51 protein-coding genes and 2 riboswitches (1 of these 53 running past the window's edge) are annotated in these 56,867 nt (G+C 61.5%); of the genes, 26 read left to right on the top strand and 25 right to left on the bottom strand.

What is annotated here, in order from left to right; all coding sequences use genetic code 11:
- The 3 genes from J1G35_RS22660 to J1G35_RS22650 form a co-directional block, all read left to right on the top strand.
- Positions 1-1,635, top strand: partial view of a TonB-dependent siderophore receptor gene (locus J1G35_RS22660; protein ID WP_223016059.1) — the 3' portion only. It extends 867 nt beyond the left edge of the window; 1,635 of the gene's 2,502 nt are visible here — the last part of the coding sequence; the start codon falls outside the window, past its left edge; the stop codon is at positions 1,633-1,635.
- Between the two features lie 91 nt (positions 1,636-1,726).
- Positions 1,727-2,056, top strand: coding sequence for a hypothetical protein (locus J1G35_RS22655; protein ID WP_026136677.1), 330 nt, complete (start codon positions 1,727-1,729; stop codon positions 2,054-2,056).
- A 236-nt stretch (positions 2,057-2,292) separates the two neighbouring features.
- Entirely contained in the window at positions 2,293-2,553 is a 261-nt protein-coding gene (locus J1G35_RS22650; protein ID WP_223016058.1) for a hypothetical protein, read from the top strand.
- 266 nt (positions 2,554-2,819) lie between these two features.
- On the opposite strand, the gene J1G35_RS22645 is transcribed toward J1G35_RS22650, so the two are convergent.
- On the bottom strand, positions 2,820-3,764 hold the full coding sequence (locus J1G35_RS22645) for a diguanylate cyclase (protein ID WP_223016057.1): 945 nt from the start codon (positions 3,762-3,764) through the stop codon (positions 2,820-2,822).
- Between the two features lie 96 nt (positions 3,765-3,860).
- Positions 3,861-4,001, bottom strand: coding sequence for a hypothetical protein (locus tag J1G35_RS22640; protein ID WP_172681491.1), 141 nt, complete (start codon positions 3,999-4,001; stop codon positions 3,861-3,863).
- Between the two features lie 223 nt (positions 4,002-4,224).
- Here J1G35_RS22640 and J1G35_RS22635 point away from each other — a divergent pair, with 223 nt between their 5' ends.
- The 4 genes from J1G35_RS22635 to J1G35_RS22620 are packed head-to-tail and all read left to right on the top strand — an operon-like array spanning position 4,225 to position 6,053.
- Positions 4,225-4,536, top strand: a complete 312-nt coding sequence (locus tag J1G35_RS22635) for a YXWGXW repeat-containing protein (protein WP_053134879.1) — start codon at positions 4,225-4,227, stop codon at positions 4,534-4,536.
- Positions 4,537-4,567: 31 nt separating this feature from the next.
- Positions 4,568-5,146, top strand: a complete 579-nt coding sequence (locus tag J1G35_RS22630) for an RNA polymerase sigma factor (RefSeq protein WP_223016056.1) — start codon at positions 4,568-4,570, stop codon at positions 5,144-5,146.
- Complete coding sequence (locus tag J1G35_RS22625) at positions 5,143-5,568, top strand: hypothetical protein (protein WP_053134886.1); 426 nt, start codon at positions 5,143-5,145, stop codon at positions 5,566-5,568. Before J1G35_RS22630 ends, J1G35_RS22625 begins: the two co-directional genes overlap by 4 nt.
- Complete coding sequence (locus J1G35_RS22620) at positions 5,565-6,053, top strand: periplasmic heavy metal sensor (RefSeq protein ID WP_223016055.1); 489 nt, start codon at positions 5,565-5,567, stop codon at positions 6,051-6,053. Before J1G35_RS22625 ends, J1G35_RS22620 begins: the two co-directional genes overlap by 4 nt.
- Here the strand turns inward: J1G35_RS22620 and J1G35_RS22615 are convergent.
- Positions 6,039-6,401 carry an NUDIX domain-containing protein gene (locus J1G35_RS22615; protein ID WP_053134891.1) on the bottom strand — a complete coding sequence of 121 codons (363 nt, stop codon included), beginning with the start codon at positions 6,399-6,401 and terminating at the stop codon, positions 6,039-6,041. The two genes, J1G35_RS22620 and J1G35_RS22615, sit on opposite strands and share 15 nt — an antisense overlap.
- A 127-nt stretch (positions 6,402-6,528) precedes the next feature.
- On the opposite strand from J1G35_RS22615, the gene J1G35_RS22610 reads away from it, so the two are divergent.
- Both J1G35_RS22610 and J1G35_RS22605 read left to right on the top strand, forming a co-directional pair.
- Entirely contained in the window at positions 6,529-7,509 is a 981-nt protein-coding gene (locus J1G35_RS22610) for a Gfo/Idh/MocA family oxidoreductase (RefSeq protein ID WP_223016054.1), read from the top strand.
- Between the two features lie 36 nt (positions 7,510-7,545).
- Entirely contained in the window at positions 7,546-8,175 is a 630-nt protein-coding gene (locus J1G35_RS22605) for a ribonuclease T2 (protein ID WP_223016053.1), read from the top strand.
- Here the strand turns inward: J1G35_RS22605 and J1G35_RS22600 are convergent.
- Positions 8,172-8,609 carry an Rrf2 family transcriptional regulator gene (locus tag J1G35_RS22600; RefSeq protein ID WP_223016052.1) on the bottom strand — a complete coding sequence of 146 codons (438 nt, stop codon included), beginning with the start codon at positions 8,607-8,609 and terminating at the stop codon, positions 8,172-8,174. The two genes, J1G35_RS22605 and J1G35_RS22600, sit on opposite strands and share 4 nt — an antisense overlap.
- 144 nt (positions 8,610-8,753) lie before the next feature.
- Here J1G35_RS22600 and J1G35_RS22595 point away from each other — a divergent pair, with 144 nt between their 5' ends.
- Positions 8,754-9,638 (top strand): NAD(P)/FAD-dependent oxidoreductase, encoded by an 885-nt coding sequence (locus J1G35_RS22595; protein WP_053134903.1) that lies wholly within the window; start codon positions 8,754-8,756, stop codon positions 9,636-9,638.
- 98 nt (positions 9,639-9,736) lie between these two features.
- Positions 9,737-10,324, top strand: coding sequence for a LysE family translocator (locus J1G35_RS22590; protein ID WP_223016051.1), 588 nt, complete (start codon positions 9,737-9,739; stop codon positions 10,322-10,324).
- Here J1G35_RS22590 and J1G35_RS22585 read toward each other — a convergent pair.
- The 9 genes from J1G35_RS22585 to gloB all read right to left on the bottom strand — a co-directional run bounded on the left by J1G35_RS22585 (position 10,266) and on the right by gloB (position 24,727).
- Positions 10,266-11,153: an AraC family transcriptional regulator gene (locus tag J1G35_RS22585; RefSeq protein WP_053134910.1), complete on the bottom strand. Its 888-nt coding sequence runs from the start codon at positions 11,151-11,153 to the stop codon at positions 10,266-10,268. The two genes, J1G35_RS22590 and J1G35_RS22585, sit on opposite strands and share 59 nt — an antisense overlap.
- A gap of 73 nt (positions 11,154-11,226) precedes the next feature.
- Positions 11,227-14,673: a hypothetical protein gene (locus J1G35_RS22580; RefSeq protein ID WP_223016050.1), complete on the bottom strand. Its 3,447-nt coding sequence runs from the start codon at positions 14,671-14,673 to the stop codon at positions 11,227-11,229.
- A gap of 177 nt (positions 14,674-14,850) precedes the next feature.
- A complete protein-coding gene (locus J1G35_RS22575) occupies positions 14,851-16,464 on the bottom strand; it encodes an ABC transporter ATP-binding protein (protein WP_053134918.1) in 1,614 nt (537 codons plus the stop codon).
- A gap of 1 nt (position 16,465) precedes the next feature.
- Entirely contained in the window at positions 16,466-17,485 is a 1,020-nt protein-coding gene (locus tag J1G35_RS22570; protein WP_053134921.1) for an ABC transporter permease, read from the bottom strand.
- A 1-nt stretch (position 17,486) separates the two neighbouring features.
- A complete protein-coding gene (locus J1G35_RS22565; protein ID WP_027606500.1) occupies positions 17,487-18,563 on the bottom strand; it encodes a microcin C ABC transporter permease YejB in 1,077 nt (358 codons plus the stop codon).
- A complete protein-coding gene (locus J1G35_RS22560; RefSeq protein ID WP_053134924.1) occupies positions 18,564-20,408 on the bottom strand; it encodes an extracellular solute-binding protein in 1,845 nt (614 codons plus the stop codon).
- Positions 20,405-22,234 carry an extracellular solute-binding protein gene (locus J1G35_RS22555; RefSeq protein ID WP_223016049.1) on the bottom strand — a complete coding sequence of 610 codons (1,830 nt, stop codon included), beginning with the start codon at positions 22,232-22,234 and terminating at the stop codon, positions 20,405-20,407. The genes J1G35_RS22560 and J1G35_RS22555 overlap by 4 nt, the downstream gene beginning before the upstream one ends.
- Before the next feature lie 211 nt (positions 22,235-22,445).
- Complete coding sequence (locus tag J1G35_RS22550) at positions 22,446-23,861, bottom strand: lytic transglycosylase domain-containing protein (RefSeq protein WP_223016048.1); 1,416 nt, start codon at positions 23,859-23,861, stop codon at positions 22,446-22,448.
- Between the two features lie 98 nt (positions 23,862-23,959).
- Positions 23,960-24,727, bottom strand: coding sequence for a hydroxyacylglutathione hydrolase (gene gloB, locus J1G35_RS22545; RefSeq protein ID WP_223016047.1), 768 nt, complete (start codon positions 24,725-24,727; stop codon positions 23,960-23,962).
- Positions 24,728-24,792: 65 nt separating this feature from the next.
- Between gloB and J1G35_RS22540 the strand changes: the two genes are divergently transcribed.
- The 5 genes from J1G35_RS22540 (at position 24,793) to J1G35_RS22520 (ending at position 29,905) form a co-directional block, all read left to right on the top strand.
- On the top strand, positions 24,793-25,551 hold the full coding sequence (locus tag J1G35_RS22540; protein WP_053134936.1) for a methyltransferase domain-containing protein: 759 nt from the start codon (positions 24,793-24,795) through the stop codon (positions 25,549-25,551).
- 30 nt (positions 25,552-25,581) lie between these two features.
- On the top strand, positions 25,582-26,034 hold the full coding sequence (gene rnhA / locus J1G35_RS22535) for a ribonuclease HI (RefSeq protein ID WP_003173571.1): 453 nt from the start codon (positions 25,582-25,584) through the stop codon (positions 26,032-26,034).
- Between the two features lie 82 nt (positions 26,035-26,116).
- Positions 26,117-26,857: a DNA polymerase III subunit epsilon gene (gene dnaQ, locus J1G35_RS22530; RefSeq protein ID WP_172681497.1), complete on the top strand. Its 741-nt coding sequence runs from the start codon at positions 26,117-26,119 to the stop codon at positions 26,855-26,857.
- A gap of 202 nt (positions 26,858-27,059) precedes the next feature.
- Positions 27,060-29,315: an Orn/Lys/Arg decarboxylase N-terminal domain-containing protein gene (locus tag J1G35_RS22525; RefSeq protein ID WP_053134942.1), complete on the top strand. Its 2,256-nt coding sequence runs from the start codon at positions 27,060-27,062 to the stop codon at positions 29,313-29,315.
- Positions 29,316-29,323: 8 nt separating this feature from the next.
- Complete coding sequence (locus J1G35_RS22520) at positions 29,324-29,905, top strand: GNAT family N-acetyltransferase (RefSeq protein WP_082340991.1); 582 nt, start codon at positions 29,324-29,326, stop codon at positions 29,903-29,905.
- Here J1G35_RS22520 and J1G35_RS22515 read toward each other — a convergent pair.
- Positions 29,902-30,795: a LysR substrate-binding domain-containing protein gene (locus J1G35_RS22515; protein ID WP_223016046.1), complete on the bottom strand. Its 894-nt coding sequence runs from the start codon at positions 30,793-30,795 to the stop codon at positions 29,902-29,904. The two genes, J1G35_RS22520 and J1G35_RS22515, sit on opposite strands and share 4 nt — an antisense overlap.
- 181 nt (positions 30,796-30,976) lie before the next feature.
- Here J1G35_RS22515 and J1G35_RS22510 point away from each other — a divergent pair, with 181 nt between their 5' ends.
- Positions 30,977-31,321, top strand: a complete 345-nt coding sequence (locus J1G35_RS22510) for a hypothetical protein (RefSeq protein WP_053134951.1) — start codon at positions 30,977-30,979, stop codon at positions 31,319-31,321.
- A 63-nt stretch (positions 31,322-31,384) separates the two neighbouring features.
- On the opposite strand, the gene J1G35_RS22505 is transcribed toward J1G35_RS22510, so the two are convergent.
- Positions 31,385-31,621: a hypothetical protein gene (locus J1G35_RS22505; protein WP_053134954.1), complete on the bottom strand. Its 237-nt coding sequence runs from the start codon at positions 31,619-31,621 to the stop codon at positions 31,385-31,387.
- A 226-nt stretch (positions 31,622-31,847) separates the two neighbouring features.
- Between J1G35_RS22505 and J1G35_RS22500 the strand changes: the two genes are divergently transcribed.
- Positions 31,848-32,405, top strand: a complete 558-nt coding sequence (locus J1G35_RS22500) for an NAD(P)H-dependent oxidoreductase (protein ID WP_053134958.1) — start codon at positions 31,848-31,850, stop codon at positions 32,403-32,405.
- Between the two features lie 187 nt (positions 32,406-32,592).
- On the opposite strand, the gene poxB is transcribed toward J1G35_RS22500, so the two are convergent.
- The gene (gene poxB, locus J1G35_RS22495) at positions 32,593-34,317 is read right to left on the bottom strand and encodes a ubiquinone-dependent pyruvate dehydrogenase (RefSeq protein ID WP_223016045.1); all 1,725 of its coding nucleotides are present in this window, start codon (positions 34,315-34,317) and stop codon (positions 32,593-32,595) included.
- 77 nt (positions 34,318-34,394) lie between these two features.
- Positions 34,395-35,627 carry an NADH:flavin oxidoreductase/NADH oxidase family protein gene (locus tag J1G35_RS22490; protein ID WP_223016044.1) on the bottom strand — a complete coding sequence of 411 codons (1,233 nt, stop codon included), beginning with the start codon at positions 35,625-35,627 and terminating at the stop codon, positions 34,395-34,397.
- A gap of 70 nt (positions 35,628-35,697) precedes the next feature.
- On the opposite strand from J1G35_RS22490, the gene J1G35_RS22485 reads away from it, so the two are divergent.
- Positions 35,698-36,102, top strand: coding sequence for a MerR family transcriptional regulator (locus J1G35_RS22485; RefSeq protein WP_053134968.1), 405 nt, complete (start codon positions 35,698-35,700; stop codon positions 36,100-36,102).
- A 71-nt stretch (positions 36,103-36,173) separates the two neighbouring features.
- On the opposite strand, the gene J1G35_RS22480 is transcribed toward J1G35_RS22485, so the two are convergent.
- Entirely contained in the window at positions 36,174-36,668 is a 495-nt protein-coding gene (locus J1G35_RS22480) for a DUF934 domain-containing protein (protein WP_003235539.1), read from the bottom strand.
- Positions 36,652-38,310: a nitrite/sulfite reductase gene (locus tag J1G35_RS22475; protein WP_003190712.1), complete on the bottom strand. Its 1,659-nt coding sequence runs from the start codon at positions 38,308-38,310 to the stop codon at positions 36,652-36,654. The genes J1G35_RS22480 and J1G35_RS22475 overlap by 17 nt, the downstream gene beginning before the upstream one ends.
- 422 nt (positions 38,311-38,732) lie before the next feature.
- On the opposite strand from J1G35_RS22475, the gene J1G35_RS22470 reads away from it, so the two are divergent.
- The gene (locus tag J1G35_RS22470; protein ID WP_223016043.1) at positions 38,733-39,800 is read left to right on the top strand and encodes an ABC transporter substrate-binding protein; all 1,068 of its coding nucleotides are present in this window, start codon (positions 38,733-38,735) and stop codon (positions 39,798-39,800) included.
- Here J1G35_RS22470 and J1G35_RS22465 read toward each other — a convergent pair.
- Entirely contained in the window at positions 39,797-40,015 is a 219-nt protein-coding gene (locus J1G35_RS22465) for a DUF2970 domain-containing protein (RefSeq protein WP_053134974.1), read from the bottom strand. The two genes, J1G35_RS22470 and J1G35_RS22465, sit on opposite strands and share 4 nt — an antisense overlap.
- Before the next feature lie 52 nt (positions 40,016-40,067).
- Complete coding sequence (metH, locus tag J1G35_RS22460) at positions 40,068-43,778, bottom strand: methionine synthase (protein ID WP_053134978.1); 3,711 nt, start codon at positions 43,776-43,778, stop codon at positions 40,068-40,070.
- A 165-nt stretch (positions 43,779-43,943) separates the two neighbouring features.
- Between metH and J1G35_RS22455 the strand changes: the two genes are divergently transcribed.
- Positions 43,944-46,235, top strand: coding sequence for a fatty acid cis/trans isomerase (locus J1G35_RS22455; protein ID WP_223016042.1), 2,292 nt, complete (start codon positions 43,944-43,946; stop codon positions 46,233-46,235).
- A 93-nt stretch (positions 46,236-46,328) separates the two neighbouring features.
- Positions 46,329-46,913, top strand: coding sequence for a Fe-S biogenesis protein NfuA (gene nfuA / locus J1G35_RS22450; RefSeq protein ID WP_017136914.1), 585 nt, complete (start codon positions 46,329-46,331; stop codon positions 46,911-46,913).
- 444 nt (positions 46,914-47,357) lie between these two features.
- Here nfuA and cobM read toward each other — a convergent pair whose 3' ends face one another.
- The 4 genes from cobM to J1G35_RS22430 all read right to left on the bottom strand — a co-directional run bounded on the left by cobM (position 47,358) and on the right by J1G35_RS22430 (position 49,468).
- Positions 47,358-48,104, bottom strand: coding sequence for a precorrin-4 C(11)-methyltransferase (cobM, locus tag J1G35_RS22445; RefSeq protein ID WP_223016041.1), 747 nt, complete (start codon positions 48,102-48,104; stop codon positions 47,358-47,360).
- A 70-nt stretch (positions 48,105-48,174) separates the two neighbouring features.
- On the bottom strand, positions 48,175-48,567 hold the full coding sequence (locus tag J1G35_RS22440; RefSeq protein WP_223016040.1) for a cobalamin biosynthesis protein: 393 nt from the start codon (positions 48,565-48,567) through the stop codon (positions 48,175-48,177).
- Positions 48,564-49,268, bottom strand: coding sequence for a CbtA family protein (locus tag J1G35_RS22435; protein ID WP_053134990.1), 705 nt, complete (start codon positions 49,266-49,268; stop codon positions 48,564-48,566). Before J1G35_RS22435 ends, J1G35_RS22440 begins: the two co-directional genes overlap by 4 nt.
- 11 nt (positions 49,269-49,279) lie before the next feature.
- On the bottom strand, positions 49,280-49,468 hold the full coding sequence (locus tag J1G35_RS22430) for a CbtB-domain containing protein (protein WP_027606475.1): 189 nt from the start codon (positions 49,466-49,468) through the stop codon (positions 49,280-49,282).
- A 96-nt stretch (positions 49,469-49,564) separates the two neighbouring features.
- A riboswitch (cobalamin riboswitch) is annotated at positions 49,565-49,770 on the bottom strand.
- Positions 49,771-49,812: 42 nt separating this feature from the next.
- A riboswitch (cobalamin riboswitch) is annotated at positions 49,813-50,013 on the top strand.
- Between the two features lie 92 nt (positions 50,014-50,105).
- Between J1G35_RS22430 and cobW the strand changes: the two genes are divergently transcribed.
- The 4 genes from cobW to J1G35_RS22410 are packed head-to-tail and all read left to right on the top strand — an operon-like array spanning position 50,106 to position 56,622.
- Entirely contained in the window at positions 50,106-51,167 is a 1,062-nt protein-coding gene (gene cobW, locus J1G35_RS22425) for a cobalamin biosynthesis protein CobW (protein ID WP_223016039.1), read from the top strand.
- A 3-nt stretch (positions 51,168-51,170) separates the two neighbouring features.
- Complete coding sequence (gene cobN, locus J1G35_RS22420) at positions 51,171-54,932, top strand: cobaltochelatase subunit CobN (RefSeq protein WP_223016038.1); 3,762 nt, start codon at positions 51,171-51,173, stop codon at positions 54,930-54,932.
- Positions 54,932-55,930, top strand: a complete 999-nt coding sequence (locus tag J1G35_RS22415; RefSeq protein ID WP_223016037.1) for an AAA family ATPase — start codon at positions 54,932-54,934, stop codon at positions 55,928-55,930. Before cobN ends, J1G35_RS22415 begins: the two co-directional genes overlap by 1 nt.
- 53 nt (positions 55,931-55,983) lie before the next feature.
- Positions 55,984-56,622: a VWA domain-containing protein gene (locus tag J1G35_RS22410; RefSeq protein WP_262417376.1), complete on the top strand. Its 639-nt coding sequence runs from the start codon at positions 55,984-55,986 to the stop codon at positions 56,620-56,622.
- Positions 56,623-56,867 lie beyond the last annotated feature (245 nt).

Below are 56,867 nucleotides of genomic sequence, written 5' to 3'. Positions count from 1 at the left end.
GATTTGAGCGGGCCGATTGATGATCAGGGTGTGTATTCCTACCGGGTGGCCGGGCTTTTCGACGATGCCGATGGCCAGGTCGAACACACCGAAACCCGTCGCCAGTCGTTGTCCAGCGCGTTCACCTGGCGGCCGGACGAAGACACCTCGCTGACCTTGCTCGGGCATTTCCAGAAGGATCCCAAGGGTGCGTCCTACGGCTCGATGCCCGCCTGGGGCTCGGTGTTACACAGCCCGACCGGGCGCAGCATCGATGTGGACTTCTACGACGGCGAAAAGAACTTCGAGAAAAGTGATCGCGAGTACTACTCCATCGGCTGGGCCTTCGAGCATCACTTCAACGATGTGTGGACGGTGCGCCAGAACGCGCGTTACCTGCGCAGTGAGGGCCGGTACCGCAGCCTCTACAGCAACTACCTGATGGCGGATTACCGCACCATCCGCCGTTCCACCATCGCCAGTGACGTCGACATGGACGCCTACACCCTCGACAACCAGGTGCAGGCCAAATTCGACACTGGCCCACTGCAACATACCCTGTTGATGGGGCTCGACTACCAGAACACCAGTACCGATACCTTGTCCGGCTCAGGGACGTATACCGCCGGGCCGACCCTGGATATTTTCAACCCGGTGTATGGCGCGGCCGTGCCGGTACCGGCGTACACCACCGACGGCACGTCGCGCAGCGAACAGACCGGGGTCTACCTGCAAGAGCAGATGAAGTGGGACAAATGGGTGCTGTTGCTGGGCGGTCGTTATGACTGGGCCAGCACCGACAGCACGACCAAGACCCTGCGCACCGGGGCCAAGAGCCAATCCTCCCTGGACAGCAAGGCCTTTACCGGGCGTATTGGCCTGGTCTATCTCTTCGATAATGGCCTGGCGCCGTATGCCAGCTATGCGGAGTCGTTCAACCCGCAGTCGGGCACCGGTTACGGCGGATCGGTATTCAAACCGACCGAAGGCAAGCAGTATGAAATCGGCATCAAGTACCAGCCGCCGGGCAGCAACAGCTTTATCACGGCGGCGATCTTCGACCTGCGCCAGACCAACGTCCTCACCACCGACCCGGACCCCACCCACCTGTGCGGCAGCGGTCGTTGCCAGAGCCAGGACGGCGAAGTGCAATCCCGTGGTTTTGAGCTCGAAGGCAAGGCCAGTCTCAACGACAACCTGGACATCACGGCGGCCTATGCCTACCTGGATAACCGCATCAGCAAGTCGAATAACACCGTGCGTTATGCGCCTATCAGCGATATCGGCGTAGGCCCGGCCATCAACGCCGAAGGGACCACCACCTACGCGGTACCGCGCCACACGGCTTCGGTGTGGGCCGATTACACCTTCCATGATGGCAACCTCAAGGGCTTCGGTGCCGGCGCGGGTGCGCGTTATGTCGGCTCGTCCTGGGGCGATACCGCCAACACCCTCAAGGTACCGGGCTATACCCTGTTCGATGCGGCGGTGCACTACGACATCCCGAACATCGCCAACCTCAAGGACAACCTGCGCCTGGCCCTGAACGCCACCAACCTGGCGAATAAAGAGTACGTCGCGTCGTGCTATTCCTACTCGTGGTGCTGGTATGGCTCACAGCGCACGGTGCAGGCGAGCGCGACCTACCAATGGTGATGGCACACCGATAAGGCAATTTAATGGCCCATTTGTAACAAAATCCTCGCCAGAATCGCTTTTATTTTCAGGTGGTTAGGTGAGGAAGCAAATGCGCACTGTTGGAATCATGCTGATTGCCTGCTCCCTGGCCGGCGGCGCAGCTGCCGTGCAGGCACGGGAGCTGCGCGAGGGTGACAAGTACATGTGCAGTTGGGGCGCCGGCACGGCCGCCAGGGCCCAGGAGCTGAAGCTGTCGGGGGTGTCGCTGTACGCCGCGCGGCAGAAGATCCAGACCATCAAGTTCAATAAATCCTGGATGCGCATGATGGCCATGGGCATCACTGAGCAGACGTATGACAGTCGTTCTCGGCTCAAACCCGAAGCGATTCGCCAGAGTTTCTATCAGGATTGCGTGCGCTACAAAGTGGCACGTAAATGATCGACCTGCTTGCTTAGCGCGTCAGCGGCATGCTGGATCGGCCCCCACAGGGGCTTACGCCAGCAAGTGCAGGCTCAGGGTTCTGGTAGGCCGTCGCTTTACAAATCCATGACATCTACTGTGTTTCTATTTGCATACAATTGCGTCCTTCACTAAGGAGGCCGGTATGCAAACGCTAATTCGCGTGGCGACGCAGGGCGACGTTCGCTATCAGAAGAGCAGGGCATGGTAAGCCGATGAGTCCGGCAGCCCGCCCATCGTCCACCAGCTTGCGCTCCCTCGCGGTCGGCGTGCTGTGCGTCGCTGTGTTATTGGGGGGCTATTTCGTGCAACTCAACGCCAAGGCGGATCGAAAGCGCGAAGAAGCGGCGGAGCGTTTGGCACTTTGCCGGCAGGTTGAACGGGTCGCCAGTGTGGCCACAGCCGGTGGCCTGGAACTTCGCGATACCTGCCAGCAATTGAGTGAGGGCGGAACGAAGAGTGTCACGCTGCCGTAACTAATAACCCTTTTTTATAAGTGGAAATATCCACGGTAGTTGCACCAAAAAGTGGCACTTATATCTTTCCTCACCTTAAAAAATATGTGGTTATTGAAGGACTTACGGCGCTTTTAATCCGACGAAAGGATATAAAATTTTCTTGTTACAGCTTTTTACACTCGTTACTATAGCCGGGCGTTCACCTCCCACGGTTTATGCATTTTTAAATCCCAAGTTTCCATCAGCTACTTGGGATTTTTTTTGCCTGCGATTTGACCCCCGCATCAAACTTCATCGTCTGCAAACTCCGCGCGCATCCGCCCGTTGCGTTTGGCCTGATAGAGCAACTTGTCGACCTCTTCGACAAAACCCAGCATCGGGCTGCTGGAGTTGACGATGCGGGTACCCACGCCCAGGCTCAAGGTCAGCAGGTTCGACACTGCCGAAAAGCCATGATCGATCTGTTGCTGGCGGATCAGGTGCAGGCAACGTCCGGCGACCTGTTTGGCCGACGCTGCATCGGTTTCCGGCAGCAGCCACACAAATTCTTCACCGCCGATACGCGCGATGAAATCCCGGGGCCGGTTGGCAGCCAGTGACAGAGTGCGCGCGACCTGGCGCAGGCATTCGTCGCCCTTGATATGGCCGTAGTGGTCGTTGTACTGCTTGAAAAAATCGATATCCAGGATGATCAGCGACAGCGGCAACTGGCTCCGCTGGGCGCTGGCCCATTCGCGCTCCAGCACGGTGTCGAACATGCGCCGGTTGGCGATGCCGGTGAGGCCGTCCTGATAGGAATATTCCTCGAGTTGTTTCTGCAGGCGCACCAAGTGTTCTTCGGTCTTCTTTCGCTCACTGATGTCGAACATAAAGCCAATCAGCGCCTCGACTTCGCCGTCCTTGCGCACCACATGCACCACGTCGCGAATCCACACGTAGTCGCCGTTCACCGTCAGTGCCCGGTAATCCGCCTCGTGGTCCACGCCGGCGCGGGACTGTGACACACAGAAATTCACCACGTATTCACGGTCATCCGGGTGCATGCGTTCGACCCAGTCGTCCACACTGGTCCAGCTTTGCGGCGTCCAGCCCAGCAGCGTTTCGATCTGCGGCCCGATATAGCTGAAGGTCATCGTCTGCCAATCAATGCGCCAGGGGATGGCCTTCGTCGACTCCAGCAGCGTTCTGTATACGTCACTGTCGGGCAGGCTCGGCGGATCGATGCTCATGGGGATGCTCGGGGATGATGGCGAATAGCCAAGAGCCTCTTTTGATCGACGTCCAGAGTCAAGCGCAAGCCTGATGAGCAGACGAGAGGTCGTGGGTCAGCTGTTCACGCTGTCGGTCGTGGTGGTCGTCGCGCCGTAATAACGCCAGCAGCAATGGCGGTGTTCCGGCACGATGACGCAGCCGCTGAGGCTCACGATCAACAGGGCGACAACCAGCATAGATAGGCGACGGGACATGGTATTTCCTCAGGGTGTGGGTTGCGTTATCCGTTGAACGCCGCCTCCGGCATAAATCCGTCGCGAACCTTTCAGAAATTTCATCAAGCTCCCCCAGCCGCCGCGCAATACTGGACTCGGCCAGCGTCTGGAAAAATCTGCGCAGCCCGCGACGGATTTTTCCGCACCCGCCGTTCAACCCATCAGCAACCTGCACTTTCTCGCGTTGCATGAAGGAGTTGCCATGAGACCCCTGGCCACATTGCGTTTTGTTTTGCTTGCTCCGCTGGTCCTCGTCGCGTTTGTCAGCACCCCGACGTTTGCCCAGACCGAAATCATCATCCAGCAGGCGCCGCCGCCGCAGCGTGTGGAAATCATCCCGGCCGAGCGCCCCGGCTACGCCTGGGACCGTGGTCACTGGCGTTGGGAAGGGCGCGGGTATGGCTGGGTGCCGGGCCACTGGCAGCCGGTGATGCGTCATGCACGCTGGGAGCCTGGCCATTGGGAAGCCCATGGCCCGAACTGGTACTGGCGCGAAGGGCATTGGATCCGCTGAACCCTGACCCTTGGCCCTGAGAACCGCCCGATTGAAAGACACTGATCCGGACGTTGAACTGCTGGCGCGTATCGGCAATAACGAACCAGCCGCCGTCAACGAAATGGTGACGCGCAAACTTCCGCGTTTGCTGGCGCTCGCCAGTCGGATCCTGGGGGATGCCGACGAGGCCAAGGACGTGGCTCAGGAAAGCTTCCTGCGTATCTGGCGCCAGGCGGCCCATTGGCGCAGTGGCGAGGCGCGGTTCGACACGTGGTTGCATCGGGTCGCGCTCAACCTGTGCCATGACCGCCTGCGCCGGCGCAAGGAGCGGCCTTTGGGCGATGAGGCGACGGTGGAGGTGGCGGACAGCTCGCCATCGCCTGAGGAACAACTGGAAAACCAGGACCGCAGCGCCCGCATGGCCGCCGCATTGGCGGCCTTGCCCGAGCGTCAGCGCGAAGCGATCGTGTTGCAGTACTACCAGGAGCTGTCGAACATCGACGCCGCGGCCCTGATGAATATCAGCGTCGAGGCACTGGAGAGCCTGCTGTCGCGGGCCCGACGCCAGTTGCGTAGCCAACTTGCCGACACACCCGGGCTCGCCCGCCCAGGAAGGGGAAAATCATGACACCCGAACGCTTTGCTTACCTGGCCGACGTCTACGGCGCGGACTTGCATCGCTGGCCCGACGCGGAACGGGCAGGCGCCCAGGCGTTACTCGACAGCGGCAACGTGCATGCGCGCGACGCCGTACAACAAGCGCGTTGGCTCGACAGTCGGTTGGACGGCCATCAACCTGCGTTCGCCGACGCCACGCTGGTCCGGCAGATACGCCAATCTGCCCCTCGCTCATTCTGGTCACGCTATGCCAGCTGGTTATCGCCCGCCGGCCTTGTCGGCGCGGGCATTGCCGGTATTGTCACCGGGATGCTGGTGGCATCCATGAGCGTGCCGCTGCCGATGCTGTCCGCTGAAGTGCTGCCCAGCGTCTTCGATCAAGGCGACGCCGAAGTTGTCTTTACCGTCAACGCCGAGGAAACCGAGCAATGACCGTCAGATCCCTTAAACCGTGGTTGTTCGTTTCGGTATTGCTCAACGTGTTTTTGATCGGCGGCGTCGGGGGCGGGCTCTACCATTGGCTGGCCAGCAGCCCGCCCGCCGAGGCGGTGGTCAACCAGCACGGCCTGCGCCAGGCGATGTTCAAGCTGCCTGCGGAGCGGCGCAGGGAGCTGCGCCAACTGCTGCGCCACAATCGCGACGACAGCCAGCCGCTGATCATGGCCGGACGTGAAGCGCGGTTGGGGGTGATCAAGCAACTGGAAGCGCCGACCCTGGACCGTGAGGCGTTGGTGGCCGAACTGGCCAAGGCGCGGGAGGCCGATGTGGCGCTGCGGGCATTGGTGGACAGCACCCTGGCGCAGTTCGCCGGCAACTTGCCCCAGGATGAGCGGCAGAAACTGGTGGAGGCCTTGTATTTGCGGGGGGAGGCGCGGGGTAAAGCGCCGGTGAGGGATAAGCCGCTACAAACGCCGTAGAAAGGCTTTGACGATATGCCGGGTGGCGTCGGTAGTGTCCAGTTGGTCCAGGGCGCCATAGGCGTGCCACTGGCAGTCGACGATCTCGTTCAGAGGCCGTGCATCAGCGATATTCACCACCGAGGCTTCAAACACATGGTGGACGGTGTCGCGGGCTTTGAGCTCCTGCAAGTACAGCAGCCCGTCCACGTTCAACCCGGTTTCTTCTTCCAGCTCCCGTTCGGCGGCGCCGACCGGGCGCTCGTCGCGTTCGACCTTGCCGCCCGGCAATGCCCATTTTGACCTGGCCTTGCGCACGAAGAGGATATGCCCCTCGTGTTCGCAAATGACTGTTGCGCGTATTTTCATCGTCTGTGCCCCCGCAGCGGGATGATTGTCACAAAAGTGAAATGCAATTGTCATGCTAAGTGGTTGTGGCGTGTCGGGGTGGGTATGTGGATACTGCCCGACTGATCAAAACGCACGAGGAAAACAGATGAGCAGCGTACGCTGGGGCATGATCGGTTGTGGCAGTGTCACTGAAGTCAAGAGTGGACCCGCATTCTACAAAGCGCCAGGTTCGGCCCTGGTGGCGGTGATGGGGCGCCGCGAAGAGGCCGTGCGCGATTATGCGTCACGCCATGGCATTGCTCGTTACTACACCGACGCCCAGGCGCTTATCGACGACCCCGAAGTGGACGCGGTGTACATCGCCACGCCGCCCGACAGCCACCTGGAATACAGCCTGATGGTGGCGGCGGCCGGCAAGCATTGCTGCGTCGAGAAGCCGATGTCGCTGAATGCCGAACAGAGCGCGCTGATGCAGCGCACTTTCGAGCGTGCCGGGCTGCACTTGTTTGTCTCCTATTACCGGCGCTCGCTGCCGCGCTTCCAGCAAGTGCGCCAGTGGCTGCAAGACGGGCGCATCGGCACATTGCGCCATCTGAGCTGGACCCTGTGCAAGCCACCGGCCGCCGAGGATGCCAGCGCCGCCAACTGGCGCACCGACCCGAGCATTGCCGGTGGTGGCTACTTTGCCGACCTGGCCAGCCACGGGTTTGACCTGTTCCAGTACCTGGCTGGGGATATCGTCGAGGTCTCGGGCTTTACGGCACGACAGGCCGGAAGCTATGCGGCCGAGGACGCCGTGACGGCCTGCTGGACATTCAGTTCGGGCGCGCTGGGCATGGGCTGCTGGAACTTTGTCGCCGATCGCCGTGAGGATCGGGTCGAGTTGATCGGCAGCCACGGGCGCATTCAGTTCTCCGTCTTCGAAGACCAACCGCTGCGCCTGGAGGGCGAAACGAATGAGGTGCTGGAAGTGCCGTGCCACGCGCATATCCAATGGCACCACGTGTTGGCGATGAACGCGCATATTCGCGGCGAAGCCGAGCATCCGTCTCTGGCGATCGAGGCGTTGAAGACCGATCGGATCCTGGACAAGGTGTTGCAACGTAACCCCCATCATCCTGGGTAGTCGCGGTATACATGGTTTTTTTCAAGGAATAGACGCATGAAGTACTGGGTGGTGTTGTGGCTGGTGCTGGCTACCGGCGCGGTGGCGGCCCCGCGTAACCAAGGGACGCCGGGGGATTTCGATTTCTATGTGCTGTCGTTGTCCTGGTCGCCGACCTTTTGCCTGACGCACCCAAACAACGAACAGTGTTCGGGCAAAGGCTATGGCTTTGTGCTGCACGGCTTGTGGCCGCAATACGCGCGGGGAGGGTGGCCGGCTTCGTGCGCGCCGCAATCTACGTTGAGCCGCGAAGAAATGGACAAGGGCGCGGCGCTGTTTCCGACGCGCTCACTGCTCACCCACGAATGGGCCAAGCACGGCACCTGCAGCGGGCTGGAACCCTTGGCGTACCTGGAGAAAACCGACGCAGCCTTGGGCGTAGTCGCCATTCCGCCGCAACTGCAGCCGTTCAACACGCCACCGTCGTTGCAGGCCCGCGAGATTGAGGCGCTGTTTCGCGAGAGCAACCCACGCATGGGCAACCATGGGCTGGCGGTGATCTGCAAAGGCAAGGTGCTGTCGGAAGTGCGCGTGTGCCTGACCAAAGACCTGGCTTTCGCGGGCTGCCCACGCAGTGTCAAAACCCAATGCCGCGACGGCGATATCCGGATTCCCGCGCAGCGCTAAGGCAGCATTGCCACGCGGTAGCGTTCGTCAAAGTCCTCGGCCAACTGCGCCAGGGTGACCTTGCCCAGGCGTTTCAACAGCAGTGCCTGGGCTTGTTCGAAGGCATCCGTGAGCGCGGCATTTACCGCCTGTTCCACCAGGCACTCGGGGTGATCGGTGGACAGGCCGATGGCGAATATCGAGGGCGTGCCCAGGGCGTTGTGAATGTCCAGCAGGGTGATTTCACCCAAGGGTTTGCCCAGGCTCCAACCGCCCCGATGGCCCTTTTCCGAACGTACATACCCTTTCTCCTTGAGCAACCCCAGGGTGCGTCGCACCACCACCGGGTTGGTGCCGAGCATCTGCGCGATGGTCTCCGACGTGGCGCGCTCTTCATGGCGGCCCATATGGATCAGCACGTGGAGCATGCGCGACAGGCGCGTGTCGTTTCTCATCAATCAGCCTCAGGTTGGGTCCGCCGAAAGTATCGTTCGTAACCCGAAAAGTTGCGAGACTCTTGACGGGCTATTTTTATGTAACTTATGGTGTGTCGTGAAAGCCCGCGGATAACCGCGTGCACACAACATGGAGTCACTTTCATGATGTACGACGTGATTATCGTGGGCGGCAGCTATGCCGGCCTGTCTGCGGGCCTGCAATTGGCAAGGGCGCGGCGCCAGGTGCTGGTGATCGATGCGGGGCAGCGGCGCAACCGGTTTGCCGCCACGTCCCACGGGTTTCTCGGCCAGGACGGCCAGGCGCCGGAGGTCATTGCGGCCGAAGGGCGCAGCCAGTTGATGGAATATCCGACGGTCACCTGGGTGCAGGGCAGTGCGGTTCAGGTCAACCAACAGGCTGAGGGTTTCGGTGTACGCACCGAACATAGCGGTACGTTTCATGCCAGACGCCTGATCCTCGCCACTGGAGTGGTGGATGAACTGCCGGCGGTCGAAGGCTTGGAAGAGCGCTGGGGGACGCGAGTGTTCCATTGCCCCTACTGCCATGGCTATGAACTGGACCAAGGCCGTATCGGCGTCCTGGCAACCTCACCCCTGGCGATGCACCACGCGCTGATGCTGCCGGACTGGGGCACCACCACCTTGTTCACCAATGGTGTGTTTACCCCGGATGCCGAGCAACAGGCGCAGTTGGATCGACGTGGGGTCAGCGTGGAAAGCGCGGGCGTGCGGCGTATCAGCGGCGAGCGTGCCGACCTGGAATTGCACGATGGCAGGGTGTTCAGCCTTGACGGGATCTTCACCCTGTCCCGCACGCGCATCAGTCCGTTGGCCGAACAACTGGGCTGTGAATTGGCCGACGGCCCCACCGGGCCTTATCTGCACACCAACGACACTCGCCAGACCTCGGTGCCTGGCGTGTTTGCCTGTGGTGATACTTCCCTCGCCGCCGGGTCCGTTGCGCTGGCCGTGGGCGAGGGCGTACGCGCCGGGGTGGGCGCACATTTCTCGTTGATCAACGCGTGAAGCCATTGCCGCCGCAGGGGCATTTTGTTCAATACCGCTGCGCGCGGGCCTTATACCGTGGAGCCCTGTTTACGCCTCATCATAAAAAGGGAACCGCAATGAGCTTGATCATCTCCATGGCCGCCTTCGCCCTGGCCACGTCCATCACGCCGGGACCGGTCAATGTGGTCGCCCTGAGTTCAGGGGCGCGCTTCGGTTTTGTCGCCAGCCAGAAGCATGTGTTCGGTGCTGCCGTTGGCTTTACCTTGCTGCTGGTGCTGATCGGCCTGGGTTTACACGAGGTGCTGGTGCGCTGGCCAATACTGACCCAGTTGATCCAGTGGGGCGGGGTGGCTTTCCTGCTGTACATGGCCTGGAAACTGGCGGTGGATGATGGCCGGCTAGACGCGGAGGGCGGCGCCACCGCGCCGTCGATGCTCTATGGCGCGATCATGCAGTGGCTCAACCCCAAGGCCTGGCTGGCCTGTGTGGCGGGCATGGGCTTGTTTGTGGCCGACGGCGACGCGGCGCAGGTCTGGCTGTTTGCCGGCCTCTACCTGGTGATCTGCTACCTGTCAGTGGCGTGCTGGGCCTATGCCGGGACCTTCCTGCGCCGCTACCTGGACAATCCCCACGGCGTGCGCCTGTTCAACCGCTCAATGGCCGCGTTGCTGGTGGCCAGTGTGGGTTATTTGCTGATGGCTTGAGCACCTCACGGTATTGCCCTGGGGTAGCGGCAAAATGCTGCTTGAACGTGCGCTGGAAGTGCGCCTGGTCGGCAAAGCCCGCAGCGAGGGCCACATCGGCGATCAACTCGCCATTGCGCAACCGGGTGCGGGCAAACTGGATGCGTTGGTTGACCAGAAACGCGTGGGGCGTGAGCCCGTAATACTGCTTGAAGGCGCGGATCAGGTACGACGGCGACAGTTCGGCCGCCAGGCAGATGTCGTCGAGTTTCAACGCCTGGGTGCAGTGCTCGCGGATGTACTCGGCGGCCCGCTCCAGCTTATGGTTGACCTCGCGTACCGGCGTGGGTGAGGGGTTCAGGCGCTGCTGGACTTCAGTGAAGTAACTCACCAGTGCACTCTGTTTTTGCAGGAGCTCGGCCTGTTCATTCACCAGCATTCGGTATAACGCCAGCAAGCCGCTGTACAGCAGCGGGTCACGGGTATGCGGCGTATTGAAAGCGCGATAACCCTGGTCGGTGCTGAAGCCCAGTTGGTACTGTAATTCGGTCAGCCAGGGCGTATCGAGGTAGAGCATGTGATAGGACCAGGGCTGGTCGTGGATAGGGTTGCAGGCATGCACATCGCCCGGGTTCATCAGCACCACCGTGCCGGCGCTGATCAGGAACGTATCGGCGCCGTGATGGTAATAGCTGCGCCCAGTGGTGATCGCGCCGATGGAAAAATGCTCATGAGCGTGCCGGGTATAAGTGACCTTGCGCCCGTCGGCGATGGTGCGCGCTTCGATGAACGGCAGGCGCTCGTCGCGCCAGAAGCGCGGTGCGGCGGGGCAGAGGGCGGTCATCGTCATGGGCACGACTCCAGGGCAGGCAAGATCGGTAACCAATCGTTGCACAGACCCTGGCCTTTGTGTAGCCGCTGGCCTAATAGGGTTTCAGGTTGTGCAAGCGCTCGCTTCGCCTTGTGTTGATCAACAGAACCTTTTCTACATGGTTGAGGTTCTGCGTGGACTCACTCAGGTCCTGGTGGCTGCTGAGCAGGCATTGGTCAACGACCGTCCTGGCAATCGCTTCCAGTCGTGCCGATTGCCAGGACTTTGGTATGGCAGCAGGGTCGCCCTGGGTATCGGTGATGGGGGTTGTATCCAGGGGGTGGAGCAGGACCTGCGAACGGGCGTCCGCCAGGGGCTCGGCACCCGTGAGGTAGGCGTTCCAATCGATCTGCAACTCTAGCGGGCCTGCGGCGACCGGGTCACTCAGCAATCCCGGAGGTGGGTTGACCAGCCGCGTGATCAGCATCTGCTTGGGAAGCAGTTGCAGCAGGTAGTGATCCCGCTGATAGCGAACACGCAACAGGCAGCCAAAATGTGCGGTGATCATCGTGTTCGGGGCACTCGGCGACGGTTTGCGTAACAGCAACAGTTCGATGTCTCCCTGCTCCAGGCTGACACGCTTGGGCAATGGCAGGCAGGACAGCAGGTAAGCGATGTACACGGTATAGCTTTCGCGCATGGATTTGAGCGCAGCGTTGAAGTTTTCATCCGCGTTGTGGTCCTTGAGCGCGCTCAAGGGGGGCGAGAACCTGTCGACACGTACCTGCGGCAGAATCGCCCTCCAGCGCTCCATGTGCTTCAACTCCCCGGCCAGATACAGTTCAGCCAGCGAAAAGGAAATATTCAGGCTGCTGACTTGCGGGTAGCGAGTACCTGGCGGAAGGAAGGGCACTGACATGAACACTGTTTTGTCCAGGTTAGCGTTACCTGGGTAGACCTCACGCAGGTACCTCAATGCCGCCTCCTTCTGATCCGGATAGGGTGTGTGCAGCGATCCGAAGGCATCGTTGAGTGTGCGCTTTTGTTTCTCATAGGTGCGCACGGCGAGCTCGCGCTTAAAGGGCAGGTCCGTGTCCGTCGCATCCACCACGCCATTGGCACGCGCCCAGTCCAGGACGGGATCGACCGTAGGGGGCAGCGCCCAGAACTCCCGGTTAAGCGTCGTAGCAGGGTTATGGACCAGGGTCATGATGTTCTCAAGGGTCATGTGCCGGCTGGCGCCTGGGGTTCTTAGTTCGATGAAATCGACGAACTGCTTGAACACGACCCAGTTCTGGTTACACAGGTAGGGCAGTGTTTCGGAGATGTTGCGCACCAGGAATTGCGGGGCGCTGCCGCTGAGTAACAGATGCGCGGCCAGTGGGGCGCCTTCCAGCAGGGTCAGGCGTAGGAGGGCTTCAAGATTACTGCGCACCAATGCGCAGTCGTCACCCCAGTAGTAAGCGCTATCGATGGCCAGGCCGCCGACCAGGTTGCGTTGTGTGCCGGCCTGTTCATCCAGGCTCAGAATCAGTGCGCTGAGCAGCAGTGTCTGCCGGCGGTGTTGGGGCGTTGTGCCGTGCAGTGCCGCCGCGGACCACTTGACCAGGGTGCTCAGGCGGTCAGCCAATAGCTGGCTGCGGTGACTCTGCACAATCTGGTTCAGCAGTATGTCGGCTTCGGCGCGAATCATGGGTGCGCTCTTGTCGGCCCAAAAAGGTTCGCCGAGCCATGTGAACAGGGGCGCTCCCTGCTCCTGTGCAAAGGCCTGCTGCGCTTCAAATACCTGGCGGCGTTGTGCGCTGGATAACGTCAGCAAAGACGGCTGCGGCTGGCCTAAACCCTGCCAGTAATTGCCCAGACGCGGGGTTGCAGCCCTGACGGCCTTCAAGTAATGAGCCGCCTGCTGGGCCTGGTCTGCGGTCTTCACTTCGGTCATGCGCAGGAACTTCATCAACTGCTTGAGGGAGGCCTTCATATCGCTGCGCAGCTCACCGCCCAATCGTTTAGCCAACTCCTGCAAGAGCGTGACATAGCGTCTGAGTGATGGACTGCCAGCGACATCGTCGGTGAGCTTCTTGCGCTTGCCATCCCTGTTGTCCGCGCCTATGTAGCCATCTTCAGTCAGCAGTACCAAGGCCTTCTCATCGTCGATATTGCGTTTTACGCAAATGGCGACAAAGGATGGGTGCCTGATCATCTTCAGCAGTCTTTCAGCGCTCTCTTCCAGCAACTGGTAGAAAATGGAGTCGGTATCCAGCTCGATCGTATCGTCGAGCTCAATCTTTTCATCGGGTTGTTTGCCCGTGCTGACGCGCTCCAACTCCGTCTGCAGGCGATTAAAGTTATTCAGGGCGCTCAGGCTGTTCTGTTTGCGCTTGAGCCATTCCACATCTTGGGCCGCTTCACCGCAGTAAGGCTGCTCAGGCACGGATGACTGGCGCAGGCGCGCGATCAGGGCGTGCACTTCGCTGGCTTGGATGGGCACGTCAATGGCATAGAAGTGCATGAGTTCCGCCAGGCTCAGGCTGTTATTGGAAGCTACCTGTTCTCCCAGCAAAGCGGCATATTGCGCCAAGCGAATCAGCCGACCCGCCACGGGCGCGCCGCCCAGGTGTGTACGCAAGCTGACGCTGGTGCCCTGATTCTCAAGGGCGGAGGTGCGCAAGGAATGATCCTCGCCGGAATAAATAAAGTACTCATCGTGACTCAGTGGCGTTTGGAATGTTTGCGTGAAATCGATCGAATTAATCACGCTCTGCAGCAATTGCGCCGCCTCGTTCAAGGTGCGTGCTACGTAGGAGTCCGACCTCAGCGTGAGGCGCTGACGGTAGGCGAGATAGCTGTCGTGGGGTTCATCTGCGGCGGCTGCGCTGTCCATGCAGGCTTCGAGCGTATCGGCCAGTTGCAGCAAATCCAGGTGCTGGGCTTCAAGTTCATGGCGTGTCGCCGAATGCGCGCGGCCATTCTCGCCAACAGTTGGAAAGGCACGGTAGGCCTGCAGCTCATCGACGATCACCCGCGCCTGGATGTGGTTTTGCGGCAACCTGTAACCGTAGAACGCCAGCGTTAACTCAAGTGGCAATTCAAATGTACTCAGGCCGTTTGGCGGGTCGATATAGGGCACGCCCAGTTGGTTCGGATCAATGATCTCGCAGATGCCCAGGATCGGTACGGACACGTCCTGCCAACCCAGGTCGTCATGAAGATGAAATACCTTGGGTACCAGTTGATCGTGTTGAATGACCTTGGTGTGCAGGGACCCCCCTATCACCCTGATACTTCGATACTCCAGGTGCTGGGTGTCGGCCCATGCCAGGAACACGCTCTGGTTGATGGCTTTGCCGAACAGCACCATCCACTGGCCGAGCCTGGACTGTCGGTCGACCTTGATAAACGCGGGAGGCCCCTCCTGGGACCAATTGTGCGGTACAACGGGCGACAGCAATGCAACCAGGTTGTTGATCAGCGTCAGATCATCCTGGGTGGCAAACGAGACGGGGCTGGCAGGCAGCGGCTGGATCGCCGCAGCGGCAATCAGCGGGGCAAATTCGTACATGAATGAAGTTCCGTTTCAAGGTTGCTCAAGAAAACGCTCTTGAGCGGAACTTCATGTTCGGGCGTTTCTACCCGTGCTTGATAGCCTGCGCCATCCGCAGTTGCTGTAGGTCGAGTAGGCAGTCGCAGTGATCCGATTGTGCGGCACACCCACGCCGGACGTGGGCATGCTGATCGCTCAGAGGGGCTCTGGGCACGGCACTAGAAAGGCAGCCTCCAGCAGTTGGCGCGTATACGCATGCTGCGGATCGGCAAAGATCGCCCGCGCATCGCCCTGTTCCACCACCTGTCCCTGCTTGACCACCATCAACTGGTGACTCAGGGCTTTCACCACCGCCAGGTCATGGCTGATAAACAGGTAGGTCAGGTTGTACTTGGCCTGCAGGCTGCGCAGCAATTCCACGACCTGGCGTTGTACCGTGCGGTCCAGCGCCGAGGTCGGTTCGTCCAGCAGGATCAGGCGCGGCTTGAGCACCAGCGCGCGGGCGATGGCGATGCGTTGGCGTTGGCCACCGGAGAACTCATGGGGGTAGCGATGGCGGGACTCAGGGTCCAGGCCTACTTCCTTGAGCGCCGCAATAATCGCGGCTTCCTGCTCGGCCGGCGTGCCCATCTTGTGAATGCGCAGGCCTTCGCCGACGATCTCGCTGACGCACATGCGTGGGCTCAGGCTGCCGAAGGGGTCCTGGAACACCACCTGCATTTCCCGGCGCAACGGGCGTACCTGTTGCTGGGTCAGCGTGTCCAGTTGCTGGCCTTCGAAACGAATCCCGCCCTTGCTGGCGATCAAGCGCAAAATCGCCAGGCCCAGGGTGGATTTGCCCGAGCCGCTTTCGCCGACGATGCCCAGGGTCTGGCCCTGGGGCAGGCTGAAGTTGATCCCGTCCACGGCCTTGACGTAATCGACGGTGTTGCGCAAAAAGCCTTTCTTGATCGGGAACCAGACTTTCAGGTCATCGACTTCCAGCAACGGCGGCCCGACTTCGTTGGTGGCCGGGCCACCACTGGGCTCGGCCGCCAGCAGTTCCTGGGTGTAAGGGTGCTGGGGCGACTGGAACAGTGTCTCGCACTCGGCCTGCTCGACGATGCAACCTTGCTGCATCACGCACACCCGGTGAGCAATACGCCGCACCAGGTTCAAGTCATGGCTGATCAACAGCAAGGCCATGCCCAAACGCGCCTGCAACTCCTTGAGCAGTTCCAGAATCTTCAACTGCACGGTGACGTCGAGGGCGGTGGTCGGCTCATCCGCGATCAACAGTTCCGGCTCATTGGCCAGGGCCATGGCGATCATCACCCGCTGGCGCTGGCCGCCCGACAGTTCGTGGGGCAGGGCCTTGAGCCGTTTGTGCGGCTCGGGAATGCCCACCAGCTCCAGCAACTCCAGGGTGCGCCGGGTGGCGACCTTGCCGGTCAGGCCCTTGTGCAGGCCGAGCACTTCGTTGATCTGCTTTTCGATGCAGTGCAGCGGGTTCAACGAGGTCATCGGCTCCTGGAAAATCATCGCGATACGGTTACCGCGAATATGCCGCAGGGTCTTTTCCTTGAGGGTCAGCAGGTCTTGCCCGGAATAGGCGATGGTGCCGGATGGGTGCCGGGCCAGCGGGTAGGGCAGCAGGCGCAGGATCGAGTGCGCGGTCACCGATTTGCCGGAGCCGCTTTCGCCGACCAGGGCCAGGGTTTCGCCGCGCTTGATATCGAAGCTGACGTTGTTGACCACGCGGTGGTGATGCTCGCCCGTGACGAACTCGACGGAGAGGTCGCGGATTTCGATCAGATTGTCCTGATTCATCTCATTTCCTCGGGTCAAAGGCATCGCGAGCGGACTCGCCGATAAACACCAGCAAGCTCAACATGATCGCCAGCACGGCAAACGCGCTCATGCCCAGCCACGGTGCTTGCAGGTTGGATTTGCCCTGGGCCACCAGTTCCCCCAGCGAGGGCGAACCGGCTGGCAGGCCAAAGCCGAGGAAGTCCAGGGCGGTCAGGGTGCCGATGGCGCCGGTGAGGATGAACGGCATGAAGGTCATGGTCGAGACCATGGCATTGGGCAGAATGTGGCGGAACATGATCGCGCCGTTCTGCATCCCCAGTGCCCGGGCCGCGCGCACGTATTCGAGGTTACGCCCGCGCAGGAACTCGGCGCGCACCACGTCCACCAGGCTCATCCAGGAAAACAGCAACATGATTCCCAGCAGCCACCAGAAGTTCGGCTGCACGAAGCTGGCGAGGATGATCAGCAGGTACAGCACCGGCAAGCCGGACCAGATTTCCAGGAAGCGCTGCCCGGCCAGGTCGACCCAGCCGCCATAGAAGCCCTGCAAGGCGCCGGCGATCACGCCGATGATCGAACTCAGCACGGTCAGGGTGAGGGCAAACAGCACCGACACACGGAAGCCATAGATCACCCGCGCCAGCACATCGCGGCCCTGGTCATCGGTGCCCAGCAGGTTGACGCTCGAAGGCGGCGCGGGGGCCGGCACTTTCAGGTCGTAATTGATGCTCTGGTAGCTGAACGGGATCGGCGCCCACAAGGTCCAGGCGTCCTTGGCCTTGAGCAGTTCCTGGATATACGGGCTCTTGTAGTTGGCTTCCAGCGGGAATTCACCACCGAAGGTGGTCTCCGGGTAGCGCTTGAGCGCCGGGAAATACCAGTCGCCGTCGTAGTGCACCGCCAGTGGCTTGTCGTTGGCGATCAGCTCGGCGCCCAGGCTCAGCCCGAACAGGATCAGGAACAGCCACAGCGACCACCAGCCACGCTTGTTGGCCTTGAACCGCTCGAACCGGCGGCGATTGAGGGGGGATAGATTCATCTCAATGCTCCCGGCTGGCGAAGTCGATACGCGGATCGACCAGGGTATAGGTGAGGTCGCCGATCAGTTTCACCACCAGCCCCAGCAGGGTGAAGATAAACAGCGTGCCGAACACCACCGGATAGTCGCGGTTGATCGCCGCTTCAAAGCTCATCAGGCCCAGGCCGTCGAGGGAGAAAATCACCTCCACCAGCAACGAGCCGGTGAAGAAAATCCCGATGAACGCCGACGGGAATCCGGCGATCACCAGCAGCATCGCGTTGCGGAATACATGGCCGTAGAGCACGCGGTGGTTGGTCAGGCCCTTGGCCTTGGCGGTGATCACATATTGCTTGTTGATCTCGTCGAGAAAGCTGTTCTTGGTCAGCAGCGTCATGGTCGCGAAGTTGCCGATCACCAGTGCGGTGATGGGCAGCGCCAAGTGCCAGAAGTAGTCGAGCACCTTGCCGCCCCAGCTCAACTCATCGAAGTTGTTGGACGTGAGCCCGCGCAAGGGGAACCAGTCGAAATAGCTGCCGCCGGCAAACACCACGATCAGCAGGATCGCAAACAGGAACGCCGGGATCGCATAGCCGACGATGATTGCCGAGCTGGTCCACACATCGAAGTGGCTGCCATGTCGCGTGGCCTTGGCGATCCCCAGCGGGATCGACACCAGGTACATGATCAGCGTGCTCCATAATCCCAGGGAGATCGATACCGGCATCTTTTCCTTGATCAGGTCGATGACCTTGGCGTCACGGAAAAAGCTGTCGCCGAAATCCAGGCGGGCGTAGTTCTTGACCATGATCCACAAGCGTTCCGGCGCCGACTTGTCGAAGCCATACATTTTTTCGATTTCCTTGATCAGCGCCGGGTCCAGGCCCTGGGCGCCACGGTAGCTGCTGGAGCCGGCCACCGAGACTTCGGCACCGCCGCCGGCAATGCGGCTGGTGGCACCTTCAAAGCCTTCGAGCTTGGCGATCATCTGTTCCACCGGGCCACCGGGAGCGGCCTGGATGATGATGAAATTGATCAGCAGGATCCCGAACAGCGTCGGGATGATCAGCAACAGGCGGCGAACAATATAGGCCAGCATTTAATCGCCTCCGCTCGCCGCATCGGCGCTCGTGTTGGTGTTCGCGTCTGAGGTGACGGCAGGTTTTACGTTGGGTTTTGCCCACCAGGTGGCGGTGCCCACGTCATAGCGCGGCGGGGTTTTCGGATGGCCGAGGTGGTCCCAGTACGCCACGCGGAAGGTCTTGATGTGCCAGTTGGGGATCACGTAGTAGCCGAACTGCAGCACACGGTCCAGGGCCCTGGCATGGGCAATCAGGCTTTTGCGCGAGTCGGCGTCGATCAGTTCTTCCACCAGTTGGTCCACCGCCGGGTCCTTGAGGCCCATGTAGTTGCGGCTGCCGGGTTTGTCGGCGCTGGAAGACTTCCAGAACTCCCGCTGCTCGTTACCCGGCGAGGTGGATTGCGGGAAGCTGCCCACCATCATGTCGAAGTCCCGCGAGCGGACACGGTTGACGAACTGCGAGACGTCCACCCGACGGATCACCAGGTCGATGCCCAGGTCCGCCAGGTTGCGCTTGAAGGGCAGCAGGATGCGCTCGAACTCGGTCTGTGCCAGCAGGAACTCGATGGTCACCGGTTTGCCCGTGGTGTCGACCATCTTGTCGTCGACGATGCGCCAGCCGGCTTCCTGCAGCAGTTGGTAGGCCTCGCGTTGCTGGGTGCGGATCATGCCGCTGGCGTCGGTCTTGGCGGGCTCGAAGGCCTGGGTAAAGACTTCGGCCGGGATCTTGTCGCGCAGGGGCTCAAGGATCTTCAGCTCATCCGGGCCGGGCAGGCCGGTGGCGGCCATTTCAGAGTTTTCGAAGTAGCTGCGGGTGCGGGTGTAGGCGCCGTTGAACAGCTGTTTGTTGCTCCACTCGAAATCCAGCAACAGGCTGATGGCCTTGCGCACGCGCACGTCCTGGAACATCGGCTTGCGCGTATTGAACACAAAACCTTGCATGCCCGTGGGGTTGCCGTTGGGGATCTCTTCCTTGATCAACCGGCCTTCGGTCACGGCCGGAATGTTGTAGGCATTGGCCCAGTTTTTGGCGCTGAATTCCAGCCAGTAGTCGAACTGCCCGGCCTTCAACGCTTCCAGGGACACGGTGCTGTCGCGGTAGTAGTCGGTGATGCGGTTGTCGAAATTATAGAAACCCTTGGTGATCGGCAGGTCCTTGGCCCAGTAATCCTTGACCCGCTCGTAGCGGATCATGCGCCCGGCCTTGACCTCGGCCACCTTGTACGGCCCGCTGCCCAGCGGCACCTCCAGGTTGCCCTTGGCAAACTCCCGGGTGGCCCACCAATGTTTGGGCAGCACCGGCAGTTGGCCGAGGATCAGCGGCAATTCGCGGTTGTTGGTGCGCTTGAACTTGAACAGCACCCGCAGCGGGTCTTCGGCGACCACTTCATCGACATCGGCGTAGTAGGTGCGGTAGATCGGCGAGCCTTCCTTCATCAGTTCCTGGAAGGTGAATACCACGTCTTCGGCGCGGATCGGGTGGCCGTCGTGGAAGCGCGCTTCGGGGCGCAGGTAGAAACGCACCCAGCTGTTGTCCGGGGCTTTTTCGATCTTGCCGGCGACCAGGCCGTATTCGGTGATGGGTTCGTCCAGGCTTTGCATGGCCAGGGTGTCGTAGATCAGGCTGATGTTGTCAGCCGGCACCCCCTTGCTGATAAACGGGTTGAGGCTGTCGAAGCCGCCCATGCTCGACTCGCGGAAGGTGCCGCCCTTGGGCGCATCCGGGTTGACGTAGTCAAAGTGCTTGAAGTCGGCGGGGTATTTCGGCGGCTCGTTGTACAGCGTCAGCGCATGTTGCGGGGCGGCGTGGGCCGTGGTGCACAGCAACAGGCTGCCGAGCAGGACGTTGCGCAAATACATCATTGGGCTTTCTCCGAAGCTTTCAGCCACCACGCGCTCAGACCCAGGCTGTAGGGCGGCGTGGTGACAAAGGCGAACCGGTTGCGGTACGCCAGGCGATGATAGTTGAGGTACCAGTTGGGAATGCTGTAGTGCTGCCACAGCAGCACCCGGTCCAGGGCGCGGCCGGCGGCCAGTTGTTCTTCGCGGGTCTGCGCCGCCAGCAGTTGTTCCAGCAGGTGATCGACAATCTGGTTGGCGATGCCTGCATAGTTCTTGCTGCCCTTGATCGCGGCCTGGCTGGAGTGGAAGTACTGCCACTGCTCAAGGCCGGGGCTCAAGGTCTGGTTGAGGGTGATCAGGATCATGTCGAAATCGAATTGATCCAGGCGTTGCTTGTACTGGGCGCGGTCGACGGTGCGCAGGCGTGCGTCGATGCCGATGCTGATCAGGTTCTCGACATAGGGCTGCAGGATGCGCTCCAGGTTCGGGTTGACCAACAGGATCTCGAAGCGCAGCGGTTGCCCGTCCTTGTTGAGCAGGCGTTGGCCCGACAACTTCCACCCGGCCTCGCCCAGCAGCGCCAGGGCGCGGCGCAGGGTCTCGCGGGGGATGCCGCGCCCGTCGGTCTGGGGCAGGCTGAAGGCTTGGGTAAACAGGTTGGGCGGCAGCTGTTCGCGGTAGGGGGAGAGCATCAGCCATTCACGGCCGGTTGGAACACCGGTGGCGGCGAATTCGCTGTTGGGGTAGTAGCTGAGCGTGCGCTTGTAGGCGCTGCTGAACAGGGTGCGGTTGGTCCACTCAAAGTCGAACATCAGCCCCAGGGCTTCACGCACCTTGGTCTGGCTGAAGGTTGGACGCCGGGTGTTCATGAACAGGCCCTGGCTCTGGGTCGGGATCTGGTGGGCGATCTGCGCCTTGATCACCTCGCCACGATTCACCGCCGGGAAGTTGTAGCCATTGGCCCAGTTCTTGGCCTGGTGCTCGATGTAGATGTCGAACTCGCCGGCCTTGAATGCTTCGAAGGCCACGTCGCTGTCGCGGTAGAACTCCACCTCGACCTTGTCGTAGTTATAGAAACCCTGGTTGACCGGCAAGTCCTTGCCCCAGTAATCCTTGACCCGTTCGAACACCAGTTGGCGTCCAGGGGTGACCTTGCTGATGCGGTACGGCCCGCTGCCCAGGGGCGGTTCGAAGGTGGTCGCCTTGAAGTCGCGGTTTTTCCAATAGTGCTGGGGCAGTACCGGCAACTCGCCCAGGCGCAGGATCAGCAACGGGTTGCCGGCGCGCTTGAACACAAAGCGGATGCGGTGACGGTTGAGGATGTCCACCCGCGCTACTTCCTGCAGGTTGGTGCGGTACTGGGGGTGGCCTTCGGTCAGCAGGGTGCGGTAGGAAAACGCCACGTCATACGCGGTGATCGGCTTGCCATCGTGAAAGCGTGCTTGCGGGCGCAGGTTGAACACCACCCAACTGCGGTCCTCGCTGTATTCCACCGATTGGGCAATCAGCCCGTAGCTGGAGGTCGGCTCATCGCCGGACGGCGCGTACTGGCCGGTGCCGACCATCAACGGCTCGTTCAGCTCATTGACGCCGTATTGCAGGAAATTGGGGGTGGAAACCGGGCTTGAGCCCTTGAAGGTGTAGGGGTTGAGGGTATCGAAGGTGCCAAATGCCATGACCCGCAAGGTCCCGCCTTTCGGCGCTGCAGGGTTTACCCAATCGAAGTGGGTAAATTTGGCCGGGTACTTGAGCGTGCCGAACTGCGTATAACCGTGGCTCTCGGTAATCGTCGCGTTGGCACCAAAGCTCAAGGCCAGACTTATTAATAGAAGGAGGGGACGCTTCAAGTCAGAGATCCGATCCAGGCGGCTTGGGCTTTATGATCGGTACAGTAACAGCTTGTTCCACTTGGAAAAAGCCGGTTGGGAACACTGGAGATTGAGTGTGGGAGGGGGGTCGTCCCCGATAGCAGTTTGTCAGCCACCAGATTCATTGGCTGATCCACCGATATCGGGGGCAAGCTCCCTCCCACATTGGTTCTACAGTGTTCTGAAAACCTTAGCGCGGCCCAGACACTACCAGCATCTGCCCAGGCTTCAGCGCCTGGCCAGTACGCGGGTTCCAACGCTTGAGATGTTGCATCTCGACGTTGAAGCGCTTGGCGACGATGTACAGCGAGTCGCCTTTCTTGACCTTGTACTGCACCGGCTTCTTGCTGTCGGCCTTGGCCACCAGCTTACGGGTGTCCTGCATCACCAGGGTCTGGCCGACCTTGAGGGCCTGGCCGTTGAGTTTGTTCCAGCGCTGCAGGTCGTGCACATCGACCTTGTTCGCCTTGGCGATCAGTGTGAGGTTGTCGCCATTGCGCACCTTGTAGCTGCGGGTACGCCCGGCCACCCGTGCGGTCTCAACTTCGTCGAACACCTGCTTTTTCGGGCGCATCGCCAGCAATTCTTCCGGCTTCATCGTCGAAAGCGTGCTGGTGAGCAGTTGTGCCTTGGAGCTCGGTACCAGAAGGTGTTGCGGGCCATCCAGGGTGGTGCGTTGCTTGAGTGCCGGGTTGAGCTGGAACAGTTCGTCTTCGTCGATCTCGGCCAGCGCGGCAACCCGTGACAGGTCCATGCTTTGCTTGACTTCAACCACCTCGAAGTACGGCGTGTTGGCAATCGGGTTCAGGTTGACGCCATAAGCCTCGGGGGCCAGTACCACCTGGGACAGCGCCAGGAACTTGGGCACGTAGTCCTTGGTTTCCTGGGGCAGGGGCAGGTTCCAGTAGTCGGTGGGCAGGCCGAGCTTCTCGTTGCGCTCGATGGCCCGGCTCACCGTGCCTTCACCGGCGTTATAGGCGGCCAGGGCCAGTAACCAGTCGCCGTTGAACATATCGTGCAGACGGGTCAGGTAGTCCAGGGCGGCGGTGGTGGAGGCGGTGATGTCGCGGCGGCCGTCGTAGGCGCGGGTCTGGCGCAGGTTGAAGTAGCGGCCGGTGGAGGGAATGAACTGCCAGAGGCCGACGGCATCGCTGCGCGAATAGGCCATCGGGTTGTAGGCACTTTCGATCACTGGCAGTAGCGCCAGCTCCAGGGGCATGTTGCGTTCTTCAAGGCGCTCGACGATGTAATGAATGTAGAGACTGCCGCGTTCACCGGCGTTCTCCAGGAAGGATGGGTTGCTGGCGAACCACAGGCGCTGTTGCTCGATACGCGGGTTGACGCCCACGTTGTCCTGCAATTGAAAGCCCCGGCGCATGCGTTCCCACACGTCCTGGGGCACCTCTGGAGCAGGTTTCTCTGAAAGCCAGATGACGGGTTTCTGTTTGATCTTGGCGGCAAGGTTGGGCTTGGGTTGCACGGTGGATTGTGCGGCGAAATTTGTCGATTGGCAGCCCGCCAGCGTGGCGGACACAGCCACCGCCACAGCTTGAGCCAGGCGGGTCAATGCGTCTGAATGGTTGGATTTACGAGTAGATGACGACATTGGCTGGAAGTAAGTTCCGGGCAAAAATGTCGGGCGATTCTAGAAAGCGCTTTGGTTCCGGTCAACCATTCAGAAATTACGTATCAGATTGCATCGTCTTAGAACTTATCTTTCCACGCCCTCAAGCTAGCAAACACCTCGGCCCCAGAGCGGTTGTCGCGGCCATTCCGTTCGTCCGCTTTTTGTTTAACAGATGTTTCGGCGGTACGTAAGAAGGGGTTGGTACGCTTTTCCAGGGCCAGGTTGGAAGGCAGTGTTATCTCGCCGCGGGCCCGCATTTGGCGGACGTTTTCCACCCGTTCGGAGATATCGGTATTCTGCGGTTCCACCGCCTGGGCAAACTTGAGGTTACTTTGTGTGTACTCGTGGGTGCAGTACACCAAGGTATCGGCGGGCAGGGCGGCCAGGCGCTCAAGGGAAGTGTGCATCTGCTCCGGCGTGCCTTCGAACAGGCGGCCACAGCCGGCGGCGAACAGGGTGTCGCCACAGAACAGCACGCCTTGGTGGTAGAAGGCGATATGGCCCAGGGTGTGGCCGGGCACGGCATAGACGTCGAAGTCCCAGCCCAGCACGCTGATGCGGTCGTTATCCTGCAGGGCGATGTCCCGCGCCGGGATCGTCTCGTTGGCCGGGCCATACACCTGGGCGTCGCTCACGCGCTTGAGTTGTTCGACGCCACCGACATGGTCGTGGTGATGGTGGGTGATCAGGATGTCGCTGAGGGTCCATGTCGGATTTTGCTTGAGCCAGGCCAGCACCGGCGCGGCATCGCCGGGATCGACCACGGCACAACGTTGGGTTTGCGGGTCCTGCAACAACCAAATGTAGTTGTCGGTAAAGGCGGGGAGGGCACTGATCTGTATCATTCTTCGATTCGCCAAGCTGATCACATTGGTGCATCTTAGAACGTCTAGGCGAGTTGGAGAATGCAATGACTGATAAAGCGTTCGCCCAGGCCGATCCTGAGTGGCTGGCCCTGATCGGCGCGGCCCGTGAATGGCTGTCCGGGCCCATCGGCCAATTTCTGCTGGATGAAGAGCGGCGCATGCTCGAAGACGAGTTGGGCCGTTTCTTTGGCGGCTACCTGGTGCATTACGGCCCGTCGGCCCAGACCCCGCCCGCCGCGCCCCAGGTGCAACGCAATGTGCGCCTGGGCGCGCCGTTGCCGGGGGTGGAGATTGTCTGCGAGGAGCAGGCCTGGCCGTTGAGCGAGCATGCCGCCGATGTGGTGGTGTTGCAGCATGGCCTGGATTTCTGCCTGTCACCCCACGGTCTGCTGCGCGAAGCGGCGAGCAGCGTGCGCCCGGGTGGCCATTTGCTGATTATCGGCATCAACCCCTGGAGTAGTTGGGGCCTGCGCCATGTGTTCGCCCATGATGGCCTGCGCCAGGCGCGGTGCATCTCGCCGTCGCGGGTCGGGGACTGGCTGAACCTGCTGGGCTTCGCGCTGGAGAAACGCCGCTTCGGGTGCTATCGTCCGCCGCTTGCCTCGGCCAAGTGGCAAGGCCGCCTGGCCGGCTGGGAGCGCCGCGCAGGGGCGTGGCAACTCTCGGGTGGCGGCTTCTATTTATTAGTGGCGCGCAAGATTGTGGTCGGCCTGCGACCAGTGCGCCAGGTGCTGCGACAACCCATGGGCAAGCTGGTGCCGATGCCGATGGCCAAGGTCAACCGCAAGCAAAGCGAACCGTAAAAACCTTTTTGATTTAAGACCGAGTAACCGATGACTGACAGCGTAGAACTCTTCACCGATGGCGCCTGCAAGGGCAACCCGGGCCCCGGCGGCTGGGGCGCATTGCTGGTGTGCAAGGGCGTAGAGAAGGAGTTGTGGGGCGGCGAAGCCAACACCACCAACAACCGCATGGAGCTGATGGGCGCCATTCGCGGCCTGGAAGAACTCAAGCGCCGCTGCAACGTGCTGCTGGTGACTGACTCCCAGTACGTGATGAAGGGCATCAATGAGTGGATGGTCAACTGGAAGAAGCGCGGCTGGAAGACTGCGGCCAAGGAGCCGGTCAAGAATGCCGACCTGTGGCAATTGCTCGATGAGCAATGCAACCGCCATGACATCACCTGGAAATGGGTGCGCGGGCACATCGGCCATCCGGGGAACGAGCGCGCCGACCAGTTGGCCAATCGTGGTGTGGACGAAGTGCGGGGCTACAAGCAGAGCTGATGTTGGCTGACGTGTTAACATCGCGCCCCTTGACTCACACCACACTGCACACCACACCGTTGAGAGCTGAACCCTGATGGCCATCCGATCTGTTGTACTCGATACCGAAACCACCGGCATGCCGGTGACCGACGGCCACCGGATCATTGAAATCGGCTGTGTCGAACTCATGGGTCGGCGCCTCACCGGTCGTCACTTCCACGTCTACCTGCAACCGGACCGTGACAGTGACGAAGGCGCCATCGGCGTCCACGGTATTACCGACGAGTTCCTCAAGGGCAAGCCGCGTTTTGCCGAAGTGGCCGATGAGTTCTTCGAATTCATCAACGGCGCTCAGCTGATCATCCATAACGCGGCGTTCGACGTCGGCTTCATCAATAACGAATTTGCCCTGATGGGGCAGACGGATCGTGCGGATATTTCCAAGCACTGCTCGATCCTCGACACCTTGATGATGGCCCGTGAGCGTCACCCGGGCCAGCGCAACAGCCTCGATGCCTTGTGCAAACGTTATGGCGTCGACAACTCCGGCCGTGAACTCCACGGCGCCTTGCTCGACTCCGAGATTCTCGCCGACGTTTACCTGACCATGACCGGTGGGCAGACCAGCCTGTCCCTGGCCGGCAATGCCTCCGATGGCAGCGGCTCGGCGGAAGGCTCGGGCAACCGTCCTTCGGAAATTCGCCGCCTGCCGGCCGATCGCAAGCCCACCACCATCATCCGCGCCAGCGAGCAGGATATGGCCGAGCATGCGGCGCGACTGGAAGCCATTGCCAAGTCCGCGGGTGCCCCGGCGTTGTGGACCCAGTTAACACAACAATAGCCCTGCGTCGGTATGATCAAGATGTGGGAGGGGGCTTGCCCCCGATAGCGGCGTATCAGCCAATCAAATATGAGCTGGCATACCGTCATCGGGAGCAAGCCCCCTCCCACAGTTGATCGCCATTGCTTTCAAAATCTTCATTCGCGTCATCGTCCCCGAGCTTCTACCCTTGAGTGCATAGCCCTCAGGACTACACGCACTCATGTACAAAGACCTGAAGTTCCCTGTGCTTATCGTGCACCGCGACATCAAGGCCGACACCGTTGCCGGTGACCGGGTCCGAGGCATCGCCCGAGAGCTGGAACAAGAGGGCTTCAGTATCTTTTCTGCCGTGGACTACGCCGAAGGCCGGTTGGTAGCGGCGACCCATCACGGCCTGGCGTGCATGCTGATCGCCGCCGAAGGCGCCGGTGAGAATACCCACCTGCTGCAAAACATGGTCGAGCTGATCCGCCTGGCGCGCCTGCGAGCGCCGAACCTGCCGATCTTCGCCCTGGGCGAGCAAGTCACCCTGGAAAACGCCCCGGCCGATGCCATGAGCGAACTCAACCAGCTACGTGGCATCCTTTATCTGTTCGAAGACACCGTGCCGTTTCTGGCGCGCCAAGTGGCCCGCGCTGCCCGCAGTTACCTGGATGGCTTGTTGCCGCCGTTTTTCAAAGCGTTGGTGCAACATACGGCAGACTCCAACTATTCCTGGCACACCCCCGGCCATGGCGGTGGCGTGGCCTATCGCAAAAGCCCGGTGGGGCAGGCGTTTCATCAGTTCTTCGGGGAAAATACCCTGCGCTCGGATCTGTCGGTGTCGGTGCCCGAGCTGGGCTCACTGCTGGACCACACCGGGCCGCTGGCCGAAGCCGAGGCCCGTGCCGCGCGCAACTTCGGTGCTGACCATACTTTTTTCGTGATCAACGGGACGTCCACCGCCAACAAGATCGTCTGGCACTCCATGGTGGGGCGCGATGACCTGGTGCTGGTGGACCGCAACTGCCACAAGTCGGTGTTGCACTCGATCATCATGACCGGTGCGATCCCGCTGTACCTGTGCCCGGAGCGCAATGAGCTGGGCATCATCGGCCCAATTCCCCTGAGCGAATTCAGCCCCGACTCGATCCGCGCCAAGATCGAGGCCAGCCCGTTGACCCGTGGGCGGCCGCCAAAGGTCAAGCTGGCCGTAGTCACCAACTCCACCTACGACGGCCTGTGCTACAACGCCGAGCTGATCAAGCAGCAATTGGGCAACAGTGTCGAGGTGCTGCACTTCGACGAAGCCTGGTATGCCTATGCGGCGTTCCACGAGTTTTTTGCCGGGCGCTACGGCATGGGCACCTCCCGTACCCCGGACAGCCCGCTGGTGTTCACTACTCACTCCACCCACAAGCTGCTGGCGGCGTTCAGCCAGGCCTCGATGATCCATGTGCAGGACGGCGGCGCGCGCCAACTGGACCGCGACCGTTTCAACGAAGCCTTCATGATGCACATCTCCACCTCGCCGCAGTACAGCATCATCGCCTCCCTGGACGTAGCCTCGGCGATGATGGAAGGCCCGGCCGGGCGCTCGCTGCTGCAGGAAATGTTCGACGAGGCCTTGAGTTTTCGCCGCGCCCTGGCCAACCTGCGCCAACACATTGCCGCCGAAGACTGGTGGTTCTCCATCTGGCAGCCGCCGTCGGTGGCGGGCATCGACCGCGTCGCCACGGCGGATTGGCTGTTGCAGCCGCAGGATGACTGGCACGGCTTTGGTGACGTGGCCGAAGACTACGTGTTGCTGGACCCGATCAAGGTGACCTTGGTCATGCCCGGCCTCAACGCCGGCGGCGCCTTGAGCGACTGTGGCATTCCGGCGGCGGTGGTCAGCAAATTCCTCTGGGAACGCGGGCTGGTGGTGGAAAAGACCGGGCTGTATTCATTTCTCGTGTTGTTTTCCATGGGCATCACCAAAGGCAAATGGAGTACCTTGCTCACCGAATTGCTGGAGTTCAAGCGCAGCTACGACGCGAATGTCAGCCTCGCCAGTTGTTTGCCATCGGTGTTTGCCCAGGGCCCGGCGCGTTATCAGGGCTTGGGTTTGCGCGATTTGTGCGACCAATTGCACAGCTGTTACCGCAGCAACGCCACCGCCAAGCACCTCAAGCGCATGTACACGGTGCTGCCGGAAATCGCGATGAAACCGGCCGACGCCTACGACCAATTGGTAAGGGGAGAAGTGGAGGCAGTGTCCATTGATGCCTTGCCAGGACGCATTGCAGCCGTGATGCTGGTGCCTTATCCGCCGGGTATCCCGTTGATCATGCCGGGCGAGCGCTTTACCGAGTCGACCCGGTCGATCATCGACTACCTGGCGTTTGCCCGGACGTTCGATAGCAGTTTCCCCGGTTTTGTTGCCGATGTTCACGGGTTACAACACGAAGATGACGGCAGTGGTCGTTGTTACACCGTCGATTGCATCAAGGGTTAAGAATGTTTATGCAAGCTGTAATGAACCCGAAGTATCCAGGGCTCAGTGTGCGGGTCGCCGACGAGGGCTTCGATGCCTACGTATGGGGCAATGACTTCAGTTTCGAGGTCAGCGCCTACGGTGTGCCGGAGATGGGCAAGCGTGTCGATCAATGGCCGCTGGAGCGCATCCTGCCGTACCGCAAATGTTATGGGATCGATCCTGAAGAGTTCGCCAGTTTTCGTGATGCGCCGGACAGTGCGATCTTCATGGCTTACCTGGATGATCGTGCGGTCGGGCATATCGTGGTCAGCACCAATTGGAATGGCTTTGCCCACGTAGACGAATTGGCGGTGGCCTTGCCCGCGCGGCGCCATGGCGTGGCCAAGGCCTTGCTGGACGTGGCGCAGTTCTGGAGCCGCAAGAAAAACCTGCCAGGCATGATGCTCGAAACCCAGAACAACAACCTCGGCGCCTGCCGTCTGTATGAGCGTTGCGGCTATGTGATGGGCGGGATCGACCACCTGCGTTATCGCGGCATAGACCCGCAAACCCGTGAAGTGGCGATTTTCTGGTATCGGTTGTTCAAGACCGAAGCCGAGCGGCTTTAACTCACCAGCAGGGCTTGGGCCTTTTGCGTGACGATCTCCAGCAACGCATTCAGCGCGGGGGAGGTCGCGCCATCCTTGAGTGTCAGCGCATACAGGCTGACCATGATCGGCGGTGACACCGGGCATGTATCCAAATCCGCCTCGCGCGCGCCAAACGCAGTGAATGGGTCGACTATCGCCAGGCCTTCACCGGCTTCCACCATGCTGCGCATCATCTGGTAGGTCTGTACCCGCGTCTGCACCACCGGCAGCGGGCGCAAGGCTTGCAGCTTGGCGTCCAGCAGGCGGCTGAGCGGGTCGTGCCCTTCAAGCCCGATCATCGACTGCCCGGCCAGGTCTTGCAGCGCAATGTACTTCTGCTTGGGCTTGAGCCAGCCGTGGGGCGCGAGCAGTTGCAATTTGCCTTGGGCCAGCACCGTGCTGTGGATCTGCGGATGTTCCGGGTCATGCAGGCTCAGGCCCACGTCGGCCTCGTGCAGCAACAGGCTGCGCACGATTTCCCGCGTTGGCTGGCTCGACAGGTTGCACGGCGTGTCCTGGAAGCGTCGGCGCAGGACCGCGATACTCTGGGGCAGCAGTTGATTGGCCAGGGGCGGCGTGCACAGGGCGCGCAGGGTGGGGGCGTGATGGTGTTTCAAGCGGCTGGCCAGGCGTTGCACCGGTTCCAGGGCTTCGTACACATGGGCAATTTCTGCCTGCAACTCCAGGGTTTCCCGTGTCGCCTGCAAACGCCCGCGCACACTGGCAAACAGCATGAAGCCCAATTGCTGCTCGGCATCCTTGAGTGCCGCGTCTACATCGCCCACGGGAAGTTGCAACCATTCGGCGGCGGTGCCGAGGTGCCCGGTCTGCAAGATGGCCTGAATCACTTCGATATGACGTAAACGCATGGCCGGAGTCTATGTGCAGCGCGTTGGGGATTCAATGGCGCATGCCGTCGTGCGCAAAAAAGACGGTGTGGGTCGCGTATGTCGCTGGCGTTCAGCCAGGACCCCACTAAAATGGCGCGTCTGATCATCAACGACCAATGCCGGTTACCGGCACATACAACAAAAACAGGTCTGGTCTCATATGCCTCTGCCCTCGACATTTCTCGGGGTAACGGTCAAACAACTGCTGGTCCTGGTGACCGTAGGGTGTTTGGCTGCTTATCTCTTCAGCAATCACGATGAATCAGTCCCGGAAAACCTTGCGCTTGAGGCCTTCATCCGTACCCAGGAACAAGTCGCCGCGCAGGTCGGCACGGTGCTGGGCATGACGCAAGTCAAGCAGGTGGTGGCGTATCCGGGGTACAACTCGCCGGGTTACAGGCGGGTGATGTACGCGGTCGAAGGCGAGCGGGGGAGTTTGATGGTCACGCTCAAGCAGGTCGACGGTGAGTCGGGGCTCGAAGTGACGGAGATTCGCCGCCCGTGACCACCCAGCTCAGTCAATGCCGTCAATGGCCAGGACTGAGCTGGTACGTCTGGGCGATCAATCTTATGAGGCGAGGACGGTCTGCGATTCGCGGACGATAATGGTCCCCGACTGGATCAGCTTGAACTCATCGCCTTCCAGTTTTTCTACACGGTCGCCAATGGCCAGCTTGTAGGTGGTGGCGGGTGCCGAGCCAGCCAGGTCGCCTTGCGCCGGGTTGGATTCCTGGAACTCATGCACCGAATACACACGACCCTCTGCGTCTCTGGCATGAAACTGTCCGACTAGTACTGCTGCCATCTGTTTAGAACCTCTGGAGATAAACACTCGATATGCGGTGCTGTAGACCGTCATAAAGAGGGGTAGTTTACCTATTGGAAAAAAATACTATTCGCTGACATTTTCAGACGGTTCCTACGCATCGAATCGCGAGCTAAACGTCTGGAGGATTATCAAAACCTTCTGGTGAACGCGCTGCGAAGCCTTTATAACTACAAGCTCCCTTAGTCAGACGTCGAGAAACCCAATGAGCAAGGTCTACACGATTGCCGTTCTGGTTGGCAGCTTGAGAAAAGACTCGATCAACCGCAAGGTCGCCCTGGCATTGGCCGAACTGGCCCCTGCCAACCTGAAGTTGAACATTGTGGAAATTGGCGATTTGCCGCTCTACAACGAAGACATCGACGGGGCATCACCGCCCGCAGCCTACAGTAGTTTCCGTCAGCAAGTACGCTCATCCGACGCGGTGTTGTTTGTGACGCCGGAGTACAACCGTTCCGTACCCGCGCCGTTGAAGAATGCCATCGACGTAGGTTCCCGTCCTTATGGTCAAAGCGCCTGGAGCGGTAAGCCGGGGGCGATCATCAGCGTGTCGCCGGGCGCCATCGGCGGCTTTGGTGCCAACCACCATCTGCGCCAGTCCCTGGTGTTCCTTGATGTGCCGTGCATGCAGCAGCCGGAAGCCTACCTGGGCGGCGCTGGCAGCGTGTTCGATGAGTCCGGCAAGGTGTCGGAAAAGACCAAGCCGTTCCTGCAGGCATTTATTGATGCCTACGGCAAATGGGTAGAAAAACAGACAGCTTGAATCGGCACTCGCCGTTCAGTTAAGGCTTTTGTAGGAGCGAGCTTGCTCGCGAAAAACTCACAGGCGCCGCGTTCATTCAGGAAGCACGCGTTATCGTTGACGTTTTTCGCGAGCAAGCTCGCTCCTACAGGAGGCGATGTACGCTTAACTGACTGGTATTAGGGCAAGCCCCTCCCACAGTATTGGATCAGCGCAACCAGTTAGTCCGCGCCAACTCGATCACTTCATCCCCGCGCCCACTCATCACCGCCTTGAGCATGTACAGGCTGAACCCTTTGGCCTGCTCCAGCTTGATGCTCGGCGGCATCACCAGTTCCTGGGTGGCCGTCACCACATCTACCAGCACCGGGCCATCATGGGCCAGGGCGCGGCGTAAGGCCGGTTCCAGGTCTTCCGATTGCTCCACGCGAATGCCGAGGATGCCCATGGCGTTGGACATGGCGGCGAAGTCCGGGTTTTTCAGCTCGGTGCCGGCATCCAGATAGCCTGCGGCCTTCATTTCCATGGCGACAAAGCCCAGGGACGAGTTATCGAACACGATCACTTTTACGGGCAATTTCAGCTGCGCCAGTGAAATGAAATCCCCCATCAGCATGGCAAAACCGCCGTCGCCGGACATCGAGATCACCTGGCGTCCCGGGAAGGCCGCCTGCGCGCCAATCGCCTGGGGCATGGCGTTGGCCATCGAGCCATGGTTGAACGAGCCGATCAGGCGGCGCTTGCCATTCATTTTCAGGTAGCGCGCGGCCCACACGGTCGGCGAGCCCACGTCGGCGGTGAAGATCGCATCGTCGTCCGCCAGTTCGCTGAGCAAACGCGCCACGTATTGCGGGTGGATCGGCCGGTTGGCCTTTGACGGTTGCGCCAGGTCGTCCAGGCCTTGGCGGGCTTTTTCGTAGTGCTTCAGCGAGGTTTCGAGGAAGCTGCGGTCGGTCTTGCGGGTCAGGCGTGGCAGCAGGGCGTCGATGTTCTCGCTCACATCGGCAGCGATGCCCAGGTCCAGCGTGGCGCGCCGGCCGAGCGCCTGCGGGTTGCGGTCAACCTGGATGATCTTGGCATCGGTAGGGTAGAACTGGCGGTACGGAAAGTCCGTGCCGAGCATGATCAGCGTGTCGCAGTCGAGCATGGCGTGGTAACCGGAGCTGAAGCCGATCAGGCCGGTCATGCCGACGTCGAACGGGTTATCCCACTCCACGTGTTCCTTGCCGCGCAGGGCGTGCACCACCGGCGCCCCCAGGGCATCGGCCAGGGCCACCACTTGATCATGAGCACCGGCGCAACCGCTGCCGCAGAGCAGGGTGACCTTCTTGCTGCTTTCAAGGATCTCGGTCAGTCGTTGCAGGTCCTGTTCCGCCGGCAAGGTGCGCGGTGCGTGCAGGGCAGGCCAGGGCTTGAGCGTGTCTTCCACTTCCAGCAACGACACGTCCCCCGGAATCACCACCACCGCCACGCCGCGGTTGAGGATCGCCGAACGCATGGCACGGTGCAGCACATGAGGCATTTGCTCGGGGTTGGTGACCAGCTCGATAAAGTGGCTGCATTCTTTGAACAGTTCCTGGGGATGGGTCTCCTGGAAGTAATTCAGGCCGATCTCGGAGGAGGGGATCTGCGCCGCAATCGCCAGCACCGGCACATGGTTGCGATGACAGTCGAACAGGCCATTGATCAAGTGCAGGTTGCCCGGCCCGCAGCTGCCGGCGCATACGGTCAGTTCGCCAGTGGCTGCCGCTTCGGCACCGGCAGCGAAGGCGGCGACTTCTTCGTGACGTACATGCATCCACTCGATGCTGTCCATGGTACGCAGGGCGTCGGTGAGGCCGTTGAGGCTGTCGCCGGTCAGGCCCCAGATACGCTTGATGCCCGCCTGTTCAAGGGTGGTCGCCAATTGCTGGGCCAGGTTGATTTTCGCCATGAAGAACTCCAATCGTCAGTGAGGTTAAAAGCAGCTGATCAATAGGGGACAGTTCGATCACGGCGAATGCTCCGCCTTTAATGTGAAGATTGCGTCATGGCCGCGCGGTATTGCCGGGTGCGCCGGGCGATAAACCATTGGTCGCGCACCAGTGCCAGCCAGGGCGCGACGTTGGCATTGGGCAGGCGGCCGCGGCTCAGGCGGCGCATCTGGTCACGCACCACGGCCAGGGTGGCGAGGGCGGCCAAGGGTTTGCGCTGCCAACTGATCGGTTTGAGTTGCGGGTTGAGGTCGCGCCCCTCGTGCCAGTGTTTGATCAGTTGCGGTTCCAGGGTCAGGGCGGTGGCAATGCCGGCCATGGCGATGCCGCTGTCCAGCACCTGTTGCACGATGGGCAGGCGGCGAATGCCGCCGGTGACCATCAGCGGCATCTGGGCGATGGTCGCCAGTTCCTTGGCAAACTCCAGGAAGTACGCTTCACGGGCCAGGGTGCGACCGTCCCGGGCTTCGCCTTGCATGGCCGGTGCTTCGTAGCTCCCTCCGGAGAGTTCCAGCAAGTCAATGGGCAAGGGGTTGAGCATCTCCATCACCGCACGAGCATCGGCCTCTGCAAACCCGCCGCGCTGGAAATCCGCCGAGTTGAGTTTTACCGCGACGCAAAAGGACGGGCTGACGCTGGCGCGAACCGCGTGGATCACCTCCAGCAGCAGGCGCGCACGGTTCTCCAGCGAGCCACCCCAGCGGTCAGTGCGGTGGTTGCTCAACGGCGAGAGAAACTGGCTGAGCAGGTAGCCGTGCGCACCGTGGATCTGCACCCCGGTAAAACCGGCTTTCTCGGCCAGGCGTGCGCTGGTGGCGAAGCGTTTGATCACGTCTTGAATGTCGTCCTCGGTCATTGCCTTGGGCTTGGCAAACATCTTCGAAAAGCTGCCGAGGTCCAGTGCAATCGCGGAGGGCGCCAGGGCTTGCTGGCCGAGGTTGGCCATGGTCTGGCGTCCCGGATGACTGAGCTGTACCCAAAAGTGCACACCCTTGTCGCGGGCCACGTTGGCCCATTCGCGAAAACTGTCCAGATGCTTTTCGTCTTCGAGGGCAACGCCACCGGGGCCGGTCATGGCGCGGCGGTCGATCATCACATTGCCGGTCAGCAGCAAGCCGGGCTCGCCGTTGGCCCAGGCGGTGTACAGCTGCTTCAGTTCACGGGAAGGCGCTTGATTGGCGTCTGCCATATTCTCCTCCATCGCCGCCTTGGCGATGCGGTTGGCGAGGACCTGGCCGTTGGGCAGTTGCAAGGGTTCAAAGGGTGACATGAGTTGACTCCGGAACGGGGGAGGCCTCAGGCTAAGCTTAAAGTTAACTTTAATGTCAAGCGGGGTTTTGATGAATATTGGTGAGCTGGCAAAGCAAAGTGGGTTGGCGGCGTCGCGTATCCGCTTCTACGAATCCGAGGGGCTGATCAGTCAGGTGGGGCGCCAGGCCAATGGGTATCGACGCTATGCGCCCGATGCCCTGCAAACGCTGCAACTGATCCAGAGCGCACAGCAGGCCGGGTTTACCTTGCAGGAACTCAAGGCGTTAATGCCCGCGCCAGGGGAGCACAAGCGTGAGGAGTTGATCGAGGCCCTGGAGCGCAAGGTGGCGCAGATCGAGGTGATGCAGGCGCAGTTGGCCCACAACAAGGCGCAGTTGTTAGGCGTAATCGATGCGGTACGGGCGCAGCCGGAAGGCGTGCCGTGCTCAATGGGGCAGAAGCAGGTGCTGGCGTCGATTAAGATCGGTGCCTGAAAAAGCACCGATTTACAGCGCAAGCAGATTCCAATCTGGGAGGGGGCAAGCCCCCACCCCACATTTGATGCTCAGCGACGACGGAACAGCGGCAGCGGTTCATCCGTTGCGGCCTGGTACGTCACCGAGAAGTCCTTGAGGCTTTCCAGCGCCTCGTACGGGTCTTTGTCGGCGCGCAAGGCGAAGGCATCGAACCCGCAGCGGCGCAGGTAGAACAACTGGTCGCGCAACACATCACCAATCGCCCGCAGCTCACCCTTGTAACCATAACGGTCACGCAACAGGCGCGCGTTGGAATAGTTGCGCCCGTCGGTGAAGGCCGGGAAGTTCAGGGCGATGACCTGGAAGTGTTCCACGTCAGCGCCGATCTCTTCGGCTTCTTCATCGGCGTCCAGCCACACACCCAGGCCGCCGTCGCGGGCCTTGAGCGCGTGGCCGTGTTCGCGCCACAGCGCCAGCGGCACGATCAGGTCGTCGCAGTTGGAGATGCCGTCGAAGCTCGCGTCCTTGGGCAGCAGGTGCCAGGTTTCATCGAGGACTTCGTTGTTCTTAATGATTCGCTGCATAGACGCGCTCCTTGAACAGGTCAATGCCGATGCGCTGGTAGGTGTCGATGAAACGCTCATCTTCGGTGCGCTGTTCGATGTACACGTCGATCAGCTTGCCGATCACCTCGGGCATGGCTTCCTGGGCGAAGGATGGGCCAAGGATCTTGCCCAGGCTCGCATCACGGCTGGCGCTGCCACCCAGGGACACTTGGTAGAATTCTTCGCCTTTCTTGTCTACGCCCAGGATGCCGATGTGGCCGACGTGATGGTGACCACAGGCGTTCATGCAACCGGAGATGTTCAGGTCCAGCTCGCCGATGTCGAACAGGTAGTCCAGGTCGTCGAAACGGCGCTGGATCGATTCGGCAATCGGGATCGACTTGGCGTTGGCCAGGGAGCAGAAGTCGCCGCCCGGGCAGCAGATGATGTCGGTCAGCAGGCCGATGTTCGGCGTGGCGAAACCGCCTTCGCGCAGTTCACCCCACAGGGTGAACAGTTGGCTCTGCTCAACGTCCGCGAGGATGATGTTCTGCTCGTGGGAAGTGCGCAGTTGGCCAAAGCTGTAGCGCTCGGCCAGGTCGGCGACGGCGTCCAGCTGCTTGTCGGTGATGTCGCCCGGCGCAACACCGGTCGGTTTCAGCGACAGGGTCACCGCCACATAGCCCGGCTTTTTGTGCGCCAGGGTGTTGCGGGTACGCCAGCGGGCAAAGCCTGGGTGCTGCTGGTCGAGCGCTGCGAGCTCGGCGTCCTGATTGCTCAGGGCCTTGTACTCAGGATCGACGAAGTGCTTGGCCACACGGTGCACTTCGGCTTCGGTCAGGGTGGTCTGGCCGCCGCGCAGGTGCTCCATCTCGGCGTCGACTTTCTGGGCGAACACCTCAGGGGTTAGTGCCTTGACCAGGATCTTGATCCGGGCCTTGTATTTGTTGTCGCGACGGCCGTAGCGGTTGTAGACCCGCAGGATGGCGTCAAGGTAGCTCAACAGGTCCTGCCACGGCAGGAACTCGTTGATGAACGCGCCGACCACCGGGGTACGGCCCAGGCCGCCACCCACCAGTACACGGAAACCCAGCTCGCCGGCCGCGTTGTACACCGGCTCCAGGCCGATATCGTGTACTTCGATGGCTGCACGGTCCGAGGTCGAGCCATTGATGGCGATCTTGAACTTGCGCGGCAGGTAGGCGAATTCGGGGTGGAAGGTGGTCCATTGACGGACGATTTCACACCACGGGCGTGGGTCGATCAGCTCGTCGGCTGCAACCCCGGCGAATTGGTCGGTGGTCACGTTGCGCAGGCAGTTACCGCTGGTCTGAATCGCGTGCATCTGCACGGTGGCCAGCTCAGCCAGGATGTCCGGCACATCTTCCAGCGCCGGCCAGTTGAACTGCACGTTCTGGCGGGTACTGATGTGGGCATAGCCCTTGTCGAAGTCGCGGGCAATCTTGGCCATCATGCGGGTCTGGCGCGAAGTCAGTTGGCCATAAGGCACGGCCACCCGCAGCATCGGCGCAAAGCGCTGAACATAAAGGCCATTTTGCAGGCGCAGAGGGCGGAACTCTTCTTCGCTCAGTTCACCTGCTAGGTAGCGTCGGGTCTGATCACGGAACTGCTTGACGCGGTCCTCGATGATGCGCTGATCGTATTCGTCGTATACGTACATATAGGTCCTGTTCTCGGCAAATCTGCGCGCACGGCCGCGCACTCCCAACGGAGCCGGCGCACGATACCAGTTTGCGTTTATGCGCAAAAGTGATGTTTGAGTATATGCACATAACCAAAATGACTAATGAGAAGGGTTATCGTGATACCCACATTTGTCATGCGGGCAATCGTCAACTTTACTGTGATCGTGTTTGAGTGCAATCACCTATAAAACCGACAAGAGGCGATGCAATGAGCAATCCGACAAAAGCCCGTAAACCTGACAGTACCGTTGATGCCTGGGCCATTCTGTTCTTGATCATTCTGGTGGTGGGAACTGCCGTTTTCTGGGTCAGCCACCAATAAAGGACGTTGATTGAGCCTCGATTGGTTTGGGCATTGCCACTATCATGGCGGCTTATTTTCGAGGCTCAAGCATCCATGTTGAAGGTGTTGATTACGTGTTTCTGGTTGCTGGGACCGACCTATGGGTTGATGGCCCATGCCACGTCGGTGGTGTTTCTCAATCCAGGCACGTCGACGGAAACCTTCTGGGTCAGCTACGCGCAATTCATGCAGGCCGCCGCCAAGGACCTCGGCCTGGATTTGCGTGTGCGTTACGGCGAGCGTAATCCCGACAACACGCTGCTCCAGGCGCGTGAGGTACTGCAAGGCAGCCAGCGGCCGGACTACCTGGTGCTGGTGAATGAGGAGTACGTTGCACCGCAGATCCTGCGCATGGCCGAGGGCAGTGGCGTCAAGCTGCTGGTGGTGAACAGCGCGCTGACCCCCGACCAGATGCAATTGCTGGGAACCCGCAGCGGCATCCAGTTGATCGGCAGCCTGGTCGCCGACGATGAAGAGGCGGGCTACCTGATGCTCCGCGACCTGTTGCGCCAGCACGGTCCGGTTGCGCCTGGCCAATCCCTCGACCTGCTGGCATTTTCCGGCGCCAAGGCCACCCCGGTGGCGCAATTGCGCGAGCGCGGCATGCGCCGGGCGCTGGCCGAGCATCCCGAGGTGCGCCTGCGCCAGCTGGTCTACGGTGAGTGGAGCCGCCAGCGTGCGTTCGAACAGGCGACGCAACTGTTCAAGCGCTATCCGCAGACGGCGCTGGTGTGGTCGGCCAACGATCAGATGGCACTGGGCGCCATGCAGGCGCTGCAGGCCACTGGGCGAGCACCCGGCAAGGACACGTTGTTCAGCGCGGTCAACAGCTCGCCCGAGATCCTGCGGGCGCGCCTGGATGGGCGCTTGTCGAGTTTGGTCGCCGGGCATTTCACCGTCGGCGGGTGGGCCATGGTGCTGATCAATGATGATGCCAAGGGCGTGGACATAGGCGCATACGGTGGGGGTGAGCGTCCGTTGGCGTTGTTCCAATTGATCAATGCCGGCCAGGCACGGCACTTGTTGGAGCCGACACCGTCGGTGAATTTTCGCGCGCTGTCCGCCGAGGGCAAGCCCACGTCCTATCGTTACCCGTTCAGCTTGCGTCTGTTGCTGCGCTAGACGCCGGCCAGGTGCAGCACCAGCTTGACGATCCCAAACAACGTCAGCGCAAACACCGCCGTGAACAGGATGCCCAGGATCACAAAGTGGCTGGGCTTGCCGTGGGTAAAGTCGCGGGCGCGATTCTTGCCACTCTGCACGCCAAACGCAGCGGCCACCACGCTGTGGAGCATCTGCCAGAAGGTAGGAGGCTTGTTGTTGGCTGGATCGTCCATACGTCCCTCGACACAAGGTGTGTGAGGGACAGCATAGACAATCCGTCAGGGCTTAGTTGTCGTAGCCCAGGTTCGGCGCCAGCCAGCGCTCGGTGACGGCCAGGTCCTGGCCCTTGCGCGCGGTGTAGCTGGTCACCTGGTCCTTGTCGACCTTGCCCACGGCAAAGTACTGCGCCTGCGGGTGGGCGAAGTACCAGCCACTGACTGCCGCCGCCGGGAACATCGCGTAGTGCTCGGTGAGGAACACACCGCTGCGCCCGGCCTGCATTTCGCGGGCTTCGGGGTCGAGCAGTTGGAACAACTGGGCTTTCTCGGTGTGATCCGGGCAGGCTGGGTAACCGGGGGCAGGGCGGATACCGCTGTACTGCTCCTTGATCAGCGCCTCGTTATCCAGTTGCTCGTCCTTGGCGTAGCCCCAGTGCTCCTTACGCACCTGCTGGTGCAGCCACTCGGCACAGGCCTCGGCCAGGCGGTCGGCCAGGGCCTTGACCATGATCGAGTTGTAGTCGTCGCCCGCGTCCTGGTAAGCCTTGGCCACTTCTTCGGCGCCGATGCCGGCGGTGGTGATGAAGCCACCGATGTAGTCGGTCACGCCGCTGTCTTTTGGAGCGACGAAGTCGGCCAGGGAGAAGTTCGGTTTGCCGTCGGTCTTGATGATCTGCTGGCGCAGGTGGTGCAGCCTGGCAATCGGCTGGCCGTCTTCGCCGTAGACTTCCAGGTCATCGTCCTGCACCTGGTTGGTCGGCCAGAAACCGAACACCGCACGGGCGCTGATAAGTTTTTCGTCGATCAGCTTCTTGAGCATTTCCTGGGCGTCGGCGTACAGCGCGGTGGCCGCTTCACCCACCACTTCATCGGTCAGGATGCGTGGGAACTTGCCGGCCAGGTCCCAGGAGATAAAGAACGGGGTCCAGTCGATGTACTCGGCCAGGACGTTGAGGTCGATATTGTCCAGCACCTTGGAGCCGGTAAAGGTTGGCTTGACCGGCGTGTAGGTGCTCCAGTCGAACTGCGGCTTCTTGGCGATGGCCGCCGGGTAGCTCAGGCGTTCGGTGCGCGCACTGCGGTTGGAGGTGCGCTCACGCACGTCGATGTATTCCAGGCGGGTCTTCTCGACGAAGCCGGCCTTCAACTCCTTGGACAGCAGCTGGGTGGCCACACCCACTGCCCGGGAGGCGTCGGTGACGTAGATCACCGCGTCGTTGCTGTACTTGGGCTCGATCTTCACCGCCGTGTGCGCCTTGGAGGTGGTCGCGCCGCCGATCATCAGCGGCAGGTGGAAGTCCTGGCGCTGCATCTCGCGGGCCACATGCACCATCTCGTCCAGGGACGGCGTGATCAGGCCGGACAGCCCGATAATGTCGCACTTCTGCTCCTTGGCCACCTGCAGGATCTTCTCCGCTGGCACCATCACGCCGAGGTCGACGATGTCATAACCGTTGCAGCCGAGTACCACGCCGACGATGTTCTTGCCGATGTCATGCACGTCGCCCTTCACCGTGGCCATCAGGATCTTGCCCTTGGCTTCCGGCTTGTCGCCTTTTTCCAGCTCGATGAACGGGATCAAGTGGGCCACGGCCTGCTTCATCACACGGGCGGATTTCACCACCTGGGGCAGGAACATTTTGCCGGCGCCGAACAGGTCGCCGACGATGTTCATACCGGACATCAGCGGGCCTTCGATCACTTCGATCGGGCGCGCGAACGACTGCCGCGATTCTTCGGTGTCTTCGACGATATGGGTGGTGATGCCCTTGACCAGCGCGTGTTCCAGGCGCTTGTTGACCGGCCAGCCGCGCCATTCTTCGGTCTCGGCCTCTTTTACGCTGCCGTCGCCCTTGTACTTGTCGGCGATGGCGAGGAGGGCGTCGGTGCCTTCCGGGGTGCGGTTGAGGACTACATCTTCCACGGCATCGCGCAGCTCGGCCGGGATCTGGTCGTAGATCTCCAGCTGGCCGGCGTTGACGATACCCATGGTCAGGCCGTTGCGGATCGCATACAGCAGGAACACCGAGTGGATCGCCTCACGCACCGGGTTGTTGCCCCGGAACGAGAACGACACGTTGGACACGCCACCGGAGGTCAGCGCATACGGCAGCTCGTCGCGGATATAGGCGCAGGCGTTGATGAAATCGACGGCGTAGTTGTTGTGTTCTTCGATACCGGTGGCGACCGCAAAGATGTTCGGGTCGAAGATGATGTCTTCCGGCGGGAAGCCGACTTCATTGACCAGGATGTCGTAGGAGCGCTTGCAGATTTCTTTCTTGCGCGCTTCGGTGTCGGCCTGGCCGGCTTCGTCGAACGCCATCACCACCACCGCCGCACCGTAGCGCTTGCACAGCTTGGCGTGATGGATGAACTGCTCGACGCCTTCTTTCATGCTGATGGAGTTGACGATGCCCTTGCCCTGGATGCACTTGAGGCCGGCTTCGATCACTTCCCACTTGGAGGAGTCGATCATGATCGGTACACGGGAGATGTCCGGCTCGCCGGCAATCAGATTGAGGAAGGTCACCATGGCCTTCTTCGAATCGAGCATGCCCTCGTCCATGTTGATGTCGATCACCTGGGCGCCGGCTTCCACCTGTTGCAGGGCGACTTCCAGGGCTTCGGTGTAGTTGTCTTCACGGATCAGGCGGGCGAAACGCGCGGAACCGGTGATGTTGGTGCGCTCGCCGACGTTGACGAACAACGAGCTGCGATCAATCGTGAACGGCTCCAGACCCGACAGGCGGCAAGCCTTGGGGATGTCCGGGATCGGGCGCGGCGCGTAGCCGGCCACGGCCTTGGCGATGGCTTCGATATGGCCCGGCGTGGTACCGCAGCAACCGCCGACGATGTTCAGAAAGCCGCTCTGGGCGAACTCTTCGATGACCTTGGCGGTTTCCGACGGCAGCTCGTCGTACTCGCCGAATTCGTTGGGCAGGCCGGCGTTGGGGTGCGCGGACACGTGGGTGTTGGCTTTGTTGGACAACTCTTCCAGGTACGGGCGCAGCTCGCTGGCGCCGAGGGCGCAGTTCAGGCCCACGGAAATCGGCTTGGCGTGGGCCACCGAGTTCCAGAACGCTTCGGTGGTCTGGCCCGACAAGGTACGGCCGGAGGCGTCGGTGATGGTGCCGGAGATCATGATCGGCAATTCGATACCGAGCGCTTCGAAGACGCCCTGCACGGCGAAGATCGCGGCCTTGGCGTTGAGGGTGTCGAAGATGGTCTCGATCAGGATCAGGTCGGCACCGCCCTCGATCAGGCCCTGGGTGGCCTCGGTGTAGTTCTCCACCAGTTCATCGAAGGTAACGTTGCGGTAGCCGGGGTTGTTCACATCGGGCGACAGCGAGCAGGTGCGGCTGGTCGGGCCGAGGACGCCGGCAACGAAACGCGGCTTGGCCGGGTTCTCGGCGGTCTTGGCATCGGCGATCTTGCGCGCCAGGCGTGCGCCTTCGACGTTCAATTCATAGGCCAGCTCTTCCATGCCGTAGTCGGCCATGGAGATACGGGTGGCGTTGAAGGTGTTGGTTTCGAGGATGTCGGCACCGGCATCCAGGTAGGCCTTCTCGATCCCGCCGATCACGTCCGGGCGGGTGAGCACCAGCAGGTCGTTATTGCCCTTGACGTCGCTCGGCCAGTCGGCGAAGCGTTTGCCGCGGTAGTCATGTTCTTCCAGTTTATAGCTCTGGATCATCGTGCCCATGCCGCCGTCGAGGATCAGGATGCGTTCCTTGAGGGCGTGGTGAAGGGCTTGCAGACGAGCGCTACGATCGGACATGGGACTACTCTGGTCAGGCATTACGGAGGGCGTGGATCATAGCAAACCTGTGCGGATTTGCGGCATGCCCGGGATTTGCATGAATATCGCTCATGTTGGTAGGGGGTATGGCCCGGTAGAATCACCGCCACTTTTAATCGCACGCATTGAATCGGGACCGGATACATGTCACTTCGTCTTATCGTCAGCGCCGTCCTGGCATTGATAGCCAGTACCGCTCTGGCGGAAGGTCCCGCTTCGGCGATCTCTTATACCCGCGACATCCAACCAATCTTCACCGAGAAATGCGTGGCCTGCCATGCCTGCTACGATTCTGCCTGCCAGCTCAACCTGGGCAGTGCCGAGGGCGCGGCGCGGGGCGCCAGCAAGATGCGGGTGTACGACGGCGAGCGCAGCCAGGCCACGCCCACCACCCGTTTGTTCTATGACGCCTTCGGCCAGCAGGCCTGGCAGCAGAAGGGCTTCTATTCAGTACTCGACGCCCAGGGCAGCCAGGCCGCGTTGATGGCGCGCATGCTGGAACTGGGGCATAGCGCAGCGCTCAAGCCCAATGCCAAGTTGCCCGAAGAGATCGTATTGGGCCTGAATCGCGAAAACATGTGCGCCACGCCCGGTGAATTCAATGCCTATGCCGGCGCCCATCCCAAGGAAGGCATGCCCCTGGCGGTCACCGGCCTGACCGACCAGCAATACCAGACCTTGCAACGCTGGCTGGCGTCCGGCGCACCGATCGATGCGCAGGGCTTGGCGCCGAGCGCCAGGGAAGCCCTGCAGGTGCAGCAATGGGAAAACCTGTTCAACCAGCCCGGCGCCCGGGAGAGCCTGGTCGCGCGCTGGTTGTTCGAGCATCTGTTCCTGGCCCACATCTATTTCGAGGGCGGCGAGCCGGGGCATTTCTTCCAGTGGGTGCGTTCGCGCACGCCGAGCGGCCAGCCGATCGACCTGATTGCTACGCGCCGACCCAACGATGATCCAGGCACCCGCGTGTACTACCGTTTGTGGCCGGTGCAGGGCGTGATCGTGCATAAAACCCACATCACTTACCCGTTCAGTGCCGAGAAAATGGCACGTATAAAAGCGTTGTTCTACGCCGGAAACTGGCAGGTCAACGCCTTGCCGGGCTACGGGCCGGGCCGTCGAGCCAACCCATTTGAAACGTTCGAGGCGATCCCGGCCAAGGCGCGTTACCAGTTCATGCTCGATAACGCCGAATACTTCGTACGCACCTTTATTCGCGGGCCGGTGTGCCGTGGGCAGATCGCCACGGACGTGATCCGCGATAATTTCTGGACTCTGTTCCAGGACCCGGACCATGACCTGTACATCACCGATGCGCGTTATCGCGGCCAGGCCACGCCGTTGCTGGCGATGCCGGGGCAGAACGACGACGTGGGCAGCGTGCTGAGCCTGTGGCTGGCCTATCGTGACAAGCGCAATGAATACGAGGCGCTGCGCCGTGACAGCTACGCCGACCTGCCGCCACCGAGTTGGTCGAGCGTGTGGGCGGGCAACGACAATGCTTTGCTGAGCATCTTCCGCCACTTCGACAGCGCTTCGGTCAACAAAGGCCTGATCGGTGAGGTGCCGCAGACGATGTGGCTGTTCGATTACCCGCTGCTGGAGCGCACCTATTATCAGTTGGCGGTCAACTTCGACGTGTTCGGCAACGTGTCGCACCAGGCCCAGACCCGCCTGTACTTCGACCTGATCCGTAACGGCGCCGAGCAGAATTTTCTGCGCCTGATGCCGGCCAACAGCCGCGACGACTTTATGGATGACTGGTACCAGAACAGCGGCAAGCTCAAGCTGTGGCTGGACTATGAGGCCATTGATGACGACAAGCCGACGGGCCTGCATCTGGATAAAAAAGACCCGAAGCGTGACTTCGCCAATCAGTTGCTCATTCGCTACGGCGACCTGAACGTCAGCCCGGACCCGATCAACCGTTGCGCCGGGGCGTACTGCTCCCGTGATGGCGTCGACTCGGAGTTGCAGGGCGCGGAGCAGGCGCTCAGTCGCCTGACCTCACGCCCGGCGGCGGGGCTCAAGGTGATCGACCAGTTGCCCGAAGCCACGATGCTGCGCGTCGAAACCGCCAGCGGCCAGCGTGTGGTCTACAGCATGCTGCGCAACCGCGCCCACAGTAACGTGGCGTTTCTGTTAGGCGAGGCCTATCGCTATCAGCCGGGCCTGGACACGCTGACCATCTACCCAGGCGTGCTCAGCAGCTACCCGAACTTCATGTTCAATATTCCGGCGCGGGAAGTCCCCGAGTTTGTCGCCGAAATGGAGCGGGCCAAGGACGCCAACCGCTTTGAGAAAATCGTCGATCGCTGGGGCGTGCGCCGCAGCCACCCGTTGTTCTGGCAGTATTTCCACGATTTGTCCGTGTACATCCGCGAGACCACACCCGTGGAAGAAGGGGTGCTGGATATGAACCGCTATGAAAACCTCTGACGGGAGCGAGAGTCTTTTCCGACAAAATTACTCGGACTTTGTACCTGCGTAATATTTTGGCGTAAACTGCCGGCAAGCCTGTGAGGAGTTTCCATGACTGCCATAACCATTACCGACGCCGCCCACGATTACCTGGCTGACCTGCTGTCCAAGCAGAACACCCCGGGTATCGGCATCCGCGTCTTTATCACCCAGCCTGGCACCCAGTACGCCGAGACGTGCATTGCCTACTGCAAGCCAGGTGAAGAGAAACCTGAAGACACCGCCCTGGGGCTGAAAAGCTTCACCGCGTATATCGACAACTTCAGCGAAGCCTTCCTGGACGATGCCGTGGTTGACTACGCCACCGACCGTATGGGTGGCCAATTGACCATCAAGGCGCCTAACGCCAAGGTGCCGAACGTCAACGCTGACAGCCCGGTCAACGAGCGCATCAACTACTACCTGCAAACCGAGATCAACCCGGGCCTGGCCAGCCACGGCGGTCAGGTCAGCTTGATCGACGTAGTGGAAGACGGGATCGCCGTATTGAAATTCGGCGGCGGCTGCCAGGGCTGCGGCCAGGCGGACGTGACCTTGCGTGAAGGCATCGAACGGACCCTGCTGGAGCGTATTCCGGAGCTCAAGGGCGTCCGTGACGTGACGGACCACACGCAGAAAGAAAACGCCTACTACTGAGTAAGGCGTTCACTGCGAACAAAAAGACGGCGCCCGTGAGCGCCGTTTTTTATTATTAAAATTCAAGCGGTTATGCGATCTATCTGACAAGGAGGATTAAGTGTGGGAGGGGGCTTGCTCCCGATAGCGGTGCCTCAGTCGTCCCATGAGGAAGCTGAAACACCGCCATCGGGAGCAAGCCCCCTCCCACATTTTTTTGCATTTATTCAGTTAAATCAGCGTGTTGCTGATGATGTGTGAATTAAAAAATCAATTTCGAATGTTGACTGTATCTCCCTGACAAGGAAGGTCAAATGTGGGAGGGGGCTTGCCCCCGATATCGGTGCCTCAGTCGACTCATGAGCAGGCTGACACACCGTCATCGGGGGCAAGCCCCCTCCCACGTTTTTTATTGTATTTATTCATTTGAATCAATGCGTTATAGGTTGTTCGTGAAGTAAATAATCAAGGTCGATAAAGGTGCGCATGCCCGGCCCGATACAGCGACGACTCACTGAAACTATCACTCGCCAGTACCCGACCTACCACAATCAGCGCCGTGCGCCGAAAGCCCTTGGCGGCGACTTTGTCGGCAATATCGCTGAGCGTGCCGACCGCCCAATCCTGATCCGGCCATGTCGCCCGGTGCACCACGGCAATCGGACAGTCCGCGCCATAGTGCGGCAGCAGTTCGGCGACGATCTTTTCCAGATGATTGACCCCCAGGTGAATCGCCATGGTCGTGCCATGCCGGGCCAGGCTGTGGAAGTCTTCCCCGGCGGGCATGCTGGTTTTATCGGCGTAGCGGGTCAGGATCACGCTTTGGGCGATGTCCGGCAGGGTCAGTTCGGTCTCCAGCAAGGCTGCGCAGGCGGCCACCGCCGTGACGCCGGGAATGATCTGAAAGGGGATGCCCAACTCACGCAAATAACGGATCTGCTCGCCAATCGCGCCATACAGGCTCGGATCGCCGGAGTGCACCCGTGCCACGTCTTGGCCATTATCGTGGGCGGTCTTGATCAGTTCGATAATCTGTTCCAAGTGCAGTTCAGCGCTGTTGACCACTTGTTTCGCCTGATGACCTTCCAGCACCGCCGCCGGCACCAGCGAGCCGGCATAGATGATCACCGGGCAACTGCGGATCAGGCGTTGGCCTTTGACGGTGATCAATTCCGGATCGCCGGGGCCGGCGCCGATGAAGTAGACGGTCATGGAGAATTCCTGTGCAAAAGCGGGCGAGCATGAAGATTGCTCATGATCGGGAAGGGCGATTATCGGGATTTTAGCCGGCGCAGGCCAATGCAAAGGTGGCCTGGGCGGTTTTCTGGCGGGTGATCAACAAGCGGGCAGGGCCGCCGCAGAGCTGTTCGGCCAGGGCCAGGGCGGCACTTTCGGCGACGCCGTAACAGCCGGTATGGGCAAACGCGACCGCCGATTTGTGGCTCAGCCGGTCTTCGTAAACGGCCAGTTGCCCGGCACTGAAGCACTGCAAGGGCAGGTCGAGCAGTCGGGCCAGGGCGAGTAACCCTGGCTCGTTCTGTTTACGGTCGATGCTGGCCAGTGCGGTGACACGCTGGCGCTCGACCCCGCCCTCGGCCAGGGCGCTGTCGAACAGGTCCAGCAGGGTGTCTACATCACAACCCCGCTGGCAACCCAGGCCGACCACCAGGGTCATGCCGAGTATTGATCGTCGCGGTTGCGGCGGAACAGCCAGGCGCTGATCAGGCCCAAGGCCAGCCAGAACGCCACGTTGGTCAACTGCGAAGCGATCTTGAACTGTGCTTCGAGGGCTTCCGGAGCCAGCATCGAATGGGTTTCCGGCTGCGGCGCGCCGATCACATGTGGCACCACGAGGATCGCCGCGCCCAGGACTTTCAGCAGCCAGTTGCGACCAAACACGATCAGGGCAATACCCACAGCCGTCGAGGCAGCGGTGCCGATCCACCAGATTTGCCGTTGCGCCAGGTCAGCGGCGGCAGTGCCCGGTAGCTCCGGTGGCAGGCCCAGGGTGGGCGCCAGCACAAAGGTCGCGTAACCGGCCAGGCCCCACAGCAAGCCTTGGGCCGTGCGGGTCGGTGCGCGCAGGGTGTAGAGGCCGGCCAGCATCAGGGCGAAGCCGACGGCCACCACCAGGTTGCCGCCGGTGGTCGACAGCACGCGCTGCCAGCCGTCTTCCGGCTCCCAGGCTTCGGCGTCGTGGGAGTGTGCAGCGGCGCCAGCGGCGTGCTCGTGCACGACTTCGGTCGCGGCCGGGGCTTTTTCAAAGGTTTCCGCCTGCAGAATCAGCGGAGCGACCCAGAAGCTTTGCAGCAGGGTCAGCAGCAGGGCGGCCAGCAAGCCGGTGAACCCTGCGGTTTGTGCAATACGCTTGATCATGTCGGCAGGCCTCAGTGGCACGGGAACGCGGCGCTGTGGCGGGTATCGTGGGCAGCGTTGTGCACCGCCTCGATGTGCGAGAAACCGGCGAAATACACCAGGCACGCGCCGAGGATCGACGCACCGATGGCGGCGGTCAGGCGTTGGCTGAGGGTGGCGGAGCTGCTGGCGGTGTGCGAGGTGCTGCTGATGATCGACATGGCGCGTCCCTTTCAGGTGTCAGGGTGAAACGAGCGCATGCAAACCCCGCGAGCCAGGCACGCAGGGTTTTAACAGCGCCCGCCCACCGCGGGTTTGTTATTGGATGTTATTCGGGCCGGTCTCCGGGCTTGCGAGGGACACTGGGTCTAGAAAGCGTCGCCTTCCCATGCCGTACAGGCACAGTGGATCTGACGCTTCACTCGCTTACCGTTGCGGGGGCAGCACCGGACTCGTCATAAGGCTATGACTCACCGGTTTCCCGTTTCACCCTGTGAAGGGCACCCGAAACAAGATGTGTAGGAGAGCATGGGCCGGGGACGGTAGTCAAATGCGGCGAGCCCCTGTAGCCTTGCACCTTCGAGGTTCTTCGGCCCACGCCGAAGCTAAGAAGGGAACGCGGTTCAAGCCGCGGCTGCCCCCGCAACTGTGAAGGGTTTATCTGACTGCCACGCCACTGCCATTACGGCGGGAAGGCGCAGCCAGCGCCGGTCGCAAGACCCGCAAGCCCCAAGCCAGGAGACCTGCCTCGTAACCGATTTTCCAATTCAACCGGGCGGGGTGATCCGGTGACGAAATCTGCTGCTGCGCGCTGCCGCAGGGCCTATCGTCCCGTATGCCCGCCCCAAAGGGCATCCGATGAAAACACTGGCCAAACTTCCCGTCACCATCGTTACCGGCTTCCTCGGCTCGGGTAAAACCACCTTGCTGCGCCATATGCTCGACAACGCCCAGGGCCGTCGTATTGCGGTGATCGTCAACGAATTCGGCGAGCTGGGCATCGACGGTGAGATCCTCAAGCAGTGCTCCATCGGCTGCACCGAAGAAGAGGCCAACGGCCGCGTGTACGAGCTGGCCAACGGCTGCCTGTGCTGCACGGTGCAGGAAGAGTTCTTCCCGGTGATGCGCGAACTGGTCGCCCGTCGTGGCGACCTCGACCATATCCTCATCGAAACCTCGGGCCTGGCCCTGCCAAAACCCTTGGTACAGGCCTTCCAGTGGCCGGAAATCCGCAGCGCCTGCACGGTTGATGCGGTTATCACCGTGGTCGACAGCCCGGCCGTGGCCGCCGGCACGTTCGCCGCGTTCCCGGATCAGGTCGATGCCCAACGCAAACTCGACCCGAACCTGGACCACGAATCGCCGCTGCACGAGCTGTTTGCCGACCAACTGGCCAGCGCCGACCTGGTAATCCTCAACAAATCCGACCTGATCAGCGCCGAAGAACTGGCCCGTGTACGCCTGGAAGTCGCCGAAGAACTGCCGCCAGCGGTGAAGATCATCGAAGCCAGCAGCGGTCGCCTGCCGTTGGACGTATTGATCGGCCTGGGCGCGGGTTCCGAAGAACATATCGATGCTCGCCATAGCCACCACGATCATCATCACGAAGGTGAGGACGATCATGATCACGATGCCTTCGATTCCATCTCCATCGACCTGCCGCAAGCCGACGAAGCACTGCTGCTCGACGCCCTGAACCAGTTGGTGGTTCAGCACGGCATCCTGCGCGTCAAAGGCTTCGCCGCCATCCCGAACAAACCGATGCGCCTGCTGATCCAGGGCGTGGGCACGCGTTTCGATAAGCACTTCGACCGCGCCTGGGGCGCTGATGAACCGCGCGTCACGCGCCTGGTGCTGATCGGCCAGGAGCTGGACGCGGCGGGCCTCGAAGCGCAACTGCGCGCTGCCCTCAGCGTTTAACCCATGCACCTGCTCAGGACTCAGCCCGGTGGTTTCGTCGCGGACGACAATATTGCCGACCTTGGCCAAACCCCCGCTGAACTGGTGATCCTGTGCAGCGGCGATTCCAGCCTGGCGCTGCTGGCCGAAGCCGCCCAGCAGCTGCCCGAGGATTACCCCAGCCTGCGCCTGGCCAACCCGATGCAGGTGCAGAACCATGCGTCGGTCGACCTGTATGTGGATGAAGTGCTGCGCCACGCCAAGGTCATCCTGATTTCGCTGCACGGCGGCATCGGTTATTGGCGCTATGGCATCGAGCGTCTGGTGGAGCTGGCCGAGCGCGGCGTTACGCTGATCCTAGTGCCGGGGGATGATCGCCCGGACCCGGAACTCAGCGGCCTGAGCACGGTGAATGCCGAACAGCGCGACCGCCTGTGGCACTTCCTGCGCCAGGGCGGTCTCGCTAACGCGCTGGATTTTTTCCGCTGCCTGGCCAGCGGCTACTTGGACCGCGATTACCCGTGGGCGGAGCCGCAGACCTTGCCGCGCACCGCGATCTATCACCCGCACAAAGCCAACCCTCGCCTCAATGACTGGCAGACCGATTGGCACGCGGATTGGCCCGTGGCAGCGGTGCTGTTCTACCGCTCGCACTTGCAGGCGGCCAATACCGGTTTTATCGATGTGTTCTGCCAACGCTTGCAGGCGGCGGGCCTTAACCCGTTGCCGATGGCGGTGGCCAGTTTGAAAGAACCCGGCTGCCTGACGGTGGTCGAGGACCTGCTGGATGAGGTCGGCGCGGCGGTGATCCTGAACACCACCGGTTTTGCCCAATCCAGCCCCGAAGCCCCGCATCTGCGCCCGTTTCGCCGCAATATCCCGGTGATCCAGGCGATCTGTGCCCAGGATAACCAGCCGGGCTGGCAGGCCAGCGAGCAAGGCCTTGGCCCGCGCGACCTAGCGATGCACATTGCCTTGCCCGAGTTGGACGGGCGGATTATCAGCCGGCCGATCAGCTTCAAGGATATGGCCTGGCGCAGCGAGCGCAGCCAGTCGGACGTGGTGTGCTACCGCGCAGCGCCCGAACGCATGGATTTCGTCGCTGAACTGGCGCGCCGTTGGGTCGAGCTGGCACGGGTGCCGAATGCGGATAAACGCATCGCCCTGATCCTCGCCAACTACCCGACCCGCGACGGCCGCATCGGCAATGGCGTGGGCCTGGACACCCCGGCTGCCACGCTGAATATCCTGCGCGCCCTGCAGGCCGAAGGTTATCCGGTGCCGGATCAACTGCCCGAGAGCGGCACTGCGCTGATCCATGATCTGCTCGGCGGTGTCACCAACGATCTCGACAGCCTCGACCTGCGCCCCTGCCATCAAAGCCTGGGCCTGGATGACTACGAGGCGATGTTTCAGCGCCTGCCTGAGTCCAATCGCCAGGCGGTGCTGGAGCGTTGGGGCACGCCGCAAAACGATCCGATGTTCCGCGACGGCCGCCTGATGATCGCCGGCCTGCGCCTGGGTCTGACCTTCGTCGGTATCCAGCCGGCCCGGGGTTACCAGGTGGATGCCAGCGCGGTGTATCACGACCCGGACCTGGTGCCGCCCCATGGCTACCTGGCGTTCTACTTCTGGTTACGCCACACCTACGGCGCCCATGGCGTGATCCATGTGGGCAAGCACGGCAACCTGGAATGGCTGCCGGGCAAGGGCGTGGGGCTCTCGGAAAACTGCTGGCCGGATGCGCTGCTGGGGCCGCTGCCGAACATCTACCCGTTTATCGTCAACGACCCGGGCGAGGGCGCGCAGGCCAAGCGGCGCACCCAGGCGGTGATCATCGACCACCTGATGCCGCCGCTGACCCGCGCCGAAACCTACGGGCCGCTGCGCGACCTTGAGCTGTTGGCAGACGAATACTACGAAGCCCAACTGCTCGATCCACGCCGGGCCCGCGAGCTGCAAAAAGACATCCTCAAACTGGTGCGCGAAACCCGCATCGACCAGGAGCTTGAACTGGATGGCGACGCCGATGCGGCGATCTGGCTGCCGCGCCTGGACACCTACCTGTGTGACTTGAAGGAATCGCAGATTCGCGACGGCCTGCATATCTTTGGCGAGTCGCCGCAGGGTCGCTTGCGGATCGACACCTTGCTGGCCTTGTTGCGTATCCCCCGTGGCGATGGCCGTGGCCCGCAATCGAGCCTGCTGCGCGTGGTGGCCAAAGCCTTCGAATTGGACTTTGACCCGCTGGACTGCGCCCTGGCCGAACCGTGGACCGGGCGCCGCCCGGCGGTGTTGCAGACGATCGATACGCAGTTGTGGCGTACCGCCGGTGATACTCGCGAGCGCCTGGAACTGTACGCTGCGCGACTGATCGAGCAGGCGCTGGAAGGGCCGGTCGAGCAACTTGAAGAGCCTGGCTGGGAGGATGTGAAGGCAGTGATAGAAAGCCTGCGCATCGTCGTGGCGCCGCGCTTGGACGCCTGTGGCCCGGCGGAAATGCGCGGCTTGCTGGATGCCCTCGGCGGGCGTTTTGTGCCGGCTGGGCCAAGCGGCGCGCCAAGCCGCGGGCGCCTGGATGTGCTGCCGACCGGGCGTAATTTCTTCACCGTCGATGTGCGCAACCTGCCCACGACCACCGCGTGGCGCATCGGCTTCCAGTCGGCCAACCTGATTCTTGAGCGGCACCTGCAGGACCACGGCGACCACCTGCGCCAACTCGGCCTGTCGGTGTGGGGCACGGCCACCATGCGCACTGGTGGCGACGACATCGCCCAGGCCATGGCGCTGATGGGCGTACGGCCGGTGTGGGCCACCGGCAGTCAACGGGTGGATGACTTTGAAATCCTGCCGATCAGCCTGCTGGACCGCCCGCGCGTGGACGTCACGCTGCGCGTGTCCGGATTTTTTCGTGATGCGTTCGCTAACCTGATCCGCCTGTTCGACGCGGCGGTGCAAGCGGTGGCGGCCCTGGATGAACCGGACGACATGAACCCGCTGGCCGCCAAGGTGCGCAGTGAGCGGGCGGCGTTGCTGGCGTCCGGGTTGGATGACGAAGCAGCGGCGAAACAGGCCGGCTGGCGTATCTTCGGGGCCAAGCCCGGTGCCTATGGCGCCGGCGTGCAGGGCGCCATTGACGGGCGTCTGTGGCAAAGCCGCGAGGACTTGGCCGAGGTCTACCTGAACTGGGGCGGCTACGCCTATGGCGGTTCCGATGAAGGCACCGCCGCCCGCGAGCAGTTCGCCCAGCGCCTGAGCCAGGTGCAGGCGGTGTTGCAGAACCAGGATAACCGCGAGCACGACCTGCTCGACTCCAATGATTACTACCAGTTCCAGGGCGGCATGCTCGCCGCCGTGGAAACCCTGAGTGGCGACAAGGCCGCGAGCTACCATGGTGACCACAGCCAGCCGGACCTGCCCAGGATTCGCACCTTGAAGGAAGAGCTGAACCGGGTGATCCGTTCCCGCGCCGCCAACCCCAAGTGGATCGAAGGGGTGAAGCGCCATGGCTATAAAGGTGCGTTCGAAATGGCCGCGACCGTGGACAATCTGTTCGCCTTCGACGCCACCACGGCGCTGATAGACGATCATCAATATGCTTTGCTTGCCGACGCCTACCTGCTGGACCCTGACACCCGCGCGTTTGTGCAGCAGCACAACCCCGCAGCGCTGCGCGACATGACCGAGCGCATGCTCGAAGCCCAGCAGCGTGGCCTGTGGCAGGAACCGGGGGCGTACCGCGAGGCGCTGGAAAACCTGTTGCTGGATATAGAAGAAGACAGCTGATGACTGATACTCCGCATTTCCCACTGTCCGCCGTGGTCGGCGCCGATGAGCTGAAACTGGCGCTGTGCCTGACCGCCATCGACCCGAAGATCGGCGGCGTGCTGATCGAAGGCCCACGCGGCATGGCCAAGTCCACCCTGGCCCGTGGTTTGGCGGATCTGCTGGCCAGCGGGCAGTTCGTCACCTTGCCGCTGGGCGCCACCGAAGAGCGCCTGGTGGGTACCCTGGACCTGGATGCCGCGCTGGGCGAAGGCCGCGCGCAGTTTTCCCCTGGCGTGCTGGCCAAGGCGGACGGCGGCGTGTTGTATGTGGATGAAGTCAACTTGTTGCCTGATCACCTGGTGGACCTGTTGCTCGACGTCGCCGCCAGCGGCACCAACCTGATCGAACGCGACGGCATCTCCCATCGCCATTCGGCGCGCTTTGTACTGATCGGCACGATGAACCCGGAGGAGGGCGAGTTGCGCCCGCAACTGCTGGATCGCTTCGGTTTCAACGTGGCGCTGAGCGGGCAGACGGTGCCGGCCGAGCGTGGGCAGATCATCCGGCGCCGCCTGGATTTCGACAGCGACCCCGCCGCTTTCTGCACGCAGTGGGCCGAACAACAGGCGGCGTTGCGTGAGCGCTGCACCCAGGCGCGGGCGCAGTTGGACAGTATCGAACTGGATGATCAGGCCTTGGCGCAGATCACCGAGCGTTGCTTTGCCGCAGGTGTCGACGGCTTGCGGGCTGACCTGGTCTGGCTGCGCGGCGCCCGGGCCCACGCGGCGTGGCGGGGCGCGGATAGAATTGCCGAAGAAGACATCGAAGCGGTGGCGGAATTTGCCTTGCGTCACCGTCGCCAAGAGCAATCCCCACCGGCCAGCCCACCCCATCAAGGGCAGTCACCGACACCCTCGGACACGTCGCCAGGCCAAGGCCAATGGGGCGACATGCCCGCGCCGGCCCTGCCCACAGGCACTCGCCGAGACGTGCCTACCTGGCCAAAAAAGCCCTAGGCGTTCGCCCCCGACCTGACGCGGGGGCGGATGCCCGGCCCAAGGCGGGGCGACTGGACAACGGCAGGCAGGGCAAGGCGCGCAGTGCGCAGCAGGGTTCGATCAACTGGCCGGGCACCTTGCTCGGTGGCCGACCGCACTCCCGTGAAGAGCTGCGCTACCACCTGCGCAGCCGTTCGGCCCATGAGTTGTGGCTGGTGATCGTGGATGCGTCGGCCTCCACCCGGCGGCATCGTGCATTAACCGACGCGAAGGGCTTGCTCGCCCAGTTGTTTGACGATGCTTATCGACAGCGCGCACGTATGGCATTGCTGACGGCCAGCGGGCAGGCGCCGAAGTGGCAGGTACAGGGGTTGAAAGCAGCGAAAGGCCTGGCGGGCTGGCTGGATCAGCTGGGTGCGGGCGGTGGTACGCCGTTGCTGGCGGCGCTGACCGAGGCGCAGCATTGGTTGGTGGCGCGACGCAAGCGGTATCCGGCTGAGCAGCAGCGTGTGCTGGTGATTACGGATGGGCGGCTGAAGGACATCGCCGGGTTGCCGTTATTGGCGTGTGCAGGGTTGCTGGTGGATATAGAGCGCGGGCCGATCAGGCTGGGGCGGGCCCAGGAGTTGGCGGCTGGGTTGCAGTTGGATTATCGACATATCGATAGCCTGTCGACGCTCAAGCAGATTCAGGAAGCGCCCTTCTTGTAAAGTCGAATCTTCCGACATTATTCGCCGATAACAAATCTTTACTCTCTGAGCTCTTTCGCGTTCAGGAGTAAAGGGATGACTTCCAGCGTATTACCGAGCGTTTTTTTCGATCACAGCCGACACACCCTATGGGTGCGCAACGTTACTGCCTCGCTGGACGTCCTCGCCTTCGAAGGCCAGGAACGCCTAAGCGAACCCTTCGCCTATCACATCGAATTCACCAGCACCGAACGCGACCTCGCCGC

The organism is Pseudomonas sp. SH10-3B, assembly GCF_019891415.1.
In the GTDB taxonomy this organism is placed as follows: Bacteria; Pseudomonadota; Gammaproteobacteria; order Pseudomonadales; family Pseudomonadaceae; genus Aquipseudomonas.
Note: the sequence above shows the minus strand (reverse complement) of the source record. Positions and strands in the feature narration are given on the sequence as shown.

Excerpts from the sequence above, each read along its gene's own strand:
- J1G35_RS22655 (WP_026136677.1), top strand. The coding sequence starts at position 1,727 with ATGCGCACTGTTGGAATCATGCTGATTGCCTGCTCCCTGGCCGGCGGC.
- J1G35_RS22650 (WP_223016058.1), top strand. The coding sequence starts at position 2,293 with ATGAGTCCGGCAGCCCGCCCATCGTCCACCAGCTTGCGCTCCCTCGCG.
- J1G35_RS22645 (WP_223016057.1), bottom strand. The coding sequence starts at position 3,764 with ATGAGCATCGATCCGCCGAGCCTGCCCGACAGTGACGTATACAGAACG.
- J1G35_RS22640 (WP_172681491.1), bottom strand. The coding sequence starts at position 4,001 with ATGTCCCGTCGCCTATCTATGCTGGTTGTCGCCCTGTTGATCGTGAGC.
- J1G35_RS22635 (WP_053134879.1), top strand. The coding sequence starts at position 4,225 with ATGAGACCCCTGGCCACATTGCGTTTTGTTTTGCTTGCTCCGCTGGTC.
- J1G35_RS22625 (WP_053134886.1), top strand. The coding sequence starts at position 5,143 with ATGACACCCGAACGCTTTGCTTACCTGGCCGACGTCTACGGCGCGGAC.
- J1G35_RS22620 (WP_223016055.1), top strand. The coding sequence starts at position 5,565 with ATGACCGTCAGATCCCTTAAACCGTGGTTGTTCGTTTCGGTATTGCTC.
- J1G35_RS22615 (WP_053134891.1), bottom strand. The coding sequence starts at position 6,401 with ATGAAAATACGCGCAACAGTCATTTGCGAACACGAGGGGCATATCCTC.
- J1G35_RS22610 (WP_223016054.1), top strand. The coding sequence starts at position 6,529 with ATGAGCAGCGTACGCTGGGGCATGATCGGTTGTGGCAGTGTCACTGAA.
- J1G35_RS22605 (WP_223016053.1), top strand. The coding sequence starts at position 7,546 with ATGAAGTACTGGGTGGTGTTGTGGCTGGTGCTGGCTACCGGCGCGGTG.
- J1G35_RS22600 (WP_223016052.1), bottom strand. The coding sequence starts at position 8,609 with ATGAGAAACGACACGCGCCTGTCGCGCATGCTCCACGTGCTGATCCAT.
- J1G35_RS22595 (WP_053134903.1), top strand. The coding sequence starts at position 8,754 with ATGATGTACGACGTGATTATCGTGGGCGGCAGCTATGCCGGCCTGTCT.
- J1G35_RS22590 (WP_223016051.1), top strand. The coding sequence starts at position 9,737 with ATGAGCTTGATCATCTCCATGGCCGCCTTCGCCCTGGCCACGTCCATC.
- J1G35_RS22585 (WP_053134910.1), bottom strand. The coding sequence starts at position 11,153 with ATGACGATGACCGCCCTCTGCCCCGCCGCACCGCGCTTCTGGCGCGAC.
- J1G35_RS22580 (WP_223016050.1), bottom strand. The coding sequence starts at position 14,673 with ATGTACGAATTTGCCCCGCTGATTGCCGCTGCGGCGATCCAGCCGCTG.
- J1G35_RS22575 (WP_053134918.1), bottom strand. The coding sequence starts at position 16,464 with ATGAATCAGGACAATCTGATCGAAATCCGCGACCTCTCCGTCGAGTTC.
- J1G35_RS22570 (WP_053134921.1), bottom strand. The coding sequence starts at position 17,485 with ATGAATCTATCCCCCCTCAATCGCCGCCGGTTCGAGCGGTTCAAGGCC.
- J1G35_RS22565 (WP_027606500.1), bottom strand. The coding sequence starts at position 18,563 with ATGCTGGCCTATATTGTTCGCCGCCTGTTGCTGATCATCCCGACGCTG.
- J1G35_RS22560 (WP_053134924.1), bottom strand. The coding sequence starts at position 20,408 with ATGATGTATTTGCGCAACGTCCTGCTCGGCAGCCTGTTGCTGTGCACC.
- J1G35_RS22550 (WP_223016048.1), bottom strand. The coding sequence starts at position 23,861 with ATGTCGTCATCTACTCGTAAATCCAACCATTCAGACGCATTGACCCGC.
- gloB (WP_223016047.1), bottom strand. The coding sequence starts at position 24,727 with ATGATACAGATCAGTGCCCTCCCCGCCTTTACCGACAACTACATTTGG.
- J1G35_RS22540 (WP_053134936.1), top strand. The coding sequence starts at position 24,793 with ATGACTGATAAAGCGTTCGCCCAGGCCGATCCTGAGTGGCTGGCCCTG.
- rnhA (WP_003173571.1), top strand. The coding sequence starts at position 25,582 with ATGACTGACAGCGTAGAACTCTTCACCGATGGCGCCTGCAAGGGCAAC.
- J1G35_RS22525 (WP_053134942.1), top strand. The coding sequence starts at position 27,060 with ATGTACAAAGACCTGAAGTTCCCTGTGCTTATCGTGCACCGCGACATC.
- J1G35_RS22520 (WP_082340991.1), top strand. The coding sequence starts at position 29,324 with ATGCAAGCTGTAATGAACCCGAAGTATCCAGGGCTCAGTGTGCGGGTC.
- J1G35_RS22515 (WP_223016046.1), bottom strand. The coding sequence starts at position 30,795 with ATGCGTTTACGTCATATCGAAGTGATTCAGGCCATCTTGCAGACCGGG.
- J1G35_RS22510 (WP_053134951.1), top strand. The coding sequence starts at position 30,977 with ATGCCTCTGCCCTCGACATTTCTCGGGGTAACGGTCAAACAACTGCTG.
- J1G35_RS22505 (WP_053134954.1), bottom strand. The coding sequence starts at position 31,621 with ATGGCAGCAGTACTAGTCGGACAGTTTCATGCCAGAGACGCAGAGGGT.
- J1G35_RS22500 (WP_053134958.1), top strand. The coding sequence starts at position 31,848 with ATGAGCAAGGTCTACACGATTGCCGTTCTGGTTGGCAGCTTGAGAAAA.
- poxB (WP_223016045.1), bottom strand. The coding sequence starts at position 34,317 with ATGGCGAAAATCAACCTGGCCCAGCAATTGGCGACCACCCTTGAACAG.
- J1G35_RS22490 (WP_223016044.1), bottom strand. The coding sequence starts at position 35,627 with ATGTCACCCTTTGAACCCTTGCAACTGCCCAACGGCCAGGTCCTCGCC.
- J1G35_RS22485 (WP_053134968.1), top strand. The coding sequence starts at position 35,698 with ATGAATATTGGTGAGCTGGCAAAGCAAAGTGGGTTGGCGGCGTCGCGT.
- J1G35_RS22480 (WP_003235539.1), bottom strand. The coding sequence starts at position 36,668 with ATGCAGCGAATCATTAAGAACAACGAAGTCCTCGATGAAACCTGGCAC.
- J1G35_RS22475 (WP_003190712.1), bottom strand. The coding sequence starts at position 38,310 with ATGTACGTATACGACGAATACGATCAGCGCATCATCGAGGACCGCGTC.
- J1G35_RS22470 (WP_223016043.1), top strand. The coding sequence starts at position 38,733 with ATGTTGAAGGTGTTGATTACGTGTTTCTGGTTGCTGGGACCGACCTAT.
- J1G35_RS22465 (WP_053134974.1), bottom strand. The coding sequence starts at position 40,015 with ATGGACGATCCAGCCAACAACAAGCCTCCTACCTTCTGGCAGATGCTC.
- metH (WP_053134978.1), bottom strand. The coding sequence starts at position 43,778 with ATGTCCGATCGTAGCGCTCGTCTGCAAGCCCTTCACCACGCCCTCAAG.
- J1G35_RS22455 (WP_223016042.1), top strand. The coding sequence starts at position 43,944 with ATGTCACTTCGTCTTATCGTCAGCGCCGTCCTGGCATTGATAGCCAGT.
- nfuA (WP_017136914.1), top strand. The coding sequence starts at position 46,329 with ATGACTGCCATAACCATTACCGACGCCGCCCACGATTACCTGGCTGAC.
- cobM (WP_223016041.1), bottom strand. The coding sequence starts at position 48,104 with ATGACCGTCTACTTCATCGGCGCCGGCCCCGGCGATCCGGAATTGATC.
- J1G35_RS22440 (WP_223016040.1), bottom strand. The coding sequence starts at position 48,567 with ATGACCCTGGTGGTCGGCCTGGGTTGCCAGCGGGGTTGTGATGTAGAC.
- J1G35_RS22435 (WP_053134990.1), bottom strand. The coding sequence starts at position 49,268 with ATGATCAAGCGTATTGCACAAACCGCAGGGTTCACCGGCTTGCTGGCC.
- J1G35_RS22430 (WP_027606475.1), bottom strand. The coding sequence starts at position 49,468 with ATGTCGATCATCAGCAGCACCTCGCACACCGCCAGCAGCTCCGCCACC.
- cobW (WP_223016039.1), top strand. The coding sequence starts at position 50,106 with ATGAAAACACTGGCCAAACTTCCCGTCACCATCGTTACCGGCTTCCTC.
- cobN (WP_223016038.1), top strand. The coding sequence starts at position 51,171 with ATGCACCTGCTCAGGACTCAGCCCGGTGGTTTCGTCGCGGACGACAAT.
- J1G35_RS22415 (WP_223016037.1), top strand. The coding sequence starts at position 54,932 with ATGACTGATACTCCGCATTTCCCACTGTCCGCCGTGGTCGGCGCCGAT.